Source organism: Streptomyces sp. NPDC027663 (genome assembly GCF_055566415.1).
The window spans coordinates 728,785-782,108 of sequence record NZ_JBVHSK010000003.1; the positions used below are offsets into that span (position 1 = coordinate 728,785).

58 protein-coding genes and 8 pseudogenes (1 of these 66 running past the window's edge) are annotated in these 53,324 nt (G+C 70.8%); 29 read left to right on the top strand and 37 right to left on the bottom strand.

The window, feature by feature from the left end; translation table 11 throughout:
- Window positions 1–94 precede the first annotated feature (94 nt).
- On the top strand, window positions 95–397 hold the full coding sequence (locus ACZ4SF_RS12610) for a hypothetical protein (protein WP_468382125.1): 303 nt from the start codon (window positions 95–97) through the stop codon (window positions 395–397).
- Between the two features lie 128 nt (window positions 398–525).
- Window positions 526–750: a hypothetical protein gene (locus ACZ4SF_RS12615; RefSeq protein WP_468382128.1), complete on the top strand. Its 225-nt coding sequence runs from the start codon at window positions 526–528 to the stop codon at window positions 748–750.
- A 15-nt stretch (window positions 751–765) separates the two neighbouring features.
- Here the strand turns inward: ACZ4SF_RS12615 and ACZ4SF_RS12620 are convergent, their stop codons facing one another.
- The 3 genes from ACZ4SF_RS12620 to ACZ4SF_RS12630 all read right to left on the bottom strand — a co-directional run bounded on the left by ACZ4SF_RS12620 (window position 766) and on the right by ACZ4SF_RS12630 (window position 5,069).
- On the bottom strand, window positions 766–1,611 hold the full coding sequence (locus ACZ4SF_RS12620; protein WP_468382517.1) for an RNA polymerase sigma factor SigF: 846 nt from the start codon (window positions 1,609–1,611) through the stop codon (window positions 766–768).
- Between the two features lie 96 nt (window positions 1,612–1,707).
- Window positions 1,708–3,471, bottom strand: a complete 1,764-nt coding sequence (locus ACZ4SF_RS12625; protein ID WP_468382131.1) for a thiamine pyrophosphate-dependent enzyme — start codon at window positions 3,469–3,471, stop codon at window positions 1,708–1,710.
- A gap of 14 nt (window positions 3,472–3,485) precedes the next feature.
- Complete coding sequence (locus tag ACZ4SF_RS12630) at window positions 3,486–5,069, bottom strand: FMN-binding glutamate synthase family protein (protein ID WP_468382134.1); 1,584 nt, start codon at window positions 5,067–5,069, stop codon at window positions 3,486–3,488.
- Window positions 5,070–5,263: 194 nt separating this feature from the next.
- On the opposite strand from ACZ4SF_RS12630, the gene ACZ4SF_RS12635 reads away from it, so the two are divergent.
- A complete protein-coding gene (locus ACZ4SF_RS12635) occupies window positions 5,264–5,737 on the top strand; it encodes an ATP-binding protein (protein WP_468382137.1) in 474 nt (157 codons plus the stop codon).
- Window positions 5,738–5,753: 16 nt separating this feature from the next.
- Here the strand turns inward: ACZ4SF_RS12635 and ACZ4SF_RS12640 are convergent.
- The 5 genes and pseudogenes from ACZ4SF_RS12640 to ACZ4SF_RS12660 all read right to left on the bottom strand — a co-directional run.
- Window positions 5,754–6,385: pseudogene (locus tag ACZ4SF_RS12640) on the bottom strand (histidine kinase); the annotation flags it as partial.
- Window positions 6,385–7,032, bottom strand: a pseudogene (locus ACZ4SF_RS12645) (alpha/beta fold hydrolase). The pseudogenes ACZ4SF_RS12645 and ACZ4SF_RS12640, both read right to left, overlap by 1 nt.
- Window positions 7,033–7,081: 49 nt before the next feature.
- Window positions 7,082–7,474: pseudogene (locus ACZ4SF_RS12650) on the bottom strand (sigma-70 domain-containing protein); the annotation flags it as partial.
- A 100-nt stretch (window positions 7,475–7,574) separates the two neighbouring features.
- A complete protein-coding gene (locus ACZ4SF_RS12655; RefSeq protein ID WP_468382520.1) occupies window positions 7,575–8,762 on the bottom strand; it encodes a PP2C family protein-serine/threonine phosphatase in 1,188 nt (395 codons plus the stop codon).
- Between the two features lie 201 nt (window positions 8,763–8,963).
- Entirely contained in the window at window positions 8,964–9,305 is a 342-nt protein-coding gene (locus ACZ4SF_RS12660) for a MerR family transcriptional regulator (protein ID WP_468382140.1), read from the bottom strand.
- 827 nt (window positions 9,306–10,132) lie between these two features.
- Between ACZ4SF_RS12660 and ACZ4SF_RS12665 the strand changes: the two genes are divergently transcribed.
- Entirely contained in the window at window positions 10,133–10,684 is a 552-nt protein-coding gene (locus ACZ4SF_RS12665; protein WP_468382143.1) for a hypothetical protein, read from the top strand.
- A gap of 8 nt (window positions 10,685–10,692) precedes the next feature.
- On the opposite strand, the gene ACZ4SF_RS12670 is transcribed toward ACZ4SF_RS12665, so the two are convergent.
- On the bottom strand, window positions 10,693–11,235 hold the full coding sequence (locus ACZ4SF_RS12670) for an ATP-binding protein (RefSeq protein ID WP_468382146.1): 543 nt from the start codon (window positions 11,233–11,235) through the stop codon (window positions 10,693–10,695).
- A gap of 251 nt (window positions 11,236–11,486) precedes the next feature.
- Between ACZ4SF_RS12670 and ACZ4SF_RS12675 the strand changes: the two are divergent.
- Together ACZ4SF_RS12675 and ACZ4SF_RS12680 are read left to right on the top strand one after the other, a co-directional pair.
- Window positions 11,487–11,624: pseudogene (locus ACZ4SF_RS12675) on the top strand (STAS domain-containing protein); the annotation flags it as partial.
- A gap of 19 nt (window positions 11,625–11,643) precedes the next feature.
- Entirely contained in the window at window positions 11,644–11,772 is a 129-nt protein-coding gene (locus ACZ4SF_RS12680) for a hypothetical protein (RefSeq protein ID WP_468382540.1), read from the top strand.
- 374 nt (window positions 11,773–12,146) lie between these two features.
- Here the strand turns inward: ACZ4SF_RS12680 and ACZ4SF_RS12685 are convergent, their stop codons facing one another.
- Entirely contained in the window at window positions 12,147–12,317 is a 171-nt protein-coding gene (locus ACZ4SF_RS12685) for a hydrophobic protein (RefSeq protein WP_361790106.1), read from the bottom strand.
- Between the two features lie 141 nt (window positions 12,318–12,458).
- Here ACZ4SF_RS12685 and ACZ4SF_RS12690 point away from each other — a divergent pair, with 141 nt between their 5' ends.
- Complete coding sequence (locus ACZ4SF_RS12690; protein ID WP_468382149.1) at window positions 12,459–12,632, top strand: CsbD family protein; 174 nt, start codon at window positions 12,459–12,461, stop codon at window positions 12,630–12,632.
- Between the two features lie 74 nt (window positions 12,633–12,706).
- Here the strand turns inward: ACZ4SF_RS12690 and ACZ4SF_RS12695 are convergent.
- From ACZ4SF_RS12695 to ACZ4SF_RS12705, 3 genes and pseudogenes are all read right to left on the bottom strand, one after another.
- Window positions 12,707–13,044: pseudogene (locus ACZ4SF_RS12695) on the bottom strand (STAS domain-containing protein).
- Window positions 13,045–13,057: 13 nt separating this feature from the next.
- A pseudogene (locus tag ACZ4SF_RS12700) lies at window positions 13,058–13,267 on the bottom strand (histidine kinase); the annotation flags it as partial.
- A 128-nt stretch (window positions 13,268–13,395) separates the two neighbouring features.
- A complete protein-coding gene (locus ACZ4SF_RS12705) occupies window positions 13,396–13,935 on the bottom strand; it encodes a MarR family winged helix-turn-helix transcriptional regulator (RefSeq protein WP_468382152.1) in 540 nt (179 codons plus the stop codon).
- Between the two features lie 239 nt (window positions 13,936–14,174).
- Between ACZ4SF_RS12705 and ACZ4SF_RS12710 the strand changes: the two genes are divergently transcribed.
- Both ACZ4SF_RS12710 and ACZ4SF_RS12715 read left to right on the top strand, forming a co-directional pair.
- Window positions 14,175–15,245 (top strand): alkene reductase, encoded by a 1,071-nt coding sequence (locus ACZ4SF_RS12710; RefSeq protein WP_468382156.1) that lies wholly within the window; start codon window positions 14,175–14,177, stop codon window positions 15,243–15,245.
- Window positions 15,246–15,302: 57 nt separating this feature from the next.
- Window positions 15,303–15,464: a hypothetical protein gene (locus tag ACZ4SF_RS12715; protein WP_468382159.1), complete on the top strand. Its 162-nt coding sequence runs from the start codon at window positions 15,303–15,305 to the stop codon at window positions 15,462–15,464.
- An 86-nt stretch (window positions 15,465–15,550) separates the two neighbouring features.
- Here the strand turns inward: ACZ4SF_RS12715 and ACZ4SF_RS12720 are convergent, their stop codons facing one another.
- The 3 genes from ACZ4SF_RS12720 to ACZ4SF_RS12730 form a co-directional block, all read right to left on the bottom strand.
- On the bottom strand, window positions 15,551–16,834 hold the full coding sequence (locus ACZ4SF_RS12720; protein WP_468382160.1) for a glycoside hydrolase: 1,284 nt from the start codon (window positions 16,832–16,834) through the stop codon (window positions 15,551–15,553).
- The gene (locus tag ACZ4SF_RS12725) at window positions 16,831–17,010 is read right to left on the bottom strand and encodes a hypothetical protein (protein ID WP_468382163.1); all 180 of its coding nucleotides are present in this window, start codon (window positions 17,008–17,010) and stop codon (window positions 16,831–16,833) included. Before ACZ4SF_RS12725 ends, ACZ4SF_RS12720 begins: the two co-directional genes overlap by 4 nt.
- 184 nt (window positions 17,011–17,194) lie before the next feature.
- Complete coding sequence (locus ACZ4SF_RS12730; RefSeq protein WP_468382165.1) at window positions 17,195–17,527, bottom strand: hypothetical protein; 333 nt, start codon at window positions 17,525–17,527, stop codon at window positions 17,195–17,197.
- 92 nt (window positions 17,528–17,619) lie between these two features.
- Between ACZ4SF_RS12730 and ACZ4SF_RS12735 the strand changes: the two are divergent.
- Window positions 17,620–17,763: pseudogene (locus tag ACZ4SF_RS12735) on the top strand (glycoside hydrolase family 15 protein); the annotation flags it as partial.
- Between the two features lie 50 nt (window positions 17,764–17,813).
- On the opposite strand, the gene ACZ4SF_RS12740 reads toward ACZ4SF_RS12735, so the two are convergent.
- Complete coding sequence (locus tag ACZ4SF_RS12740) at window positions 17,814–18,452, bottom strand: TetR/AcrR family transcriptional regulator (protein ID WP_468382167.1); 639 nt, start codon at window positions 18,450–18,452, stop codon at window positions 17,814–17,816.
- A gap of 319 nt (window positions 18,453–18,771) precedes the next feature.
- Between ACZ4SF_RS12740 and ACZ4SF_RS12745 the strand changes: the two genes are divergently transcribed.
- A complete protein-coding gene (locus tag ACZ4SF_RS12745) occupies window positions 18,772–21,234 on the top strand; it encodes a SpoIIE family protein phosphatase (protein ID WP_468382170.1) in 2,463 nt (820 codons plus the stop codon).
- Between the two features lie 439 nt (window positions 21,235–21,673).
- On the opposite strand, the gene ACZ4SF_RS12750 is transcribed toward ACZ4SF_RS12745, so the two are convergent.
- Window positions 21,674–22,162, bottom strand: coding sequence for a GNAT family N-acetyltransferase (locus ACZ4SF_RS12750; protein WP_468382173.1), 489 nt, complete (start codon window positions 22,160–22,162; stop codon window positions 21,674–21,676).
- 823 nt (window positions 22,163–22,985) lie between these two features.
- Here ACZ4SF_RS12750 and ACZ4SF_RS12755 point away from each other — a divergent pair.
- Entirely contained in the window at window positions 22,986–23,495 is a 510-nt protein-coding gene (locus tag ACZ4SF_RS12755; RefSeq protein ID WP_468382175.1) for a hypothetical protein, read from the top strand.
- 19 nt (window positions 23,496–23,514) lie between these two features.
- Here ACZ4SF_RS12755 and ACZ4SF_RS12760 read toward each other — a convergent pair whose 3' ends face one another.
- A complete protein-coding gene (locus ACZ4SF_RS12760) occupies window positions 23,515–24,414 on the bottom strand; it encodes a LysR family transcriptional regulator (protein ID WP_468382178.1) in 900 nt (299 codons plus the stop codon).
- 137 nt (window positions 24,415–24,551) lie between these two features.
- Here ACZ4SF_RS12760 and ACZ4SF_RS12765 point away from each other — a divergent pair, with 137 nt between their 5' ends.
- Both ACZ4SF_RS12765 and ACZ4SF_RS12770 read left to right on the top strand, forming a co-directional pair.
- The gene (locus tag ACZ4SF_RS12765; RefSeq protein WP_468382180.1) at window positions 24,552–25,385 is read left to right on the top strand and encodes an inositol monophosphatase family protein; all 834 of its coding nucleotides are present in this window, start codon (window positions 24,552–24,554) and stop codon (window positions 25,383–25,385) included.
- Window positions 25,386–25,425: 40 nt separating this feature from the next.
- Entirely contained in the window at window positions 25,426–26,022 is a 597-nt protein-coding gene (locus ACZ4SF_RS12770; RefSeq protein WP_468382183.1) for an NADPH-dependent F420 reductase, read from the top strand.
- 385 nt (window positions 26,023–26,407) lie between these two features.
- On the opposite strand, the gene ACZ4SF_RS12775 is transcribed toward ACZ4SF_RS12770, so the two are convergent.
- The gene (locus ACZ4SF_RS12775) at window positions 26,408–26,758 is read right to left on the bottom strand and encodes a hypothetical protein (RefSeq protein WP_468382186.1); all 351 of its coding nucleotides are present in this window, start codon (window positions 26,756–26,758) and stop codon (window positions 26,408–26,410) included.
- A 43-nt stretch (window positions 26,759–26,801) separates the two neighbouring features.
- The gene (locus ACZ4SF_RS12780; RefSeq protein WP_468382189.1) at window positions 26,802–27,308 is read right to left on the bottom strand and encodes an ArsI/CadI family heavy metal resistance metalloenzyme; all 507 of its coding nucleotides are present in this window, start codon (window positions 27,306–27,308) and stop codon (window positions 26,802–26,804) included.
- Window positions 27,309–27,397: 89 nt separating this feature from the next.
- On the opposite strand from ACZ4SF_RS12780, the gene ACZ4SF_RS12785 reads away from it, so the two are divergent.
- The 4 genes from ACZ4SF_RS12785 to ACZ4SF_RS12800 are packed head-to-tail and all read left to right on the top strand — an operon-like array spanning window position 27,398 to window position 29,467.
- Window positions 27,398–27,775 (top strand): ArsR/SmtB family transcription factor, encoded by a 378-nt coding sequence (locus ACZ4SF_RS12785; protein ID WP_468382191.1) that lies wholly within the window; start codon window positions 27,398–27,400, stop codon window positions 27,773–27,775.
- Window positions 27,772–28,548, top strand: a complete 777-nt coding sequence (locus ACZ4SF_RS12790; RefSeq protein ID WP_468382193.1) for an aquaporin — start codon at window positions 27,772–27,774, stop codon at window positions 28,546–28,548. Before ACZ4SF_RS12785 ends, ACZ4SF_RS12790 begins: the two co-directional genes overlap by 4 nt.
- Window positions 28,545–28,964, top strand: coding sequence for an arsenate reductase ArsC (locus ACZ4SF_RS12795; RefSeq protein ID WP_468382196.1), 420 nt, complete (start codon window positions 28,545–28,547; stop codon window positions 28,962–28,964). The genes ACZ4SF_RS12790 and ACZ4SF_RS12795 overlap by 4 nt, the downstream gene beginning before the upstream one ends.
- A gap of 29 nt (window positions 28,965–28,993) precedes the next feature.
- Window positions 28,994–29,467, top strand: coding sequence for a GNAT family N-acetyltransferase (locus ACZ4SF_RS12800; RefSeq protein WP_468382523.1), 474 nt, complete (start codon window positions 28,994–28,996; stop codon window positions 29,465–29,467).
- Between the two features lie 114 nt (window positions 29,468–29,581).
- Here the strand turns inward: ACZ4SF_RS12800 and ACZ4SF_RS12805 are convergent.
- The 6 genes and pseudogenes from ACZ4SF_RS12805 to ACZ4SF_RS12830 all read right to left on the bottom strand — a co-directional run.
- Window positions 29,582–29,725 (bottom strand): annotated as a pseudogene (locus ACZ4SF_RS12805) (IS630 family transposase); the annotation flags it as partial.
- A 127-nt stretch (window positions 29,726–29,852) separates the two neighbouring features.
- On the bottom strand, window positions 29,853–30,272 hold the full coding sequence (locus ACZ4SF_RS12810; protein ID WP_468382199.1) for an STAS domain-containing protein: 420 nt from the start codon (window positions 30,270–30,272) through the stop codon (window positions 29,853–29,855).
- Window positions 30,273–30,680: 408 nt separating this feature from the next.
- On the bottom strand, window positions 30,681–31,289 hold the full coding sequence (locus tag ACZ4SF_RS12815) for a DUF5994 family protein (RefSeq protein WP_468382202.1): 609 nt from the start codon (window positions 31,287–31,289) through the stop codon (window positions 30,681–30,683).
- A 204-nt stretch (window positions 31,290–31,493) separates the two neighbouring features.
- Window positions 31,494–31,859 (bottom strand): hypothetical protein, encoded by a 366-nt coding sequence (locus ACZ4SF_RS12820; protein WP_468382205.1) that lies wholly within the window; start codon window positions 31,857–31,859, stop codon window positions 31,494–31,496.
- A complete protein-coding gene (locus tag ACZ4SF_RS12825) occupies window positions 31,859–32,533 on the bottom strand; it encodes a hypothetical protein (protein WP_468382207.1) in 675 nt (224 codons plus the stop codon). The genes ACZ4SF_RS12820 and ACZ4SF_RS12825 overlap by 1 nt, the downstream gene beginning before the upstream one ends.
- Window positions 32,524–33,114, bottom strand: a complete 591-nt coding sequence (locus ACZ4SF_RS12830) for an RNA polymerase sigma factor (RefSeq protein WP_468382210.1) — start codon at window positions 33,112–33,114, stop codon at window positions 32,524–32,526. Before ACZ4SF_RS12830 ends, ACZ4SF_RS12825 begins: the two co-directional genes overlap by 10 nt.
- Window positions 33,115–33,270: 156 nt before the next feature.
- On the opposite strand from ACZ4SF_RS12830, the gene ACZ4SF_RS12835 reads away from it, so the two are divergent.
- The 7 genes from ACZ4SF_RS12835 (at window position 33,271) to ACZ4SF_RS12865 (ending at window position 37,653) form a co-directional block, all read left to right on the top strand.
- Entirely contained in the window at window positions 33,271–33,762 is a 492-nt protein-coding gene (locus ACZ4SF_RS12835) for an Asp23/Gls24 family envelope stress response protein (protein ID WP_468382526.1), read from the top strand.
- 85 nt (window positions 33,763–33,847) lie between these two features.
- Window positions 33,848–34,015, top strand: a complete 168-nt coding sequence (locus ACZ4SF_RS12840) for a hypothetical protein (RefSeq protein WP_468382212.1) — start codon at window positions 33,848–33,850, stop codon at window positions 34,013–34,015.
- Complete coding sequence (locus ACZ4SF_RS12845; RefSeq protein WP_468382214.1) at window positions 34,012–34,419, top strand: Asp23/Gls24 family envelope stress response protein; 408 nt, start codon at window positions 34,012–34,014, stop codon at window positions 34,417–34,419. The genes ACZ4SF_RS12840 and ACZ4SF_RS12845 overlap by 4 nt, the downstream gene beginning before the upstream one ends.
- Before the next feature lie 52 nt (window positions 34,420–34,471).
- On the top strand, window positions 34,472–35,158 hold the full coding sequence (locus ACZ4SF_RS12850; protein WP_468382217.1) for a DUF6286 domain-containing protein: 687 nt from the start codon (window positions 34,472–34,474) through the stop codon (window positions 35,156–35,158).
- A 28-nt stretch (window positions 35,159–35,186) separates the two neighbouring features.
- Window positions 35,187–35,795 (top strand): alkaline shock response membrane anchor protein AmaP, encoded by a 609-nt coding sequence (locus ACZ4SF_RS12855; RefSeq protein ID WP_468382220.1) that lies wholly within the window; start codon window positions 35,187–35,189, stop codon window positions 35,793–35,795.
- Between the two features lie 85 nt (window positions 35,796–35,880).
- Window positions 35,881–36,036: a DUF6131 family protein gene (locus ACZ4SF_RS12860; protein WP_468382223.1), complete on the top strand. Its 156-nt coding sequence runs from the start codon at window positions 35,881–35,883 to the stop codon at window positions 36,034–36,036.
- Between the two features lie 375 nt (window positions 36,037–36,411).
- Window positions 36,412–37,653 (top strand): PP2C family protein-serine/threonine phosphatase, encoded by a 1,242-nt coding sequence (locus ACZ4SF_RS12865; RefSeq protein ID WP_468382226.1) that lies wholly within the window; start codon window positions 36,412–36,414, stop codon window positions 37,651–37,653.
- Between the two features lie 135 nt (window positions 37,654–37,788).
- Here the strand turns inward: ACZ4SF_RS12865 and ACZ4SF_RS12870 are convergent, their stop codons facing one another.
- Entirely contained in the window at window positions 37,789–37,950 is a 162-nt protein-coding gene (locus tag ACZ4SF_RS12870) for a hypothetical protein (protein WP_468382228.1), read from the bottom strand.
- 5 nt (window positions 37,951–37,955) lie between these two features.
- Complete coding sequence (locus tag ACZ4SF_RS12875; RefSeq protein ID WP_468382231.1) at window positions 37,956–38,561, bottom strand: DUF5994 family protein; 606 nt, start codon at window positions 38,559–38,561, stop codon at window positions 37,956–37,958.
- Window positions 38,562–38,853: 292 nt separating this feature from the next.
- Here ACZ4SF_RS12875 and ACZ4SF_RS12880 point away from each other — a divergent pair, with 292 nt between their 5' ends.
- A complete protein-coding gene (locus tag ACZ4SF_RS12880; RefSeq protein WP_468382233.1) occupies window positions 38,854–40,122 on the top strand; it encodes an ATP-binding protein in 1,269 nt (422 codons plus the stop codon).
- A gap of 37 nt (window positions 40,123–40,159) precedes the next feature.
- On the opposite strand, the gene ACZ4SF_RS12885 is transcribed toward ACZ4SF_RS12880, so the two are convergent.
- The 3 genes from ACZ4SF_RS12885 to ACZ4SF_RS12895 all read right to left on the bottom strand — a co-directional run bounded on the left by ACZ4SF_RS12885 (window position 40,160) and on the right by ACZ4SF_RS12895 (window position 42,000).
- A complete protein-coding gene (locus ACZ4SF_RS12885; RefSeq protein WP_468382236.1) occupies window positions 40,160–40,645 on the bottom strand; it encodes a DUF5994 family protein in 486 nt (161 codons plus the stop codon).
- Between the two features lie 283 nt (window positions 40,646–40,928).
- Window positions 40,929–41,201 (bottom strand): hypothetical protein, encoded by a 273-nt coding sequence (locus ACZ4SF_RS12890; RefSeq protein WP_031029805.1) that lies wholly within the window; start codon window positions 41,199–41,201, stop codon window positions 40,929–40,931.
- A 262-nt stretch (window positions 41,202–41,463) separates the two neighbouring features.
- Window positions 41,464–42,000 carry a DUF5994 family protein gene (locus ACZ4SF_RS12895; RefSeq protein ID WP_468382238.1) on the bottom strand — a complete coding sequence of 179 codons (537 nt, stop codon included), beginning with the start codon at window positions 41,998–42,000 and terminating at the stop codon, window positions 41,464–41,466.
- A 630-nt stretch (window positions 42,001–42,630) separates the two neighbouring features.
- Between ACZ4SF_RS12895 and ACZ4SF_RS12900 the strand changes: the two genes are divergently transcribed.
- From ACZ4SF_RS12900 to ACZ4SF_RS12910, 3 genes are all read left to right on the top strand, one after another.
- Window positions 42,631–43,284, top strand: coding sequence for a histidine phosphatase family protein (locus tag ACZ4SF_RS12900; protein WP_468382240.1), 654 nt, complete (start codon window positions 42,631–42,633; stop codon window positions 43,282–43,284).
- Window positions 43,285–43,409: 125 nt separating this feature from the next.
- Window positions 43,410–44,075 carry a response regulator gene (locus ACZ4SF_RS12905; protein ID WP_468382243.1) on the top strand — a complete coding sequence of 222 codons (666 nt, stop codon included), beginning with the start codon at window positions 43,410–43,412 and terminating at the stop codon, window positions 44,073–44,075.
- The gene (locus tag ACZ4SF_RS12910; protein ID WP_468382245.1) at window positions 44,072–45,181 is read left to right on the top strand and encodes a sensor histidine kinase; all 1,110 of its coding nucleotides are present in this window, start codon (window positions 44,072–44,074) and stop codon (window positions 45,179–45,181) included. The genes ACZ4SF_RS12905 and ACZ4SF_RS12910 overlap by 4 nt, the downstream gene beginning before the upstream one ends.
- Before the next feature lie 172 nt (window positions 45,182–45,353).
- Here ACZ4SF_RS12910 and ACZ4SF_RS12915 read toward each other — a convergent pair whose 3' ends face one another.
- The 5 genes from ACZ4SF_RS12915 to ACZ4SF_RS12935 all read right to left on the bottom strand — a co-directional run.
- Window positions 45,354–47,708, bottom strand: coding sequence for an SWIM zinc finger family protein (locus ACZ4SF_RS12915; protein ID WP_468382248.1), 2,355 nt, complete (start codon window positions 47,706–47,708; stop codon window positions 45,354–45,356).
- Window positions 47,705–50,560 carry a DEAD/DEAH box helicase gene (locus ACZ4SF_RS12920; protein ID WP_468382251.1) on the bottom strand — a complete coding sequence of 952 codons (2,856 nt, stop codon included), beginning with the start codon at window positions 50,558–50,560 and terminating at the stop codon, window positions 47,705–47,707. The genes ACZ4SF_RS12915 and ACZ4SF_RS12920 overlap by 4 nt, the downstream gene beginning before the upstream one ends.
- 288 nt (window positions 50,561–50,848) lie before the next feature.
- Window positions 50,849–51,430, bottom strand: coding sequence for a sugar kinase (locus ACZ4SF_RS12925; RefSeq protein ID WP_468382254.1), 582 nt, complete (start codon window positions 51,428–51,430; stop codon window positions 50,849–50,851).
- A complete protein-coding gene (locus ACZ4SF_RS12930) occupies window positions 51,427–52,572 on the bottom strand; it encodes an ROK family glucokinase (RefSeq protein ID WP_468382257.1) in 1,146 nt (381 codons plus the stop codon). The genes ACZ4SF_RS12925 and ACZ4SF_RS12930 overlap by 4 nt, the downstream gene beginning before the upstream one ends.
- A 142-nt stretch (window positions 52,573–52,714) precedes the next feature.
- A protein-coding gene (locus ACZ4SF_RS12935) for an ATP-binding cassette domain-containing protein (RefSeq protein ID WP_468382260.1) crosses the window boundary here: on the bottom strand, window positions 52,715–53,324 show its 3' portion. It continues 161 nt past the right edge of the window; the window shows 610 of its 771 coding nt (coding positions 162–771); its start codon lies off the right edge, out of view; its stop codon occupies window positions 52,715–52,717.

Consider the following 53,324-nt stretch of genomic DNA (forward strand, 5'->3'; position numbering starts at 1 on the left):
CTTCCTGCGCGCCTACCGACGGTACGGCGGCATCGACGAGGTCGCCTACAGCGAAAAACCCGGAGCCACCACACCGGACAGCATCGCCACCGACGTGTACAACAAGGTTTCCGCCACGCACGGCATCGTCGTCGTCCTCGCACGGTCGGGCGTACTGCCCAGCCTCCTCAACGCCATGCAGAGCGCCGGCGGCCAGTGCCAGCCGCCCGAGGGCACGACCATTCCCCTGATCGCCGAGAGCGCCCCCATCGACTTCCAGCTCCACCCCGCCCGGACGGCACGGGCCTACCCGTACATGACGCTCTTCTACGAGACGACGAGCGCCCCCACGTCGGACCCCCCCGGGATCCGTACGCCCAGTTCACCCAGGACTTCGCAGCCGTCTTCGGGCACCTGAGCGCCGACGCAGACGCGGCCGGCGGCTTCGACACCGTCGGCATCGTCTCCAAGGCCATCGAGAACCTGCTGCCGGCATCCCAGGACGTCCAACCCAACGACATCTACCTGTGGCTCACCGCCCACGGCGTGTCCCAGCACCCCGGTGCCTCGGGCGGGCTGCAACTGAACGACAAAAACAAGTACCTGCCCGACAAGGCCGTCTGCATCCGCGAGATCAACCAGCCGAACGGCGCCACCGCCACACTGCTCAGCTGCGGCATCCTGCCCGACCGGCAGAACCGCGCGTACTGGGACACGGCGCCGGACACCTTCCCGTGTCCCCGCGAGGACACAGGATCATCGTCCGACTGACCCGGCTCCCGGACATCACCGGGAGCTGAGCATTCCTTCGCGCAGGCGGGCCAGCAAGCGGGAGATCAGCCGGGAGACGTGCATCTGGGAGACGCCGAGACGTTCGCCGATCTGGGCCTGGGTGAGTTCCTCGACGAACCGCCAGTGGATGATCTGCCGGTCGCGTTCGTCGAGTTCGGCGATCATCGGGGCGAGGGCGTGGAAGTCCTCGACCAGGCCGAGGGCGGCGTCCTCGTCGCCTATGAAGTTCTGCAGCGCTGCCTCGCCGTCCTCGCTGCCGCCGATCGCCGCGTCCAGGGAGGTCGACCTGTAGCCGTTGGAGGCCAGTTGGGCCTCGACGACCTCGTCCTCCGGCAGACTCATGAGCTCGGAAAGCTCCCTGGTGGTCGGGGTCCGGCCCAGGCGGCTGCGCAGTTCCTCATTGGCGCGGGCCAGTTGGACACGGGCCTCCTGGAGCCGGCGGGGCACGTGCACGGCCCAAGAGGTGTCGCGGAAGAACCGCTTGATCTCACCGACGATGTAGGGGATGGCGAAGGAGGTGAACTCCACCTCGCGGGACAGCTCGAACCGGTCGATGGCCTTGATCAGGCCGATCATGCCGACCTGGACGATGTCCTCCATCTCCTCCGGCCCCCGGCTGCGGAACCGGCCGGCCGCGAAGCGGACCAGGGACATGTTCATCTCGATCAGGGTGTTGCGCGCGTACTGGTACTCGGGCGTCCCCTCCTCCAGCACCGCCAACTGGTCGAAGAACACCTTCGACAACTCCCGCGCGTCCTTCGGCGCGACCTTGGAAGGATCCGCGACCTCCGGAACGTCCAGCGTCTGCGCGGCAGTCTGCACGGTCGTCGTCGGCATCATGCGCCCCTCCCAGTCGAACGGCCTCGTCTTCACCGGTCCAGCGTCCGGCAAGCACGCGCGTACCCCGGCCGCCGACCAGCATTCCTCGAACGTTGATCAGTCGCCGCTCGGCTCTCCATTGCTGCGTACGACTTCCTTCACCTTGGCCACCGCGAACCCCCAGCCCTGCTCGACGGTCGGCTTGGCCGGGACGGCGATCTCGTCGGGATTGGTGAGGACGTCGAGCAGGACCGGGCCCGGAGTGCCGAAGGCGCGTCGCACGGCGCTCTCCACCTCGGCCGGGTCCGTGACGCGGATGCCGGTGATGCCCATGGCCTCGGCCACGGCGGCGAAGTCGGGGTTGTCGAGCACGGTGCCGAACTCGGGCAGACCTGCCTGCTCCTGTTCGAGTTTCACCATGCCCAGCCGACGGTTGTCGAAGACTACGAGCTTGACGGGCAGGCGATGGGTCCTCAGGGTCATGAGGTCGCCGAGGAGCATGCTCAGTCCGCCGTCGCCGCAGAAGGCGACGACTTGCCGCTCGCGGTCCAGGCACTGGGCGCCCAGTGCCTGGGGCATGGCGTTGGCCATCGAGCCGAGATTGTAGGAACCGATGAGGCGCCGTTCGCCACGCATCTCGACGAAGCGCGAGAGCCACACCGTCGCCATGCCCGTGTCGGAGGTGAAGACGGCGTCCTCGGCCGCGATCCGGTCGACGACCGCGGCCAGCGCCTCCGGGCGGATGCCGTGGGAACGGTTGTCCAGCGCCGAGCGGACACGGCCCACCAGGCCCTTGTCGTGCGCGGGGTCGGCGAGCCTGGCCTGCCTCTTGCGCCACTGGTCGAAGCGCTCACGCGCCTTCTCCAGGTGCGACCGGTCGCGCGCGTCCGCGGACCCCGCGGGTGCGGCGGTGAGGCGGTCCAGCAGGTCGCGTACGGTAGCGCCGGTGTCCCCCACCAGCCCGACGTCGACCGGTACCCGGCGTCCGATGTGGGTGGCCTCGGTGTCGACCTGGATCACGGTCCGACCCTCGGGATACCAGTCCCGGTAGGGGAAGTCGGTGCCGAGCAGCAGGAGGGTGTCCGCGTCCTGGAGGGCCGATGCGGCGGCGGGGTTGCCGATCAGTCCCGTCTGGCCGACCTGGAAGGGATTGGTGTCGCCCTCGAAACCGGCCTTGGCCTTCAACGTGAGCACCATCGGTGCGGCCAGACGGTCCGCGAGGGTGAGAACGTCCTCGCGGGCGGCGCGCGCCCCCTCCCCGACGAGCAGGGTGAGGCGTTCGGAGCGGTCGAGGAGTTCCGCGGCGCGACGCACCGCCGAGTCCTCCGGCCGGCTCACCGGGCTGTTCAGGGAGAGCCGGGCCGGACGGTCGGCGGTCAGTTCCCGCTCGCCCAGGTCACCCGGCACGGTGAGGACCGCAACGCCCTTGCGGCCCAATGCGTGGCGCACCGCTGTCTCCAGCATCTGCGGCAGCTGGTCGGGCGAGGTGATCGTGGCGCGGAAGACGGCCACGTCGCTGAAGAGGGCGTCGTTGTCGACTTCCTGGAAGTAGTCGCTGCGGAGTTCGGCGAGCGGTACCTGCCCGGCGATGGCCAGGACGGGGGCGTGGCTCTTGGCCGCGTCGTAGAGCCCGTTGAGGAGGTGGACGGAACCGGGCCCGACGGTGCCCATGCAAACGCCGAGGGTACCGGTGAGCTGTGACTGGGCGCTCGCGGCGAAGGCCGCCGCCTCCTCGTGCCGGCAGCCCACCCATTCGAGGCCCTCGGTGGTGCGGATGGCGTCGGTCACGGGATTGAGCGCGTCTCCCACGACGCCGAACACCTGGCGCACGCCGAGTTCGCTCAGCGCGTCCACGATGACGCGGGCAACAGTACGGGCCACGTGAGTCCTCCGGGTCAGACGGTGAAGTGGTCGGGGTCGGCGGCGTTCCAGTCGGCCGCCCAGGAGGCCGGCGGCTCGGCGAGCAACTGCCCCGGCCCGAGCCATTCGTACAGCTCCTCGTAGGAGCGCTCCGTGAAGGGGTCGACGCGCCGGCGGAGCATGTGCGGACGCAGGTCCGCCGGGTCGGTGACGCCCATAGCAGCCATGATCTGCAACGCGCTGGCCACGGTCGCTTCCTGGAAGCGCTGGACGCGCACGGTCTTGTCCGGGACGTCGAGGGCGCGGGCTCGGTGAGGGTCCTGGGTCGTGACACCGGTGGGGCAGGTGTTCGTGTGGCACCGCTGCGCCTGGATGCAGCCGACGGCGAACATCATCGCCCTGGCAGCGTTGCCGTAGTCGGCGCCCTGCACCATGCGTTTGACCAGGTCGGTCCCGGTGGCGATCTTGCCGCTCGCCCCGATTCTGATCCGGTCGCGCAGGCCCGTGCCCACGAGGGCGTTGTGCACGGTGAGCAGACCCTCGGTGAGCGGGGTGCCCACATGGTCCGCGAACTCCAGCGGCGCCGCGCCGGTCCCGCCCTCGGCGCCGTCCACCACGACGAAGTCAGGCGCCGTGCCCTCCTCCAGCATGGCCTTGCACACGGCGAGGAACTGCCGGCGCGAGCCCACGCAGAGCTTGAACCCGGCGGGCTTGCCACCGGACAACTCCCGCATGCGGGCGATGAATCGCACGAGTTCGCGTGGGGTGGAGAACACGCGGTGGTACGGCGGGGAGACGACCGTTCGCCCTTGGGGCACGTCCCGGACCCGGGCGATCTCGGCGTTCACCTTGGCTCCCGGCAGGACGCCGCCGATGCCCGGCTTGGCGCCCTGCGACAGTTTCAGGGACACGCACTTGACGTGATCGTGTGCGGCCTTGTCGGCGAACTCGGCCGCGTCGAAACCGCCGTCCTGCGTGCGGCAGCCGAAGTACCCGGTGCCGATCTCCCACACGAGGTCGCCGCCCGGACGCAGGTGGTACTCGGACAGCCCGCCCTCACCCGTGTCCTGGGCGAAACCGCCCGCCGCGGCACCTCCGTTGAGCGCAAGGACCGCATGGGCGGACAGCGAGCCGAAACTCATCGCCGAGACGTTCAGCAGCGCCATATCATAAGGGCGGCTGCAGTCAGGGCCGCCGATCCGCACGCGCGGCGGCCTTTCCGGCACAGGGCAAGGCGCCATCGACGGAACCAGAAACTCGTGACCGGGCTGGTACACGTCCCGTTCGGTGCCGTAGGGCTCCTCCGCATCCGTGCCCTTGGCGCGCTCGTAGACGATGCTGCGCACGTCCCGGTCGAAGGGACGTCCGTCGTAGTTCCGCTCGATGAAGTACTGCTGCAGTTCCGGGCGTATGCGCTCCATGAGGAAGCGGGCATGACCGAGGACCGGGTAGTTGCGCAGCACCGAGTGCCGACGCTGTAGCAGGTCCCACGCGCCCAGCGCACCCACGAGCGTGAGGGGAAGGGCCGCGAACCACCAATAGGGCGAGATTCCGACCGCTGCTGCCAAAGCCCCGAGGGCGGCCAGCAGAGTCAGGACGACGACTCCGACGCGTATCACACCGGGCGCATTGCCTGGATATCGATCATCATGCGCGCCGGCTGAGTACTGGACGGTCGGACACCGCAAACCCCGTGCACCGCCTGTACACCGGTGAGGAACGAAGGAACCTTCCTGTTCACACGCACGTCTGATGCGAAGGTTCGGGGGTATGCGGGACGCGGCAGGTTTGGACACGGACGAGGCGGATCTCCATGGAACAGACGGCATGCGGCGAGGAGGGACAGTCGCTGCGGGGGAACGTCATATCGGCTTCAGGAGCGTTCGAGGACAGCGAGGACATCGCCGCTGCCCGCGCATTCGCCCGTGCTTTCCTCACCGATGTGCAGGCCGTACACGGTCTGCCGGTGTCCGGGCGCGCGATGGGCATGGTGCAGTTGGTGGTCAGCGAGCTGGTGACCAACGCCCGTAAGTACGCGCCCGGCCCGTGCCTGCTGACGCTGGAAGTCGAGGGCGGGGCGGTCGAGGTGACCGTGTGGGACAGCAACCCGACGCCGCCGACCATCCTGGCGGCCGACCCGACTCGGATCGGCCAGCACGGCCTGGAAATCGTCATGGCGGTAGGCCAGAGCTTCGCGGTGCACCGCGAACCCGTGGGCAAACGGATCACCGCGGCGATTGTGCTGGCGGACGATCCCGGCGGGGATGTGGCCGGCCGTCAGCTGTGACGGCCTGTTACCGAACACCGAGCCGGTCGGGATGGGCGGTGTGGTAGTAGGCGGCCGCCTCTATTCCGGGAACCGGCGGCAGGGTGTCGGGCAGCAGTGACTGCTGGAGTACAGCAAGGGCGTCCTGCAACCGGGCACGGTCGGCCTCCGCCTGCTTGCGTGCTTCTTCGGCCGCCTTACGGCGGTGCAGGAGTTCTTCTTCGTCGGCACGGCGGTCCCGGGCGTCGAAGACGGTGGTGCGGATGAGCAGGGGCTCGCCGGTATCGCCGTGCTTGACCACGGAGGAGACCAGCACCGGTATCCGGCCACCGCCGGTCTGCTTGATCTCCAGGGCGATGCCGTTGATCTCGCCCTGCATGCGCAGCAGCGGCGCGAAGTGCGTCTCGTGGTACAGCTTGCCGCCCACGGTCAGCAGGTCGGTGAACCGCATCCGTCCCACCACCGCCTCGCGCTGCAGGCCGAGCCGGTTCAGCAACGTGGTGTTGGTTTTCGCGAGGGTGCTGCCGTCCATCAGTGTGGACAGATATCCGCATGGCGGTTGTCGTACATTTCCTCGGCGCTGTCCTCCAGCAGTGCGGCGAACGCCGCGCTGGATGTTTTCTCGCCGTCGGCCTCGTGCGGGTCGGGGTGCTGCCCGGTGCGGCACATCATCGCAAGTCCGCCAGGAAGCTCCGTGTGCCTCGTTGGTGGCTTCGGGCGCGGACAGGTGCGGGCAGGGTCCAGTCGCATCGAGAGTGACCAGCGTCGAGCCGGGGATCGTCTGGTGGACGAAGGCACCCACCTCCCGAGGGGCGATCACGTCCTGGGTGCACTCCAGCACCAGCGTCGGCACGTCGACCCTCTTGAGGTCGTCCCGTGAATCCGAGAGGAAGGTGGGGCGGGCTGAGACGCGGGCCCATGTCGGGGTCGGTGGCGCAGAAGCTGTACCGCGGGGACGGAGCGACCATCACGTGCGCCCCGATCCGCTCCGGAGCCATGCCGGCGGCCAGCACGCCGATCATCGCGCTGACGGAGTGACCCACGAACACCGCCTCGCGCAGGTCGAGCGCCTCGCAGACCTCGACCACGTCCTGGGCGTAGCCCTACAGAGAGGCGTAACGGTCCTCGGAGAACGCGGACCCGTCCGAGCGGCCGAGGCCGACGTAGTCGAACAGCACCACCCGGTAGTCCTCGGTCAAGGCGGGCAATGTGAGCCGCCACATGTTCTGGTCGCAGCCGAACCCGTGCGCCAGCATTACCGTCCGCCCCTGCGGGTTGCCGGTGACGGTGACGTTGTTCCTGCGAGCGATTTCCATACCGCGGGTCTCTCAGGCCCCGCCCGTTCTCCCGAAAAGTGGGGCCTTCGAGGTGTTCCCCGATCTGGGCCTGGGTGAGTTCCTCCACGAACCGCATGTGGATGATCTGCCGGTCCCGCTCGTCGAGTTCGGCGATCAACGGGGCCAGGATGTGGAAGTCCCCGACCAGTTCCAGCGCCTGGTCTTCGCTGCCGATGAGGTCCTGCAGGGCGCTCTCGCCGTCCTCGCTGCCGCTGAGGGCGGCGTCCATCGAGGAGGAGTTGTAGCCGTTGGCTGCCAGGCGGGCCTCCCGCACCTCGCCCTCGGGCAGGCACATCAGCTCCGACAGTTCCTTGGCTGTCGGCGTGCGGCCGAGGCGACGGCGGAGTTCCTCCGTGGCGCGGGCGAGCTGGACGCGCGCTTCCTGCAGCCGGCGGGGCACGTGCACGGCCCAGGTGGTGTCTGGCCCTCTGGCAGGAAAGGGACGAGCTGGGCCGCCCCTCACCGTCATTCGGATGCGCCTGTGGGCGGCCACCACGAATCCTCCCGGAAAGCGCCCGCGGTCATGGCTGCTTCGTACGGGCGGCTGAGGCTCGGCGCGTGTCCGCGCCCGAGCTGACGTGTCGCTGGGTCTCCTGGGGTCCGTGCCAGTCCAGGCACATCACGGTGGCGTCGTCTTCGAGTCGGCCGCCGGCCGCGTCCAGGACTGCGGACGTCAGGGTCAGCGCGGTCTCCCGCGGATGGAGATCCCGGGTCCGCTCCAGCAGGGCGGCCAGGTCGACATTCTCTCCGTGATGTTCGAGCATGCCGTCGGTCAGCATGAGCAGACGGTCACCAGGGCGCAGATCGAGGTCCTGGACGCGATAGGGGTGGGGTACGCGCACGGGCAGCCCGAAGGGATGGTCCACCTCGCAGGTGATCGTCTCCACCGCTCCTTCGCGCATGCGCAGTGGCCAGGGGTGGCCGGCGTTCACGAGCTGAGCCTGCCCGGTGTGGAGGTTGATCCGCAGCAGTTGCCCGGTGGCGTGGCCGCGATTGTGGTCGGCCAGGGCATGGTCGGCCAAGTGGGCCTGCTCGGCGAGGCCGGTTCCTGCGCGGCGAGCGCCGCGCAGGGCGCCCACCAGGACGGTGGCGGCCAGGGCGGCGTCGATGTCGTGACCCATGGGATCGGTCACCGATATGTGCAGGGTGTCGCGGTCGAGGGCGTAGTCGAAGGTGTCGCCGCTGAGGGCTGCGGAGGGCTCCAGGCTCCCGCACAGAGTGAACTGTGCGGCCTCGCACGACAGTGACGCGGGCAGCAGCTGGTACTGGATCTCCGCTGCCAGAGTGGGCGGTCGGGAGCGTTTGCCCCAGGTGTACAGGTCGGTGAAGCGCCCATTGGCGATCACGACGTAGGCCAGCACGTGGGCAGCTTGCCCGACCGCTTCCAGGACGCCCTCGTCGGGGTTGGCCGGCAGGAGGAGTTCCAGCAGCCCGATGGCGTCGCCACGGTTGGTGACCGGCACGATCACCCGCTGCCCCTTGCCTGTCGCCTCCCGATACAGCCGCTGGGTCCGGATCACGACCTCGTAGACACTGCCGAAGAGAGGGATCCGCTCCGCGTCCCGCCCCTCCTGCGCATCCCCGGTTGTGGACAGCCGCGCCAGTGCCTTCCCCGTCAGATCAACGATGAGGAACGACACCTTCGTGGCACCGAAGCGCCGCCGCAGCTCCTCTGCGAACACGTTGACGGTCTCCACCGGCGCCGCCATCTCCGCAGCCGTCAGCAGCTCGGAATACCCACTGCGCTCACCACTCACGACCGCGGTCCTTCCAGCAGCCCCTCCACACAGCGTGGAAGCCGTCACGGCGGGCGTCAACCGCGGCTCATTACAGTGAGTGCTTCCTCTGGACCGCCGCGACCAGGCGGCGGCCGCGTTCGCTGACGAGCAGGATCGGCCGGCGTGCTTGAGTCACGTTGAGGTCTTCGGCCGCGACCCGCCTTCGGTGCGCAGTTGCTCGTTGATGCGCTGGGCTTCTTCGAGCTGGTCTTCCAGGATGACGATGCGGCAGGCGGCCTCGATGGGGGTGCCCCCGTCGACGAGTTCGCGGGCGCGGGCCGCGACGCGCAGCTGGTAGCGGGAGTAGCGGCGGTGACCGCCTTCCGAGCGCAAGGGTGTGATGAGACGGTGCTCGCCGAGCGCGCGGAGAAATGCGGGAGTGGTGCCGAGCATCTCGGCGGCCCGGCCCATGGTGTAGGCGGGGTAGTCGTCATCGTCGAGGTTGTCGACGGCACGGGAACCGGCAGGGGGCATAGACCTCTTCTTTCGGCGGACGCGTCGGGGGGCCCGGATGCCGTACCGGCATCCGGGCCCCGAGCTTTCAACACCATCTACCGACACATGGTGCCGGCCTTCTTATTCCGCAGGTGCCGCCTGGGAGGGCAGGGCTGCGGGGATCGCGAATGCGTGACCGGGGACCACCTTCCAATCCGGGGCCTTGCGGTACCCGGGCGGACTGCTTCCTCGCCCGGGCGATCCTGATGGCGTTCGGCTCCTTACCTCGATTACTCGTTGTACTGCTGGATAACGCGGGTACTGCTCACGACCCCTCGGGGCCGGTCTTCCTGACCTGCTCGCACGGCAGTTCGTGTCTGCCGTGCCCATTTAGACTTCCTGGGTACGTAAGAAACAGTAACCCTACGACGAGCCAATGTCTACTGCCCCCATGACAGATTTTCTTTCGAGACCGGTGCACGTCCCTGCCGCAAGGGCACCGGGAAGCCTCCTTGTGAGCCTGGTCTACCGGACAGGGTGGCGTAGTCCAGGCCCATGGCGTCGAGGACGCCGGGGCGGACGCTCTCCACGACTGCGTCGGCGGTGAGTGCGTGATCTGCGCGGTGGTCGCCGGCATACGGCATCGCGCCGTGATCGACCGTCTCCCCGCGGATGTGCGAACCCTCGTGCGGGCCGGGACGCGGGCGTGCCCTTGGGCCCTCATCGGCGCCGCAGGGTGCGATCGGCCGGCCCGACGTACCCGGCTGCGGTAGTTCGTCGGGCCACACCCTGCCGTACGACCGCGGTTGCCTGACGCAGGCGGGGCACTCGGTGACCGTCGGGAACTCGGAGCCCGGAGGGAAATCATGAGAGTGACGGCACAGGGATCAGGTGACGGTCCGGGGCGGCAGAGAATCCTGGAAATCTATTTGAACGATCACTTGGCCGGTGCGACAGCCGGTACCGAGCGCATCGGACGCATGGTCGAGGAGTACCGAAGCTCGGCCTGGGGCAACGAGCTGGAAGATCTGGCCGTGGAGATCTCTCAAGACCGGCAGCATCTGCTGCGGCTCCTGGCGGATCTCGGCGTCGCCGTAAGCCGCTACAAGGTGTACGGCGCGTGGCTGGCCGAGAAGATCGGGCGGGTGAAGCCCAACGGCCGGCTGCTGCGCCGCTCCGGCCTCACCGTGCTGGTCGAGCTCGAAGCCATGCGGCTGGGCGTGCAGGGCAAGGTGTTGCTGTGGCGCACCCTGCTCTCGGCCTCGGCGAACGAGCCGCGCCTGGACGCCGAATGGCTGCAACAACTGCTGAAGAGGGCGGAACAGCAGCTCAAGACGTTGGATTACCTGCACACCAGGGCCTCGACAGCACTACTGGCCTCCGCGCCACCCAGGGAGGCGACAGGCGCAGCGAGGTGATGCGCTGATCAGAGGAATCCCGGCGCAGGTGCCGACGATGGCCGGATGGGGTCTCGGTCCAGCGGTCGGCAGGACTCTTCCGCCCAGCGGCGGACGGTGTCGCTGCTGAGCGTCTCGGTCAGGGCTAGGCGGGCCGTGACGCGTTTGCCGACCGGCTCCTGTTCGGTGAAGAGGTCCTGGGTGACGGCTTTGACGATCTCCAGGCCGTGCTGGCCGATCCTGTCGGGATCGGCGGGCCGGGCAGCGGGCACGGTGGGGTCGCTGTCCCACACGACGACGTCCACGGCGTGGGCAGTGATACGCAGTTCCATCAGGACGGGGCCGGGGGCGAATTTGAGGGCGTTGGTGACCAGCTCACTAACCACCAGCTGCGTGAGGTCTCTCGCGCGAGCGGGCACGGGCAGGCGGTGATCGGCACGGGCCTGGTCGAGGAAGGCGACAGCGTGGTGGCGGGCGTCGGAGATGCACCCGTCGCCTCCGTCCAAGGCGTAGCCGGCTCGCATCAGGTGCTGATCTCCGGTGGAGCCGACCCCGTCGGCATGGGATCCCACGTACCTCGCCCTCACTCCCCCATCGACGTGCGCAAGTACCCACGTCAGCGTCATGCATGTCACCAGAGGTGTCATTCGGCACGGCTGCCTGGGCGCATGCTGCCGCGGCGGTGGGGCAGAATCGTCCGGGCATGCCGTGAGTGGGCAAGCCTAGGCGCAGCCGAGGAGACGTGAGCGACATCCGCAAGGAAGACCGGCCAGGCCGGCTCTCCATCAAGCACGCAGTGGTCGACGGCGTCCTCATCGTGTCCGTGCACGGCGAGATCGACCACGACGTCAAGGACGTCCTCAGCCAGGCACTGCTGTCCGAGGACGGCACGGCGCCGCCGCGGATCGTTGCGGACCTCAGCGGAGTGACCTTCATGGACTCCAGCGGCGTCAATGTCTTCGTCACCGCCTACCGGCCGCGTGAGCGGCGCTCAGGGGTGGCTGCGCATCGCCGGTGCCCAGGAGCCCGTGGTGCGTCTGCTGCACCTGGTCGGCATCGACGACATCATCCCCTGCCACCCCACCCTCAAGCAGGCCCTCAACACCTGACCCCGCTACCCGCGCCGGTCCGGGACACCCTTGCCGGTGGCCGCCTCGGTTGAGGCGACGGTACTGCCGACTGCCCGAGGAACGCTCGATGGGGCTGACCCCGCACAGCGCGGCTGTCGTCGGCGCATCCTGCGCAGGTACGGAAGAGTTCTGCGGAGCGGCTTGTGGTGAGGTCGGGGACGGGATGCCGTAGGAGGTTGCGCGGGTTCCGCCGTGCATGACCGCCCCGCTCCCGACCTCAACCCACCCACCCGGCTTCCGCTTTGAGGCTCCTTCGTCCGGGTGCGGTGCGGTTCGTGCGTATGCCTGTCGGGCATACACGTCGGGCCCGGCCATGATGGCCGGGCCCGACGCATGAGACGAGACGTCTCAGGTCACCATCGATACCAGCGACCGCGACCACCGCCGGCGGTGGTGGAGCGCATCACGAAGCCCAGCAGCCACAGCACCAGCACGGCCAGGGCCACCCACCACAGAATCTTGACGGCGAAACCCGCGCCGAAAAGGATTACCGCGAGAAGAAGAACAAGAAGCAGGGGAACCATAGTTATCAACCTCCTGCGGCACCGTCTGCCCTGCACTTGCGCCTCCATTCCCGGACGCCGCCTTGTTTGTGAAGGGGAAGCCGGGGCACGAGCGGCTTTACCGCGACGAGCGGCACCAGAGCTACGAGGAGGCGCATTTCAATGACTGCCGGCGAGAAGGCCAAGGCGAGGACCGAGCAGGCCGAGGGCAAGGCCAAGGAGACCCTGGGAAGCGCTCTCGGCAATGACCGCATGGCCGCCGAAGGCCAGGCGCAGAAAAGCGTCGGCGATGCTCGCGAGGCTAAGGAGAAGACCAAGGACGCCTTCAAGCACTGACGCTCCGCACGCGTCGAGGGCCTTCCCGGAACACCGCCGGGAAGGCCCTCGTTTTTGAGGGAATGGGACTGGAGTCAGGGCTGGGTGACGGAGTGGCTGTCGGGGTGGAGCGGGAAGATCTGGTCCAGACCGACGGTACGCAGGACGCGCAGGGTAGGGGCCGGGACTGAGGCGAGTGCGATCTCGGCCTGAGCGGCGTGGGCATGGTTGCGGGCCACGATCAGGGCGGTGAGGCCGCTGGAGTCGCAGAAGTCCATACCGGCCAGGTCCAGCACGAGGCGCTGGCCCGGATGGAGTGTGATGGTGGTGAGCAGGTCGCGTAGTTCGGGTGCGGTGGTGTGGTCCAGTTCGCCGGAGATCTTTGGTACGGGACCGGTGGCGCCGTCTCGGGTGTGATCTTCAGCGGGCTCATCATGGTTAGGTTAGAAGTCGCCGCCGAGCCGGTCGGACGAGGCGGTGTGGTGGTAGGCGGCCGTCTCCGTGCCGGTGACCGGCGGGAGAGTGTCGGGCAGCAGCGACTGCTGGAGCACGGCGAGGGCGTCCTGCAACCGGGCGCGGTCCGCCGCCGCCTGTTTGCGTGCTTCCTCGGCCGCCTTCCGGCCACGCAGGAGTTCCTCCTCGCAGGCGCGGTGGTTCGAGACCGGCGGCTACGAAGCCGTGTCGCTGGAAGATTACCTTCGCACCCACTCCTGGCAGAGGTGACCGTCACATCCTGCCGGCCGGGCGGGCGGGCGGCCGCAGCGAGGGCCGCCCGCTCGTCCCGTCAGGACGCTCCCGGGTCCTCTGAGGGCGGCGAGGTGCGGGTGAGGTTTTTCTCGAACCGTTCGAGGACGCGCAAGGCGGTCTCCTGGTCCTCCGGGCTCAGGTCCGCGGTGGTATGGGCCTCCAGTTCGGCCCAGACGCGTTCCACTGCCGTGCGCAGAGCCTGGCCGGCCGGCGTGACTTCGATCAGCGCAGCGCGTTTGTCGGTGGGGCTGGGGCGACGGCGTACGAAGCCCGCGTGTTCCAGGCGCCGGACGGTGCGGGTCATGGTGGCGGCATCGGAGTCCAGCAGGCGCACCAGGTCGGTCTGACGCTGGGGACCCTGTTCCCACAGATGCATCATCACCAGCTCTTGGCCGGGGTGCAGGCCGACCCGGCGCAGGAGCTGGCCGGCAAGCATGCGATGCAGGCGGGCGACCCGGAAGATCGCGTGGCTGATCCGGCCGGTACGGGCAGCCGAGGGAAGCGGGACTGTGGCCGCGTCATGTGCTTCCTCGTGCTCTGCCGTGGCCTCAACACCTTTGCGGGGTGGTTCATCCATGCCCTGCGACCCGCCTTCCCCTTACTTGCCCGGACAGCTAACAGCATAGCTGTCATCCTGGCTCGCGGCGAGGCACCAGCGGCTACGCCTGTTTAACACCCTGTGACGAGAGACACATGCACTGAGGAATGACGGATCCGCTTTACTTGTTCGGACAGGTAATCCGTACGGGACGACAGTTACCGGCGGGCCATGACGGTCAGGCAGAGGTCCTGGCCGCTTCTCTGGAGGACTTGATCATGACGGCCACTTTCGAACCGTTCGACCTGGGCGGCAAGCGCCTGGCCAACCGCATCGCGATGGCTCCGATGACACGCAGCCGTGCCTACGGCGCCGGCGCTGCTCCCACGGCTTCCACGGCCGCGTACTACGCGCAGCGGGCGAGCGCCGGGCTGGTCATCACTGAGGGGGTTCAGCCGTCGGTCGTCGGTCAGGGCTATCCCGACACGCCGGGTCTGCACTCTCCCGAGCAGGTCGCCGCCTGGCGGACGGTGACCGATGCGGTGCATCAGGAAGGCGGTGTGATCTTCGCGCAGCTGATGCACACCGGTCGCATCGGCCATCCGGACCTGCTGCCCGACGGGATGGTTCCGGTCGCGCCGTCCCCGATCGCCGCCAAGGGCCAGGTCTTCACTCACGAGGGCCCGAAGGACATGGTGACCCCCAAGGAGCTGACGGACTCGGAGATCCGTCGGACGATCGAGGATTTCGCCGCCGCCGCACGCAATGCGATCGCCGCCGGGTTCGACGGGGTGGAGATCCATGGAGCGAACGGTTATCTCGTCCACCAGTTCCTCGCGCCCAACAGCAACCAGCGCACCGACGCCTGGGGCGGCACCGTGGAGGGCCGGATCCGGTTCGCCGTCGAGGTGAGCGCTGCCGTCGCCGACGCGATAGGCGCCCACCGCACCGGTATCCGCTTGTCTCCCGGCAACCCCTACAACGACATCGCCGAGGAGGAACTGGACGCCACCTACGGTGCGCTGGTGGACAAACTGGCACCCCTGAACCTGGCCTATCTCCATCTGATGGAGGGTCCCGACCGCGAGCTCACCCTGCGCCTGCGCAAGGCGTGGCCGAACGCCTTCGTCCTCAACCCCTTCACCCACCCCGAGCCCACCGGTCCCGAAGCCCTCACGCTGATCGAGGACGGCACTGCGGACCTGGTCTCCTTCGGCATGCTGTTCCTGGCCAACCCGGACCTGCCCCAGCGCCTCAGGATGGGCGGCCCCTTCAATGCCCCCGACCAGAGCACCTTCTACGGCGGCGGCGACCGCGGCTACACCGACTACCCCACCCTGTCTACCTGATCCCGCTGAGCGCGCCTGTGGCGCCTCCACGGCTCAAGGCGTGGTCACGCGCCACCCGTGGCGCGTGACCTGACCGGCCGGAACTTCGACTTCGTCCACCCCCTGCTGGACGGCAAGGCCACCGACGTGCGCTACGTGGAGTTCAAGGACACCAGTCACTTCCTGTCCCAGGGGCAGCCCGAAGAACTCACCGACGAACTCACACGGTTCTTCGGCTGAGCCCAGCGCGGCACCCCTTCGGGTACCGACGGCGGCGCCAGGTGCAGTGACGTGCAGTACCTGCGGGCGCGTGACGAGACCGCCTGTCACAGCCCGGCCCGACAGAGCCGTCGCGGCTTGCCGCCGTGGACCACCGCATCGACGCAACCGCCCGGCAGCCCGTCGTGAGCCGTGGCGGAGAAGTTGGCGGTGACGGTCAGCGCGTGGTCGCCGAAGGTCGTCCGCTGCACCAGACCGTCGGACGTCAGCCGGCGGAAGCCGGTCATCGGCTCGGTCGCCGCCGCCTCGTGCAGCGGCTCGAAGTACCGCTGCAGCCGGGCGATCCGGCGACCGTGTTGCTCGAGTTCGGACTGGCTCAGCACGAGATTGAGGGGCACGTTGTAGAGCATCGCCAGCAGGGCTCGGGCGCGGCTCTGGTCCGGAAGCTTCGACCAGGACAGCTCCCAGCGTTCGGTGCTGATGACCGAGTCGTGCAGCACCGTCTGGTAGAGCGGCACCCGGTACCTCGGGTCGTACATCGCCTTCGCGACGTCGGCCGGGAGGTGCACCGGCTTGAAGAAGATCGCGGGCGCGGTGCCCGGCGCGTATCCGCCCCAGTTCTGCCGGTCCTTCTCCAGCGCCCACAGCCGGTCGTCGACGGGGGTGCCGGAGCCGTGACTGAAGGACAGCACCCCGTTCGCCCAGGAACCGGCGCTTTCCGAGCCGAGCACCAGCTTGCGGTCGCCCGACAGCCAGGCCATGCGCCGCAGCCGGTTCCGGCGGTCCTGTGCCTGGGTCATCGGGTGCGCCGGTGAGTGGTCGGTGAACAGCTCACCGGCCGCGTCGACGTCCAGGAAGTAGCTGTCGGCGCCCGACGCGGTCATCTGCCGGGTGCGGTCGGCCAGATGGTGCCGGGACGGCTCGGCGCGCCGGAGTGCCTCGGAGCTGACGTAGCAGCCTCGGCCCCCGAAACCGGTGACGATCCTGCCGTCGGCCCGGTGCACACAGGCGTCCTGCCACACCGGGGCGGGCCACTTCGACACCGGGGTGTCGGCCGTGGCGGGATCCTGCGCGTTGGCCCAGGAGTCGTACGGTCCGACCAGGTAGCCGGCCCGCTCGGCGAGGGTTGTCGCCTCACGGCTCATGGGGGAGCCGTCGGCGTCGTAACCGAGCCACATCCGGCCGATGCCGAGCTCCCGCAGCCGCCGTACGCCCTCGGCAGTGCGCGCCTGTCCCCAGGCGTAGGCATGGAAGGCGCCCACCAGCTTGCCGACCCCCGGATTCCGGGCGATCTTCGTACGCAGCGTCGTGATGCCGCCATGGCGGAGCAGCCACGCACGGTAGTCCCGCGCCGCGGCCACCGGCGAGCCGTCGGTGAGCGCGAACGTCACCGAGTACCTCCCCGTGCCCCGCGCGTCGAGAACGCGTGCTCGGTCTCGGTGTGCAGGCGACCGTGGGTGGAGACGAACTTCAGCGTGGTCCCGATGTCGGACTCGGCGACATAACTCGCCCCGTGCCGCCCGGACAGGCTGGTTCCCCAGAACGGCATGGTCAGACCGTCGGCCATGCCCGCCTCCGATCCGGCCAGCCCCGCCGAGTCGCTGTTCCAGACCGATCTTGCCGCCCTGACCGACCGCGCAGAACGAGGGCGAGGTGGCGGCGGGCTTCGGTGAGCAGGTGACGGCGTGGAAGTGGCGGCTGCGTCGCGAACACCGTGGCGGCAGCGGCGACTGCCTCCAGGCCGACGCCGATCAGACCGACGCCGATCCGAAGGATGTGGAACGTCTCCATGCGGCGCAGGGCGACCTGGTCGGCCATGGCGGGTGGGCGAGCCGCCGGCGTCGGCGACGACCTTCCAGCTCGCTCAGCAGCGGGCCCTGGGCGTGGCTCTCCATGGTCGAGGTCAGGACCAGGGGCATGTCGGGGACCTTGGCTGCCTTGGCGGGTGCCAGGGCGTTGGCCTTGAGTTCGTCGAAGCCGATGGAACGGACCCATCCCATGGTGCCGACCTGGTGGTCGATCAGCAGCATCGCGGTGTTCTCGGCGGTGAAGGTCTGCTCCGTCGCTGGTGACGTCGTGTTCAACGGTCTGATGATGCATTCGGAGCGGCGACGCTCCCAGGGCCATGCGTTCACCACGCGTTCGGCAGGGGGACGGGACATGGCGGCTCTCCAGGAGGATGCTCACCTACGCCAACCATGTCGGTCTGCACGCGGAGGAGATCAGCCACACCGGGGAGCAACTGGGCAACGTTCCGCAGGCGTTCACCCACCTCGCTCTCGTCAGCGCGGCCTTCCATCTCGACCGCGCCCTGGACTGACAGGCCCCCCTGGGCGCACCGCCACCCCGCATCGGCACCGGCTCGTCCAGCTACGAGGCTGCCGAGGGAAGGGGCCGCCGGGCGAGGTCGCGGGCCTCATCAGTGGAGAGACCCAGCAGGTGCAGGAGCATCTCGACCATCTTGCTCGCGGCTTGGTCACTGTCGGCCTGCGGCAGGATGAAGCACAGCTGCAGGAGCGCCAGCAGGCTGCCGTTCAGCGCGGTCAGGGCGATGACCGGGTCCACCGCGGCGAAGCGGCCCGAGGCCATGCCCTGCTCCATATCGCGCTTCGCGCGCAGAGCCAGTCCATGGCCGGCGCACAGGCGACCGAGTCCGCTGTGGCACAGGATCCGCATGATGTCCGGGTGTGATCCGGCCAGGCGTGCACTGAGCCGCATGCCGTCGGCGAGGCGCTCGACGGGATCCTCGACACCGTGCAAGCGGTCGTCGATGGCTTCGGCGTAGTCCTCCAGCGCATCGGCCACGGCCGCGTCGAACAGGTCCGGCTTGCACGTGAAGTGGTTGTAGAAGGAGCCGAAGCCCACGTCCGCACGCTCCGCGATAGCCCGGATGCTGGTGCTGGTGTCGCCGGACTCGGCCAGGATCTCCCGCGCCGCACGGACGAGCGCCTGCCGGGTCTGGGACCTACGGCGTTCGAAGCGATTCCTGCCTGTGACTGGCATCGGCATGCACCGTGAGAGAAGTGGCATTTCTGATGTTTTCATCATGTCACCATCCATCCCGGACGTCCACCGAAGGTGCGCACACACAGCGGGTTCGACGGACCGAGCAGGCTACGAGGGGGCCATAACTGATGAAAGGATCATTTCTGGCAGTCTTGACAGCAAATCGCCCATATCTGACCATTTCATCAAATATGGGCGAGGTTGACTCAATCGGACCCATGCGGCGCTACGGCCGTTCCGTGGACGTCACCGTGCATCGCCGGTCGGGTCCGCCCGCCGCATGCCGTCGCTCGCTCGCCTCCGCACCGATGGGATGAACCACATGACCCACACCGACCACACGTCACCCGCCGAGCCGGTGAGCCCCAGCGAGAAACCCGACGCGGCGATAGCGATGATCGATGCGGCAGGAACGGTGGTGGGGTGGACAGAGGCCGCTCAGCAGCTCGTCGGGTACGCGGCCAGGGACATGGTGGGACGGTCCGCCACACGCGTGCTGGCGTCCCCTGTGGACGCCCATGGTGCTTCGGCCTTCGCCGAGCAGTGCCGTGCCCAAGGTGGCTGGTCCGGCACCGTGCCGGTCCGCCACCGCGACGGCCACACGCTCCGAATGACCTTGCGGGTCTCCTTGCTGCGGGGACAGAACACCGACATCCGGTGGCTGGTATCCGTGACCGACATCGGCGCGCTGTCCTCCGGGGCGAGCACCGAGCCGGTGCGGGACTCGCTCCTTTCCCACGCCCCGATCGGCATCGCCGTCTACGATCCTCAGCTGCGCTGCACCTGGGTGAATGACGCCAAGGAACAGCAAGACGGCATTCCCCGTGACCGGCGCTTCGGACAGGGCCTGAAGGACTGGCTGTCCGCCTTCGAGGCGGAAGCGCTCGAGGTGGTGATGCGGCAGGTGCTGGCCAGCGGCACCACCATGGTCCACGAATACCGGGCATGGCCGCCGGCGGTCCGGCGCCGTGAGCACGCGTTCTCGGTCTCGTTCTTCTGCCTCCAGGATGCGGACGACACCCCTGTGGGGGTGTGCTCCATGACCGTGGATGTCACCGGCAACCGGCGGGCGCGCGAGCGCCTCGCCATTCTCAGCGAGGCCAGCACACACATCGGCAGCACCCTCGACGTCATGCGGACCGGGCAGGAGCTGGCCGACCTGGCCGTGCCCCTCCTGGCCGACCACGTCCTCGTCGACCTGGTGGAGTCGGGTCCGCCCGGTTTCGCGCTCTCGGCAGGGAGCGGCACGGTAAGCGGCCGACCGCCGCTGCTGCGCCGTGCTGGAGTGGCCACCATCGACCCGAATGTGCCGAGGCTGCCGTTCATCCGCGAAGAGGTCATCCACCCCCACCCGGCCTCATCCTTCGCCGCCGCCCTGCGCACGGGCAGGTCGCACCTGGAGCCGGTGCTGGACACCCATGGCGGCCCCTGGGTCGACCCTGACCCGGTCCGGGCGCAGAAGGTGCGCGACCGCGGCATCCACTCCTTGATGGTCGTACCCATCCGGGCGCGGCGCAGCGTGCTGGGACTGGCGCTGTTCGCCCGCTCCGAAGAACCGAAGCCGTTCCAGGAGGACGACCTGCTCCTCGCCGAGGAGCTCGTCACCCGGGCCGCACTCTGCCTGGAGAACGCGCTACAGTACACGCAAGAACGCACCGCCGCCCTCACGCTGCAACGTGACCTGCTTCCGCACCGAGTGCGAGGCGGCGACGCCATCGAGGTGGCGTCGCGCTATGTGCCGGCTGACCTGGACCACGGCGTGGGCGGGGACTGGTTCGACGTGATCGAGCTGTCCGGTGCCCGGGTGGCCCTCGTCGTCGGAGACGTGGTCGGACACGGCATCAACGCCGCGGCCACCATGGGCCGGCTGCGCACCGCCGTCCGCACGCTCGCGGACATGGACCTGCCTCCCCATGAACTGCTGACGCACCTCGATGACACCGTCCGGCGACTGGGCGAGGAGGACGCCGACGGCTCCGGCCACGTCCCCGCCGTGGTGGGCGCCACCTGCCTTTACGCCGTCTACGACCCCGTCACCCTGCGGTGCACGATGGCGCGGGCCGGACATCCCCCGCCCGCGATCATCGACCCGCAGGGCCGTGCCACCTTCCCCGACATGCCCGCCGGAACACCTCTCGGCCTCGGCCTCGGCCTGCTCGCCTTCGAGTCCGTGGACCTCCAGCTCCCCGAGGGAAGTGTGCTCGCGTTCTACACCGACGGCATCGTCGAGACCCGCGACGACGACCTCGACGTCGGCATGCACCGCCTGGGCGCCGCCCTTTCACCATCCGACCGGTCCCTGGATGACATGTGCTCCGCAGTGATCGACGCCCTGCCCACCCAGAAACACTCCGACGACGTCACCTTGCTCCTTGCACGCACCCGCGCTCTGCCACCGACCCGGGTCGCGTCCTGGGACCTGCCGAACGAGCCGACCGCCGTTCGCACCGCCCGGCACCTCGCCGGCCGCCAGGTCAGCACATGGGGGATGGAGCATCTCACGACCACCGTGGAGCTGATCGTCAGCGAACTGGTCACCAACGCCATCCGCTACGGCGGCGGGCCGATCCGCCTGCGGCTGATCCAGCACCAGGTTCTGACCTGCGAAGTCTCCGACAACAGCACCAGTCACCCGCGTCCACGACAACCCCTCGTCCTCGACGAGAACGGCCGCGGCCTCTCCCTGGTCGCTCAACTCTCCCGCAGGTGGGGCTCGCGCTCCGCAACGGATGGCAAGATCGTCTGGGCCGATCAAGGCCTGCCCTTCAAGGACCTGGCGACATGATGCGCTGCCATGTCGGCAGCGCACTTCTCGGTGGGGCCGAAACAGTCCCGCGTCGGCCACCCCCCACGGTCAGGCTCAGCAAGACGGCGACGGTGCTCACGCCTGGGGGGGGATGACGGCGCGTCCTCGGCTCCTGTCCTGCCGTCGTGCAGGAGCTGGTATGCCTCGCCGGCGCGTTCGTCGACATCGCGGACGGCACGGCCGAACGCCGCCGCGCCCAGGCCGCCCCACCCGGCACCGTGCGAGCCGAGGTGTACGCGATTTCGATGGCCCTGGGAGTGCCGGAGGCGAGGGAGTCGCCGAGGGCGGCCGCTGGTGCAGGCGATCACCCCGCCGAGGCGGAAGCCGACGGCACACACGGAGCGCGCGGCGCCCAGCGGCTCCTGCATGCCGCCCACCCTGCAGGCGAAGCCGGTGCCCTGCGAACCGGCACACCGCGTCATTCCGGAGGAATACGAAACTCGAATTCGGGTCGGTCCCACGGCACGGCGGGCGGGTTCGCAAACGCGGTCCCGGTCCGCACCGCACCGGCGCGGTGGTAGAAGTCCTCGGCGGGAAGATGCGACACGACCTTGACACGGTCGAGCCCGGCGGCACGGGCCTCGGACTGCATGTGCGCGACGAGCAGCCGCCCAATACCCCGTCCTTGCACTTCGTCGGCGACGAACAGCAGGTCGAGCTCCGGTGGCGCGAGGACGAGCGAGTAGAACCCGAGGACCCGGCCTGCATGCTCGTCGGCGCCGACGGCCACAAAGGCGCGGTGGGCCTCGATGTAATCAGGACCGACCCGGTAGCCCGCGACCGCGGCTGCGTACTTGCCCTGGTAGGCGCCGGAGCCACGCACGAGCCGCGTGAGCCGTTTGGCATCCCGCGCGACGGCCCTCCGTATCGTGATCAGCTGGCTGATCGGGGAAGTGCGTGAACTCATCGGGAGAGTATTTCGCACCGGGGACTGCCTTCGTGCGGCGGGTCGGCAGCTCGGGCAGGCGTTCCTGCACCGCTCCCGGGAACCGCTCGCCCAGGCCCCGACAAGTGATCGAGCAGACGCGTCGGCTGCTTGGACGGTCAAGCGATCGAGGCGTCACCGGAGCCGGCCGCGGCCGCGGTGTCGGCCGCGAACAGGGCGTGGGTTTCCGTGATCTCCGAAGGCGCGTGGGCCGGGGCTGCAGCCCGGTGACGGTGAGGCGGCCACCTTCGGCGTGTATGCGGCGGCGCAGCAGTAACGGGAAGCGGACACAGCCCCACCCGGCGGCGCACCTCACATAGCGGTCAGAGCAGGCGGCGACGGGCATGCACTGACCGCGGCTGAAGCACTGCAGCGTGAGAATGAGCAGCTCAGGCATGCCATGGAGAGCCGCCCGGTGACCGACATGGCCCGGGGTGCGCCGATCGCGGGCTTCGGCTACGGCGCAGCAGCGGCGGTCGGCCGCCGTTCGCACCGCCCGGCACCCGCCGGGGGACGCCCGGGAGACCCGGCGCCGGTCGCCGACGAGCCGTTGGCGGACGTCGTCGCGTCCGTCCAGCGGCCAGGTGCGGCCGGTGGTGGAGACGGCGGCAGGCCGTCAGCCAGGACATGGTGTGTTCGGTGACCCACCTGCGACGGCCGAGCCGCTCGCCAGGGAACAGGCAGCCTCTCGAAGGCCTGGTACGCCGAGTGTGACGCAATAGAGGGCGGTACAGGTGACTCTGCGGGCACGCCCCGCCGCGGTGACGACGGATCCGATGCACGATCGCGGGGCGGGGAACGATGGGTGACCCGGCAGGAGAACTGCGAAGGGCTGACGGTGCAACACGACGTACTCGGCATCTATTTGAACGACCATCTGGCCGGAGCCACGCTCGGCGCCGGCCTCGCGCGGCACGTGGCCCATCGTCATCGGCGTAGCGCCCGTAGCTCCCTCCTGGAACGGATTGCCGATGAGATCGCTCAGGACCGGCAGACCCTGCTGATGATCATGAAAGGACTCGGCGTACCCGCCCACCGCTACAAAGTATTCGCAGGGTGGACCGCGGAGAGAGTACGCCGGCTGAAGCCCAACGGCGTCCTGCATCGGCACAGCGGCCTCGACACAGTCATGGAACTCGAGACTCTGCGTCTGGGAATCGAAGGGAAATCCCTGCTCTGGCTCACCCTGCTCGAACTGGCTCCGAAACGGACCGGTCTGGACACGGCACAGCTACAGGATCTGCTCGACCGTGCACGCTCTCAGCTTGACGCAGTGGAAGGTCTGCGCCGCACGGCGGCGGTTGCCGTCCTCTAGAGATCTTCAAAGGTGTGGGTCACGTCCGGGGCGCCAACGCGGTCCGCGCCAGATCGCGTAGCCAGACGTGTGCGGGATCGGTGTCATAGCGCTGATGCCATGACAGGTACACCGCGGCCGGCGGCAGTTCGAACGGCAGTGGGAGCAGGGTCAGACCGAGAACCGTGGCCGCTGAACGCGTCGTCGCTTCGGGGGCTGTGACCAGGAGGTCGGAGCCGCGCACGAACTCGAACGCGGCCCCTTCGGTGGGCGCGGTCGCCACTACCCGTCGGGTGAGGCCGAGCCGCGCGAGAGTGTCGTCGACGGCGTTGCCGAGCCTTCCGCGCCGCGAGACGGTGATGTGCTCGGCCGCGGCGTACCGCGCGGCGGTGACAGCCTTGACTCGGGTGAGCGGGTGCCCCCGCCGCACGACGATGACGTGCTGGGTCTCAGCCACCCGATCGGCGCGAATGTCGGGTGCGGTCGGGCGGTTCGCGTTCGCCTCCAGGTCGACCTCGCCGCGACGCAGCTCGGGGGTGTCGATGCTCGATTCCGCGATGAAGCGCAGACGCACGCCCGGCGCCTGCTCGCATACGGCCGCGAGAAGCGCGGGGCCGCTGCGGGCGACGAGTGAATCGTGCCAGCGGAGTGTGAAGGTGCGCTCGAGCGTCGTGAGGTCGAGTTCGCGGCTTGGTGCCAGCACGCCCTGGACCTGCTGCAGCAGTTCGTGCACCTGTTCCCGGACGGCGATCGCGTACGGCGTCGGGGTCATCGTGCGCCCGGTGCGCACCAGGATCTGATCCCCCGTCGTGCGCCGGATCCGGCCGAGGCTTCGACTCATCGCGGGGGCGGTGACGTGCAGGCGCTCAGCAGCTCCGGCCACGCTGCCTTCCTCCAGGAGCGCATCGAGCGCGGCGAGCAGGTTCAAATCCAATTGCATGAGACTCATCCTAGCCGTGCTTTACATGCACTTGCAGTTAACGATGGGCCCTCCTACCTTCGAGATGCGGGCGCGAAAGAAGCACGGTTTTCGCCTGGTCCGCCTCATCACCCCCCTGCTCAGATGGGAGCACCGCCATGCCCGAGTCGATTCAGGCCACCGGAATTGCTGCAACCGCCGGCTCCGCGTCCGACGCCGACCTGCTCGCGCAGACCGCGATCGCCGTGCGCGCGGCGGGTTCGGCGCTGCGGGAGCGGTTCGGCGACGTGGTCCGCTACCAGACCCGCGACGAGCTGATGCGCGCGCTCGCCGCCAACGACGACGCGGCCCTCGACGTCCTGCGCCCTCGCCTCACCCTCCTGCGCCCCAACGCCCGTTTGGTGGAGGACGAGCTCGCGGGCGGGGCCCTGCCCCCCGGCGAATGGTGGGTCCTGGATCCGGCCGAAGGCAACGTCAACCACCTGCACGCCCTGTCTGAGTGGGCGGTGACCGCCACTCTCGTGCGCGACAACCAGCCGGTGCTCACCGCGGTTCACCTGCCGTTGACCGGTGAGACCTACACCGCACTCGCCGGCGGCGGTGCCTACCTCGACGGCCGCCCGCTGCACGTGTCCCGGACCACGGACCTCGGCCTGAGCCTCGTGGCCACGAGCCAGGCCAGGCCGGACGAGGGCGAGAAGGTCGTGCGGCGCATCGGCTCCTCGATCACCGCGATGCTCTTCGATGCGCTCGTGGTGCGGACATCCGTGCCCGCCACCCTGCACCTGCTGGACGTGGCCGCCGGCCGGATCGACGCCTTCTGGCAGTTCGCCGGGGCCCGCGCGGACCTGCTTCCCGGGGCGCTGCTCGTCGCCGAGGCCGGCGGGCAGATATCCGACGCCGAGGGCGGCCCCTGGATCCCGGAGAGCGAGAGCTTCCTGGCCGCCGCGCCCGGCGTGCACACCGAAGCCGTCACCACGCTCTGCCGCTGACTCCCACGAGAACCACAGGCACCGGAAGGACCACATCAGCATGACCATGATCGCCGTTCTCGGAAACGGCCGCGTCGGCGGCAGCCTCGCCCTAGCCCTCACCCGGGCCGGGCACGAGGTGACCGTGGCGGACCGCTCACCAGGCCCTGCCGCCGACGCCGCCCGCACAGCGCAGATCGTCGTCAACGCCACCCCGGGCGCCGGCTCGCTGGAGCGGCTCATCGCGCTGCGCGAGGAACTGCGGGGCAGGATTCTCGTGGACGTCTCCAACGCCACCGTCGACGGACCAGACGGACTGCCGGCCGACCTGCTCTACCCCGGCTCAAGCCTCGCGGAGCAACTTCAAGAAGCTCTCCCCGACACGCGCGTCGTCAAGACGCTCAACACGATGCTCTACACGGTGATGACCGCGCCCGCCGCGCTCACCCAGACACCGACCGCCTTCCTCTCCGGCAATGACCCGGAGGCCAAGCAGGTCGTACGCGGGCTTCTCGCCGACCTCAGCTGGCAGCAGGAGTGGATCACGGACCTCGGCGGGATCGAGACCGCCCGGGCCGCCGAGGCCGCGATCCTGTTCGTACCACACGTGATCCGATCCAGCGGATTCGCGCCCTTCGCCATCTCGATAGCCCGCTGAAAGCCCGACGCAACTCTTCCTGAGGATGACCGCACGACGTGGCGAGCCGGAGTGCCCGAACGGCTGTCAGGGCGGTGGGTGTGTGTCATCTTCCCTGCTGGATCGGCGTGTTGAAGCGGATCGAGCTGGGGTGGGCGCGTGCCGAGTCGGCGTACGTACTGGGTGCCGGGGGATCGCCGGGGGATCGCCGGGGGGTGGGGGATCGGGTGCCCGATCCGGCGGAGTGGGAGGACTTGGCTGAGCGTGAGGATCGAGTTGGGATTCATCCTGGGGATCCGATTCTTCTTTCTCCGGATTACCGGATCGATGAGGTGCTGAGCCGGTACCTGTGCCGGTCGTCGTTCGCCCGTCTCGCGCCGGAGACGAAGCGGAACTACACGGACGACTACTGCCTGTTCTTCGACTTCCTGTGGGGGCGCGGGAAGACATACGAGTGGGCGGTGCAGCGGGAGCACGTGGCCGTCAGCCCGGTGCTGATGCGGTCGATCATCGGCCTGAGCGGGCAGTCGGTGTTGGTGCCGGCGGCCCGGTCGAAGAACGCGCGGGCCAGTGAGGTGCGCTGGTTGACGCCGCGGGCGTTCCGTCGCTGGGTGGAGGTCGGTCTGCGGGGGTACTGCGGGCCGCCGACGCCGAAGAGACCGCCCAGCTGAAGGCCGACGTCGAGGCGCTGGTCGGCGCCCTGCACCAGGCCACGGTGGAGAACAGTCACCTGCGCCAGCAGCTCACCGACCGGCATTCGGTCGTGCGTATGCTTCCGGCGCAGATGCCGCCGTAGCCGGTCAGCTTGCGCAGGCGCACCCGGCGGCGGCCTTCGCCTCCGCCGGGCTCTGCGCGGGGTCGAGGGCCTGCTCCTGGGGAGTGCAGCAGGCGGTGGTGCCGCAGCAGGCGTCCGGGGCGGCGTCGGCCTTCTCCAGGGTGTCGGCGTCGGCCTTGACCACGTACACCTCCCACGGCTCCTTGCCCGGGCCGGTCACCCACACCTTGTCCTGCAGCGCGTAGCAGCAGGAGGTGTCGTTCTCCTCGAACGTGGCCAGGCCCGATTCCTTCAGCCGGGTCGTGGCGGCGTTGACGTCCTTCGTGCTGGCGACCTCGACACCGAGGTGGTCCAGGCGGGTCTCCTCACCGGCCGCGCCCTCGATGAGGACCAGCTTCAGCGGCGGCTCGGTGACGGCGAAGTTGGCGTAGCCCTCGCGCCGCTTGGCGGGCTCGGTGCCGAACAGCTTGGAGTAGAAGGCGATCGAGCCTTCCAGGTCGGCGACGCGCAGGGCGAGCTGGACTCGGGACATGGCGGTCTCCCATCCGGGACGATGCTGTATCGACGGCTGTCGATGCAGCCGAGGTTGCCACCTGGATAGACATCCGTCAACATAGAGGCATGTCGAAACAAGCTGATCTGCCGGTACTCGGGCAGGACGAGGCGTGCTGCGCCCCGATGGTCCGCGAACCACTGGGCGAAGCGGATGCGGCCGAGCTGTCGCGGATGTTCAAGGCCCTGTCGGACCCGATCCGGCTGCGGCTGCTGTCCCTGATCGCTTCCCACGAGGGCGGGGAGGCGTGCGTGTGCGACCTGATCGGCCCGTTCGACGTGTCCCAGCCGACCATCTCCCACCACCTGAAGGTGCTGCGCGAGGCCGGGCTGGTCGGCTCCGAGCGGCGGGGGACCTGGGTGTACTACTGGGTGCTCCCCGAGGCCCTGGCCAGGCTGTCCACCCTCCTTGAGACACCGGGCGTGCCCGTGAAGGCGTCCGCGTGAGCGCGCCGGCCCCTCTCGCGCGGCGGGCAGCAGCGGAGGCCGTCGGCACGGCGGCGCTGGTGGCCGTGGTGGTCGGCTCCGGGATCCAGGCAACCGAGCTGACCCGCGATGTCGGCGTGCAGCTGCTGGCCAACTCCCTGGCGACCGTCTTCGGCCTGGGCGTGCTCATCGCCCTGCTCGGCTCCGTCTCCGGGGCGCACTTCAACCCCGTCGTTACGCTGGCCGCCTGGTTCGCCGGGCGCCGTACCGGCGACGGCCCCAGCCCGCGGGAGGTGGCCGCGTACGTGCCCGCCCAGATCACCGGGGCGATCGGCGGTGCGGTCCTCGCGGACGCCATGTTCGCCCGGCCGCTGGTCCAGTGGTCGACGCACGACCGCTCCACGGGACATCTGTGGCTGGGCGAAGTGGTCGCCACCGCGGGACTGGTCTGGCTGATCTTCGGGCTGGCGCGCGCTGGCCGCGCGCACCTGGCACCGGTCGCGGTCGCCTCCTACATCGGTGCCGCTTACTGGTTCACCTCCTCCACCAGCTTCGCCAATCCGGCGGTGACCATCGGCCGGGCCTTCACCGACACGTTCGCCGGCATCGCCCCCGCCTCCGTGGCACCGTTCCTCGCCGCCCAGCTCGCCGGCGCCGCCGCCGGCTTGGCCTTGGTCGCCGTGACCTTCGGCCGCCAAACGCCGGTACCCGAGGACGAGGTTGTCGTCCCGCACAGCGAGCAGCAGCTTGCCGCTCCCGCCCGACCTCCAGAAGAAAGCACCGTGTCCTCATGACCACTCCCGCCGCCCCGTCCGTGCTGTTCGTTTGCGTGCACAACGCCGGCCGGTCCCAGATGGCCGCCGCCTTCCTCACCCATCTCGCAGGCGACAAGGTCCAGGTCCGCTCCGCCGGCTCCGCCCCGGCCGACGCCGTGAACCCCGCCGTGGTGGAGGCCATGAAGGAGAGCGGCATCGACATCTCCGCCGAGACCCCGAAGGTCCTCACCGTCGAGGCGGTCCAGGCCTCCGACGTGGTCATCACGATGGGCTGCGGGGACGCCTGCCCCTACTTCCCGGGCAAGCGGTACCTGGACTGGAAGCTGGACGACCCCGCCGGACAGGGAGTCCAGGCCGTCCGGCCGATCCGCGACGAGATCGAGCGGCGCGTCCGCGGCCTGCTCGCCGAACTCGGAATCAAGCCGGCGTCGTGAGCACAGCCACCGGCGTCCGTGTCGCGGCGATGCAGCCCGAGCACGCCGCGGCCGTGCTCTCGATCTACCAACTCGGCATCGACGAGCACAACGCAACCTTCGAGACCACGGCTCCGACCTGGGATGCCTTCGATGCGGCCAAGCTGCGCAAGCACCGCCTCGTGGCCCTCGATGACGACGACCAGGTGGTGGGCTGGGCAGCGGTGGTACCGGTGTCCGACCGGTGCGCGTACGCCGGGGTCGTCGAGCACTCCGTCTACGTCCATCCCGGCGCCCGCGGCCGCGGTGTCGGCTCGGCCCTGCTGACGGCCCTGATCGACTCCACCGAGGCCGCGGGCATCTGGACGATCCAGTCCGGCATCTTCCCCGAAAACATCGCCAGCCTGACCTTGCACGAGCGGGCCGGGTTCCGGGTCATCGGTACGCGCGAGCGCATCGGCCAGCACGACGGTCAGTGGCGCGACGTGGTCCTGGTCGAACGCCGCAGCCCGGTCATCAGCTGAGCTGCCGGGCGGACTGCTTCACTTCGACACACTGAACTTGCCAGAGAACAATTCGACGGCCCTGTCTCGCAACCGGTGGTGACGGAGCGTGGCGCCAGAGATCTTCAACTGAGGTTACGGCGGTTGGAGGTCGAGCCCGGCCTCGGCCATGAGGCCCTCGATGAGGCGGGGGCGGTATGGCATCCGTTTCAGCCGCGTCTTCACTGACACGGTGAGCTGGTCGAGGCTGTGTTTGGCGAGGTTGGCCGGCGACCGCTTGGTGCGCGCGCTCTCCCATGCTCTGAAGCAGCAACGGGGTGGCCGCGCCGCCGACGACGCGGCCCTCTTCCTGATCGGATGGCGCGGTGGCGCCGTACCACCTCGCCCTCCTGGAGTGAGCCGACAGTCAGTTCCCGGTCGCGGGGATCATCCTCGGTGCGCGGGTGAGCCCCCGACATGGCGCTCCGGGCGTCAAGGATTGTGAAGAAGGCCGCGGTGGGAGATTGCCCGGGTGGCCGTGGAGCAGGGTGCTGCTACCGGTGAGGGCGATGATTCGAGCCAGCGCCGGGGGCGGGTGGTGCAATCGCAGCGATCCACCGGCCACGGCGGTGGCCCGCGACGCGTCGAGGAAGGCGTTGAGGCCGGTCACGTCGCAGAAGGTGACCGCGGTCAGGTCGACGTCGATGGTGCGGATGCCGTCGCGCAGGCATTGCCCCAGTGACTCGCGTACGACGCGCTCCGTCGTCAGATCGATCTCACCCGCCAGGGTGATCAACGCCCGGCTGCGCCTGTCGCGCCGGTAGAGGGTCAGCTGTGGAATGGGCATGGCACCTCGGATCGGGAGACCGGCCTCGCAGCGCGAAGGGCCGGACACCCGGTTCCTCCTGCGCTCGGTGCACGGTCGTGCTGTCGTGCAGAGAGGCGAACGGGCAGTTCGGCAGCCTGTGTTCCATGCGCAGGGCCGACTGGTCACCTCGGGGGATCCGCCGACGATCGGACGGAGTCCACTACCACGGGCATCTGTGCCGACAGCAACCCGCATCGGGGTCTGGGACAGAGTCGTTGTGCCGGGAGTTCACGTCTCGGTGCGGCGCCACCGCCAGAGCCGCCGCCGGGAACGGCCGGGTGGCGAGGTCGCCATGCGATCACTGCGGCGCGTGGTGAAGCTGCATCAGGAGCACGCCCAAGGCGATCACCGCCAGGAGCACGCCCACCGTCCTGACGGCTCCATGCCTCACATTCCCTGTGCCGGGGTGGGCACGTGGTCGATGGCCTCTCCGGCAGGTGTACGTGCGGCGTGTCCGCCTTCGGAGTCCCAGACCGCCTCCCGGAGCGAGCCCGGGCCGGCCGCCGCCTCTGCCGCGACAGAGGCTTCGGCCTCCGTGACAAAGGCTCCGGCCTCATGGATCAGGCCGGTCGCCGTGAGGCTCCGCGACGGGTCGGTGGCCGCGGCCATCAGCCGGGCGGCGATGACCGGCTCTGTCTCCGGTGGGATCACCAGCAGGTCCCAGCGGCCGACGGTATAGGAGAGCAGCAGCAATTTGTGCGGGTCTTGCTCGGCCTCGAACCAGCCGACGTGCACCACGTGCCCTTGGACGGGCACCTTTCGCGGGATGACGGGCCAGAACGTGGGGTTCACCGTTACTCGGGTGATCCGCCCCCACAGCGGATCGAGGACCTCGATGAGCGCCGGAAGCTCCGCCGTCAGGGAGCGGGAGTGGGGCCACCAGGCACCGTCGATGAGGGCCGGAGTGGTTCCGAGAGGTGCCAGGACGAGTCGGAGCGGCGACGAAGAAGGAGTCCGGTCTTCGACCGCGGGCGTCAACAGAATGGTCGCGGTCATGGCGCGGACCCAACCCCGGGCCGGTCGTGGCCGACCCGGTTGTCGTGAATCGCCGAGAACGACCCGGCGTGGAAGCCGGTGTACGGAAAGCTCTCGGTAATCACCAGGGTACTCCTTGTCGGGGCCCGGCGGACCGATGCGGAGCGATGGGTTGAACGAGAGCACGAGGAGCGGTTCGCGGGGCCTGTGCCCGCGGACCGTCGCTCATGCCGCGTCGTGCCAGGCGGCAATACCGGTCACCGTGACCGCGACGGTGACCGGCTCCGCGGCACCGTGGGTGGCGAGGTGGGTGACGAGGGCGGCTGTCACCCGGTCGTGGACGTTTCGGGCGATGTCCAGCACCCGCCGGCCCTCGGTCAGGACGCAGCGCACCTCGATGTGCCATCCCGAACCGTCCGGCGCCCGGTCGGCGCGAATGCCGGCCTCGGGCGGCGTGGTGTCCGCCCGGGTGGGCGCGGCGGCTGCCGCGAGGCGCCGGGCGAGGCGGGGTTGCAGGCCGGCCACGCCAGGGACCGCGAGGGCTGCTCCGGCCGCGACGCCGAGGAGCGCGGTGGTGCCGGTGGCGGTCATCACGTGCCACCGCCCGTCGGGAGGCGGGGGCCGAGGGTTGGCCCCGGCTCCAGTACGTCGGTCACGGCGATGTCGACGGCTGTCACCGCGAGCCCCAGGTCCTGGCCGGCCGAGTGGAGGACCGATCGGCGTACCTGGTGGACCCGGTCGGGCAGCGGGCGGTCGAGGGAGGCGGCCAGGGTCATGGTCACCCGCACGTCGGTGCCGTTGCCCTCGGGTACGAGCCGGCAGGTCGCGGCCCTGGCACCGGGGACCGTGTCCGCGGCCTGCCTCAGCACCTTCGCCGCGGCGCTCTCGGCGATCCGTAGGTCCAGGTCCGGGTCGGCCAGGGGCAGCAGCCGCCCGAACCGGACCTCTGCCCTGACGACGTCCATGACCCGGTCGGCGAGTGCGTGCAGGCCCGGAGGGTCCTCGTCGCGCAGCGCCCGGGCGGCCGCGTTCACCGTGGCCAGTCCCTCGACCGCCTCTCGGCAGTGCGGACAGGACACCGGGTGCGGGCCCGCGGCCGACGGCGGCGCGTCCCGCGCCTGTTCCCAGACGCGGCTGAGCAGGCGGCCACAGGGCAGTACCTCATCGCCTGCGAACGGGGGCACGTCGGCGGCGGCTGAGCCGTTGCGTGGGCCGCCGGCTCCGGGCGGTTCGGGAGGCCGCGCGCGCGGGTCGTCTAGCGCCATGGGCCCATCGCCTCCTGCAGGGATCGGCGTGCCCTGAACAGTCTGCCGCGTACCGTCTGCTCGCCGGTACGCGTCACGTGCGCTATCTCCTTGTAGGGCAGACCCTGCACCTCCCTCAGGATCCAGCAGACCCGCTGTCCGGCGTCCAGTTCGGCGAGTGCGCGGGACAGGGCGGCCGTGGCCGCGTCCTGCTCGGCGGCCCGGGCGGGCTGGCTCCACGCGTCGCCCGCCGCGGGTTCGGCGACGGTTTCCAGGGGGAGGGGCGGCGGTCGGCGGTGTCGCATGGTCTGGCAGCGGTTGACGGTGATCCGGTACATCCAGGTGTGGAACTCCGCGCCGTGCCGGTATTCCGGCAGGTGGCGCCAGGCGCTGATGAAGGCGTCCTGGACGGCCTCTTCGGCGTCCTGGGGGTTGCCCAGCATGCAGCGGGCCAGGGTCAGCAGGGACCGGCTGTGCCGCTGGACGAGAACGGCGAAGGAGTCCTCGTCCCCCTCGGCCGCCCGTACGGCCAGCAGTCGGTCCGGCAGGTCGCGTACCGACAGGTCGCGCCCCGGCGTTGGGGAAACAGCGCTTTCGATCATGGCGCCCCCGCACACGGTTCGGACCACCCGTGTACCCGACAGGGCGCCATGTGATGCACGTCACATCACCTGGATGTGAGGAATGCGGCGTCCGTCATGTCCAACGCTTCGAAGGGCGCCGCACCGGTGTCCGAGCGACCGATCGAGGCGACCGCCATGACGGACAACATCACCAGCGTCGGCGGGGGCAGCCGGTCCGAGACGGGCGTGAGCCCGCTCACGGGCCGCACCGGGTCGGGGGCTCCGGCCGAGACACGGGGGAAGACCACCATCGCGGACAGTGTGGTGGCCAAGATCGCGGGCATGGCCGCCCGTGAGATACCGGGCATCCACAGCCTGGGCGCGGGGATGGCCCGCGCCTTCGGCGCCATGCGGGAACGCGTCCCCGGCACAGGCGGGGGCGGAGCGGTCACACGCGGCGTCAAGGTCGAGGTCGGGGAACGGCAGGCCGCGGTGGACCTGGACGTCGTCGTCGAGTACGGCGTCTCCATCGTCGACGTCGCGGGCGGTGTGCGCACCAATGTCATCAGCGCCGTGGAGCGGATGACGGGGCTGGAGGTCGTCGAGGTGAACATCGCCGTCGACGACGTCCACCTGCCCGACGACGATGAGGAGCAGACCGAACCGGACGAGGGGCGCGTGAGGTGACCGCTGGCCGGGACCACCGCCGTGTCCTCGGGCATGAGCGGCTGGTCACGGCGAGAGGGACGCTCGCGAGACGGGTGAGTGCAAGATGAACGCAGCGACGACCGGACTCGCGGCAGGTATGGCCCTCGGCTTCGCCGGCTACTTCGGCGGCTTCTGGGCATTTCTGCTGGTGCTGGTCCTGGGCGCGGCGGGGCTGATCGTCGGCCTCGTCGTGCAGGGCGACCTCGATCTCCGGACACGGAGGCAGCGGTGAAGACACGGCCCGGTCCCCCCGGCGAGGGGTCGGGCCCGCCGGCGCCGGCCGCCGGGCTGCCGCCCCCGGCCGAGCGGGGCGCCACCGTCATCCCGGACAGGGTGGTCGCCCGTATCGCCGCGCAGGCCGCGCGCGCGGCGCAGTCGCGGCGCGCCGCCGTACCGCCCGATCGGGGCGGACCTGCGGCACCCCACGCCTCCGCCGCCGTCCGTACCGGATCGGTGCGCCTGCATCTGACCATGGACCTGCCCTACCCCACCGACATCCCCCGTGTCTGCGAGCGGATCCAGCAGGACGTCGCCGAACGGGTCGCCCAGCTGACCGGGCTGCGGGTGGGCGAGGTCCTCCTGACGGTCCGGCGGCTGGTGACCGCCGCCGACGCGAGCCGGGGGCGGGTCCGGTGAGCGGCCACGCGGCCCGGGTCACCGGGCACGCCGTGGAGGAGAGGCGATCGCGATGACATCCGATCCACATCCTCCGGGCGGCGGCCACGCGTCGTCCACGCACCGTGCCGCAGTGCCGCTGGCGAAGGAGCCGGACCCTCCCGAACGCGACGTGTCCGCCTCGGACGTCACAGCCGGTGAGCGCGACGGAGGGCACCGGACCCGTCGCAAGTGGTCCATGCGCCGCATCACGGCGGCGCCGGTCGCCGCGGTGATCCTCGTGGCCGCGGTCGCAACGCTCGTCGACGTCCTCGCCGTACGGGCGGGACGTCCGGCGGCGGCCTGGCGACGGCACCTGGCCGACGAACTGGCCACCCGCCCGGTGGACGACGTGTGGATGCTGACGGGAGCCGCCGTGGCCGCCGCCGTCGGCGTCTGGCTGATCGTCCTGGCCCTCACCCCAGGTCAGCGCCGCTGGCTGCCCCTGCGCTCACCCGCCGGCTGCCCGCGAATGCGGGCTTTTCTGGACCGCGACGGCGCCGCCGTCCTGCTGCGCGACGCCGCCATGCGGGTCCCCGGAGTCGGCGCGGCGCACGTCCTGGTGCGCCGCCACCGCATCAAAGCCCGCGCGGACGTCCGCTTCCGCGACCCCCGGCAGGTGAAGGACGACCTCACCGCCGTCCTCGACGAGGAACGCGACCGGCTGGCCCTCGCCCGCCCTCCACGCATCGCCGTACGGGTGCGGCGCCGCACCGACTGACCCGAGACCCGCAGCACCGGAGCCCGCCATGACGCCGCGATCCGCACTCAACCGCACTCTGCTGGCCCTCGTCGGACTGGTCCTCCTCGGCGGCGGACTGCTCATCCTCTTCGCCGGACTCGACCTCTACCGGCGGCACGATCTGGCCCCGCCCGCCGGCTGGCCCCTGACCCACCCGGCCGACGTCCTGCTCGGCTCCGCCGACCGGGTCCGCTGGAGCAGCCAGGGCTGGTGGTGGTGGCCCGCGGTCATCGCCGCCCTCGTCCTCACCGCCCTGCTCGCCCTGTGGTGGCTGCTCGCCCAGCTGAGCCGACACCGCCCCGGCTCCCTGACCGTCGGCGGCACACCTCCGCAGGAGGGCGTCGAACTGCGCGACCGCGCACTCAGCGAAGCGATCGCGAACGAAGCCGGTGCCCTGCCAGGAGTCGGCCATGCGGCCGTGGCCATCACCGGCCGACCGGCTCGCCACCGCACCCGCATCAAGCTCACCCTCACCCCCCAGGGCACGCCCGGCGCCACTCTCGGGGCCCTCTGCGAAGGCCCGCTCAGCACCGCGCGGCGGTCCACCGGCCTCCCTGACATGCCCACCGAGGTCCGCGTACAGGTCACCCGGCACGGACCACACCGAGTGGAGTAAGGAGGAGATCGAGCGTTCCCGCCGACGCCCGTGCGGCCCATCGCAGTTCGCGGGGGCACCGGCACCACTCCCCGAAGGAGAGATCATGATCATCCTGGGCGTCATTCTGCTCGTCGTCGGATTCCTCACCGGCCTGTCCATCCTGTGGACCATCGGGATCATCGTGCTGATCGTCGGAGCCATCCTGTGGATCCTCGGCGCGATGGGACACGCCGTCGCCGGTCGACGCCACTACTGGTAGTCGGGATCACTTGCCCTGCAGGGCAGTGATCCGGGCCGCGGGCAGGCCGGCAGACGGCGCGGCCCCTCCAAGACGTTCGCGGAGCCCCTCCACGACGTTCGCGGCGGCGGACGACGACGGGGGGGCGGAGAGGTCGATCCGGCTGAGGTCACCGCCGATGCCGACCAGCCGCCGCGGCTCGGACGCGGCGCGCCCGGTGGCCGTTGTGCCGGTCCTCGCCGCGCGAGCGCACGGCCGACTCGATGGGGAGTCGGTGGGCCGGCCCACGATCCGGGCGGAAGTTCCACGCCGCGTCGGCCGGTGAGTCTCCGTCGGGAGTCCGTATGCACAGCACCTTCGTGAAGATCCGCCAGAACGTCCCCCGGGGCGACGGCGATGACGGGCGGTGAGCGGCAAGGAGCCGGGGAAAGCTCCGCCCGGTCGGAGCACTTCGGGGAGGAGTTTCTGGGAGTCCTGCTGGACCAGGGGCACGAGTTGCCGGCGCACCAGCTCGGTCCGCTCGTGGCACGGCAGATCGGCAGGCTCGACGGCCGCGAGACCTCGCTCTTCCTGCAGGACTACGGCCAGGTGTGGCTGGTTCCCCTGCCGGGTGACGGGCTGGCGGCCGGGGAACCGCAGCCGATCGACGGCTCCGACGTCGGCCGTGCCTTCCGGGAAGCGCGTCCCGTCGAGGTGCCGCAGGCCGGCGGTGTGCGGGTCTACCTGCCCCTGCTGGACGGTGGCGACCAGGTGGGCGTCATGGCCGTCACCCTGGACCGCATCCACGACGACGAGCGGCGGCTGCTGCGCCGGCTCGCCTCGCTCGTGGCCGACATGCTGGTGACCAAGCACGGTTACACCGATCTGTTCTTCCGGCTGCGCCGCAGAGAACCGATGAGTGTGGCGGCGGAGATCCAGTGGTCGCTGCTGCCACCGCTGGCGATGTCCACGCCCCGGGTCGAGCTGGCCGGAATGCTGGAACCCGCCTACGACGTGGCCGGCGACAGCTTCGACTACGCCCTCAACGGCGATGTCCTGCATGTGGCCATGGTCGACGCGATGGGCCACGGACTGGATGCCGCCACGATGGCCACGGTGGTCATCGGAGCCTACCGGCATGCCCGGCGCATCAGCGTCGGCCTGTCGGAGATCTATGCGTTCATGGACCGGGCCATCGCCGTGCAGTTCGGCCCCGACCACTTCGCGACCGCTCAGATGATGCGGCTCGACACGGCCACAGGCAGGCTTCAGTGGGTCAACGCCGGACATCCCGCTCCTCTGCTGATCCGCGGACACCGTGTCGTACGGCGGCTGCAGGGCCCGACGACGCTGCCCGTCGGCTTCGGCGGTCACGTGCCCCGCATCAGTGAAGTGGCCCTCGAGCCCGGCGACCGGATCATGTGCTTCACCGACGGACTGATCGAGGAGCGCGATGTCGGCGGTGAGGAATTCGGCGTGGAACAGCTCATCGGCTGGGTGAACCGCCTTGAGCCCACGGCGCATCACATCCGGACGGTGGCGCGCACCCTCTCCCACACGCTGCAACGGGCGCGGGGCGGGATCACGACGGACGACGCTACGCTCCTGCTGATCGAATGGCGCGGGAGCGCCACCGACCACCTCGCCCTCCTGGAGTGAGCCGGCAGCCGCGAGTGAGCCGGCAGCCGCACCACCAGGGACACGGCCGACGGCACGCTGAACCTTCCCCGTCCCGCCGCTGTCTGCGAACGTCCTACCGGCGGAGCCGGCTCCGCGATCCCCCTCGGAGCGGGTTCACTTCTGCGTGCGGTGCCATGGCGAGAACCGCCACCGCCGGGTACGACCGGAGGCCAGGGTCTCCATGCGGTCATCGTGGCTCGCGGTGAACAGCTGAATCACGATCACACCGAAGACGATCATCGCGAGGAGCACACTCACCGTCACCAGGGTGCCCATGTATCTCACACTCCTACTGCCAGGGTGGGCATGTGACCGGTGACCGGTCCGTCAGGAGTGCGTGAGGCGGGGTGGCGGGCGTCGTGTCCGCCTTCGGAGTCCCAGACCGCCTCCCGGAACGCATCCGAGTCGGCCGATGCCTCTGCCGCGGCCCGGAAACGATCGGCCTCATGGATCAGGCCGGTCGCCGTGAGGCTCAGCGACGGGTCGGTGGCCGTGGACATGAGCCGGGCCGCGGTGGCCGGGTCTGTCTCCGGTGGGATCACCAGCAGGTCCCAGCGGCCGAAGGTGTAGGAAAGCAGCAACAGCTTGTACGAGTCTTGCCCGGCGTGGGACCAGCCGACGCGCACCATGTGGCCGTGCGCGGGTACCTCTCCCGGAATGACCGGCCAGAACGTGCGGCTCACCGCTACCCGGGTGATCCGTCCCCACAGCGGGTCGAGACATTCGACGAGCGCCGGGAGCTGCTCCGTCAGGTCCCGCGAACGGGGCCACCAGGCACCGTCGAGCAGGGCCGGAGGGGCGCCGGCCGGCGCCAGCGTGAGTCGGAGCGGTGACGAAGAAGGGGCCCGGCCTCCGACCGCGGGTGTGAACGGAATGGTCGCGGTCATGGCGCGGACCCAACCCCGGGCCGGTCACGGCCGGCCCGGTTGTCATGAATCGCCGAGAACGACCCGGCGTGGAAGCCGGTGTACGAGATGCTCTCGGTAATCACCAGGATACTCCTCGCCGAGAACCGGCGGACCGATGGGGAGCGACGGGCTGAACGGAACACGAGGCGTCACCCGGCCAAGGGCCCGAGCGATCCGTTCCACCAGGGAGGACTCGTGACCGTCGCCTGTCGCGCGCGTCCTGCGGGCATCGGCTGATGATGGGAGTACGGCCGAACACGCGGAGCTGATCATGACGGGCTGGCGGGTCAGGGACTACACCCAGGACGATCTCGAAGCGCTGATCCGAGTCGACATGGAGAGCAGCACGACCGAGGAGCCGCCGCTCTTCCCGCTCTCGGACGCCGTGACTGCCCTCCAGGCCCGCCACCCGGCTGTGGTGGCCACAGCCGACGACGTGCTCATCGGCGCCGCGGTGAGCAGGGTGGAGGGCGAACGGGCATGGATCCTGCGCATCTGCATGGCACCCGGCTGGCGGCAGCGCGGGCTGGGCAGTGCCCTGATCACCGCCCTCGAGCAACGGCTCTTCACCGCCGGCGTCCGAGCGGTGCACGCCGCCCTGCCCGAGGGCGAGACCGGTGCCACCGCCCTGCGCAACTGCGACTTCGGTGCTCGCCCCGGGCTGGTCCTCTTCGAAAAGCGCGGGCCGGTGACCCCGCAGTCGGCCGGCACGCTGTCCTCGCTCGGAGCGGAGCTGCCGCCAGGGGGACTGTGGCAGAAGGTCGCGGGCATGCAACGGGAGAAGCAGCTCATCGAGCGGCGCCTGGTGCTGCCGCTGGCCCATCCCGAACTGGCCGCCCAGCACGGGGTGGAACTGCCACGGGCGGTGATGCTGTTCGGCCCGCCCGGGACCGGCAAGAGCACGTTCGCGCACGCGATCGCCAGCCGCCTGGGATGGCCCTTCCTCGAACTGTTCCCCGCCCGTCTGGCCGCCGAGTACGGCCTGGCGACCGGGCTGAACCGGCGCTTCGACGAGATCGCCGGGCTCGACCACGTCCTCGTCTTCATCGACGAGGTCGAGGAGGTCGCCGGCGAACGCGGCGGCGCGGACGCGACCGCTGTCGGCGTCGTCAACGAACTGCTCAAGGCGATCGTCCGGTTCCGGCGACAGGACGGACGGCTGCTCGTCTGTGCCACGAACAACGTGACCACGCTCGACTCCGCGTTCCTGCGGCACGGCCGCTTCGACTACGTCCTGCCGATCGGCCCTCCCGACCACACCGCCAGGACCGCGCTGTGGGAGAGCTACCTGGCCCGAGCGGGCGGGCGGGCCGACAGCACGGTTCTCGCGTCCGCCAGCGAGGGGTTCACCCCCGCCGACATCGCCCACGCGGCGCGAACCGTCTCCCAGGCCCAGTTCGAGCGCACCTTCGACACCGGAACCCGGACCACCCCCACCACCGACGACTACCTGGACACGATCCGCGGCACCAAGCCCACGGTCAGCGCCGCCATGGCCCAGGAATTCGCCCAGCAGACGGAGAAGTTCGCCCGCATCTAGCGTCCGGGCCGACGGGGGCCGATCCGCGACGGAGGCTTCAGGCCGGCGTAGGTGGTGTGTCGCCGCCCGTATCGATGAGGATCTGTTTGGCCTCGGTGACGTTGTCGGCCCGAACGGCCCTGGCCATCGCGGCGCGTGCCGCGTCGGGCGACGTGTCCGGAGGGACCAGCATCAGGGAGAAATGATCCCGGTCGCCCCGGGTGATGAGGACGGTGTCGTCACCGACGGGGAAGGAGTCGATGTGGACGACTCGGCCCTCGACCATCACCCGGGTCGGCAGTTCGTCCCAGGCGCTGCCGTCCAGACCGATCCGGGTGACCGGCCCGAGGTGTTCGGTCAGCGCGGTGATCAGCGAGGGGAGTTCGGCACCGATGTCCCGGGACCGCGGCCACCATGCGCCGTCCAGGATTCCCTCGCGTGCATGTGTCGTCTCCAGCCGCAGCAGGGCCGTTCCGGGTTTCACCGAGCGGTGGACGGCGTCCGGCAGGAGCCCGGGGAGGTCGGGGGTGTCTGAGTCGGCCATGGTGTCCGCCCGTCCACAGAGAACAGTGCGACCGCAGAGTGTACGACCGCGATACGACCTGCTACCTCACGGTACTCCGCACGACGCTCGCGCGAGCGCTTCGCCGCAGGGCGCGGTCACGGAAACAGACAACGGCTCCGGCGTATACCCGCCGGAGCCGCCCTTCCAGGTCATTGCACGTGAGAGTGCGCCGACCCGCTTTCCACGTTACGCCAAAGGGGTTGATCCGGCATAAGCAATCCTTGCGAAGGTTCACTTCGGTCCGAGAAGCCGACGCGGCGGCTCAGCCACGCCCTTCCTCTTCTGTCTCCATCTGCCGGATCCCCTGGTGCGTCAGCGTGATCATCGCGGGTGTGTTGCCCCTCCCCCAGTCCACGACGACCCAGCCTTCGCCCGCCAGATACATACAGGCAGCGGCCATGTCCTGCTCAGGTATGCCGAGGTCGGTGCGGAGCTTCGCCCCGTCGACGCCCAGGAGGCGATTGCCTTCGGCGGCTTGGTACAGAGCCTGCATGATCCTCTCGCGGTACGTCTTCCGGTCTCGCAATATCGCCATGACGCGCCTTCCTCTACTGCCCACGTCCGGGCCGAAGTCGATGTCATCCGCGGTCGCCGTCGCGGTGGGGCGCGTCGGAACGGTCGCATCCACCGCCGGCCGACCGTGCCTCCAGGGGCGACGCCCGATCCCCGGCAGAACATCGCTGTAGTGGAAGGCAGCGATCCGTGCGTCGTGCTGACCGTTGAGCCGGTGGATCAGAACGGCTCCGACGGCGATCAGAAGGAGCAGCACGGCCACGGCGATGACAGTCATGGCTCCCTCACCTCCGCCGACCGGCGGGCGAAGGCCCTGCCGAACCGATGGGGCGGGGCAGGAACGACGGCCGGCCTGCTCCGCCGTCGCTCTCCCACGCTTCTTCCCTGATCCGGGCGTCGAACCTGTCTGCTGCTTCCGCCCGGGCCGGGGCATCGATGCCGTCGCCCGCCATCAGCTGCGCGGCTGCCTCCGCACCGGTTTCCGGCGGAATCACCAGCACGTCCCGGCGACCATCGGGCAGGGCGAGAGTCAGTCTGTGCGGATCCTGGGCCTCGGTGGACCAGCCCACGTGCACGGTGCGTCCGGCGACGGACACCCAGTGCGGGATGACGGGCCAGTAGGCCGGGTGCACGGTGACACCCGTGATGCGGCCCCAATGTTCGACCAGTGCGGCCGTCAGGGTGGGCAGCTCACGGGTGAGGGCACGGGAGCGAGGCCACCACATGCCGTCCAGCCCGCCCGGCGCGGGCGTCAGGGACAGCCGGGCCGACTGCGGGGGCGCGCGCCTGCTCGATGTCGTACGGTCAATGGTCACGGGCATGGCGCGGACCTGTCCCCGGGCTCGTGGGTGGGGCCCGGCATTGTCGATCACCGGAAACGGCACCCGCAGCGGAGCCGGTACGCGAAGAACTCCCGGTGTCTTCACACTACTCCGCTCACCGGCCGGAAAAGCTGGGGGTGACCAGGTATTTCCCGCCTCCGGAGGCTGGGCGCCGGTGCCCGGCACCGGCACGGTCAGAGGTTCTGGCCGTAGCCGTTACACCCTGTGCCAGGTCGTACCCGGTGAGGGACCCAAGATCAGGACCGGTGCGTCGGCCGCCCGTCAAAGCGGTATTGCAAGGTGTTCGTCGGTGTCTCACTCACGCCCTGCACGCTCTTACGTTCCGCGCCCGGACCTGCGGCGGGAGGCGGCGTGCTCCGCAGTGCGGCGACGGTCCGGACCGGTCGTCCGGCCAGGTGGCCGGGGCCGCACCGGCCGGTTGGCGGGGACGGTCCGGCCTACTGGCGGGTACCGGCGGCAGCGGTGTGCGTGGACCCTGGAAGAAAGTGAAGCGCTGTGTGTCGGCCGCCGGCTCCGCGCCCCGGAGCCGGCGGCGGTGACGTCATTCCGGCGGCCGCCACCGGAGGGACGTCGCCACGACGATTCCGCGCCGACGAGGAGGGCAGCCGCATGCCGATCCGCCTGACACTTCTGTGCGCGAGCCCAGTGGACGCCGCCTCCCCTCACGCCCCGCTCAGTGAGCGCGAGCTCTGCGGCGCGGTCGCCGCCCTGGCTTCGCTTCCTCCGCACGCGTCGGTCGTGCGGTCCCCTTCGGCCGGCTCGGCGCGGACCGCCGCGGCACTCGGGCTGAAGGCCACCGTGGAGCCGGCGCTGCGCGACATCGACTACGGCGCCTGGCGCGGCCGCACGGTGGCCGGCATCGCCGCCGCGGACCCGCACGGATACAGCGTCTGGCTCACCGACCCGGACGCCGCACCGCACGGTGGCGAAACAGTGCACCAGCTGTGCCGCCGGACCGCGCGCTGGCTGGGCGGCCTGCCCCCGGACACGGACCGCCTCCTGGCCGTCGCCGACGCGGCCGTGGTGCGGGCTTTGCTCGTCCATTCCCTGTCCGCGCCGGCCCGGATCTTCTGGAGACTGCAGGTACCGCCCCTGTTCACCGTCTGCCTCACGGGGGGCGACGGCGTCTGGACGGTACAGCCGGCCGGCGCGTCCGCCGACCGCGGCCTCGGCCGGCATCTGTCGCTGCCCCTCACCGCGCTGTCCCCCTCCTGGCGCACGGCCGGCGACCGCACCGCCCTCTACGCGGAACGAGCCGCCTGACCCCGGCCCGGGCCCGCGAGCCGGCCCGCCGCCCTCCCTGACGGCCGCGAATGGCCGTTGCCCGCCGTGTGGCGCACCCTCGGTGGTACGCATCGAACTGCGGGCAGGTGAGGAGCTGAGCGCAGGTGATCCGGGTACTGGTGGTCGACGACGAGGCCCTGGTCCGCACGGGCTTCACCCACATCCTGAATACTGCGGACGACATCGAGGTGGTGGCGGCGGTCCCCGGCGGTCAGGCTGTCGGCATGGTGCGGGAGAGACACCCGGACGTCGTTCTTCTGGACATCCGGATGCCGGACGTGGACGGGCTCAGCGTCCTGGCCGACGTCCGCCGCATGCCGGACCCTCCGGTGGTGGCCATGCTCACCACGTTCGACGCCGACGAATACGTGACGACCGCCCTGCGCTCGGGTGCCGCGGGCTTCCTGCTCAAGGACACCGACCCCGAGCAGCTGCCGTATCTGGTGCGCGCCCTGGCTGAGGGCGGGTGGGTGCTGTCGTCCCAGATCACCCGCACGGTGGTGGACGGCTATCTCGACCAGGGCGATCGCGAGTCCGCCGTACGCCTCGCCGCCCGGCTGACCGAGCGCGAGCGTGCCGTCCTCGTCCTGATGGCGGAAGGACTCGGCAACGCCGACATCGGCGAGCGGCTGCATCTGAGCACCGGCACGGTCAAAGGACATGTCAGCGCGGTGTTCAGCAAGCTGGAGGTCGGCAGCCGCGTCCAGGCCGCGCTGATCGCCGAGCGTGCGGGCCTGCTGAGCCCGTCGCGGGACGAGGACGCAGAGTGAAGCGCCGAAGGGTGCCGCCTCCCCTGGTCGACGCGCTCCTTGTGCTGCTCGCGCTGTTCGACACATGGGGCAACGTCGACCTCGGACAGCGGCAGGCCGTCGCGTGCGCACTGCTCGCCGCCTTCGCCCTCGTGCTGCGCCGCCGCCTGCCGCTGACGACCTTCGTGCTCACGCTCCCCACCGCTCTGATCACCGATGCGGTGTTCGCCACCCTGGCCGCGCTGTACACGCTCTCCTCACTCAGCCGCCACCGTGTCCTGCTGGCGGTGTGCGCCCTGACCTACACGGTCATCGACTTCCTGCCATGGCCGTGGTCGACCCTGAGGGTCGGCGAACTCGCCGGCCCCAACCTGGTCCACCTCATCTACACCCTGGGTACGGCGGCCGCCCCCGTCTTCCTGGGCCAACTTGTCCAGGCACACCGCGAACTGTCGCTCCGGCTCGCCGAGATCACCAAGGCCCGCGAGCATGAACGCCTGCTGACCGCGCAGAGCGTTCTGGCCAAGGAGCGCGCACAGCTCGCCCGGGAGATGCACGATGTGGTCTCCCACCAGGTCAGCCTCATCGCCGTCCAGGCCGGAGCGCTCCAGGTGGCCGGCGGGGACGCCGAGACCAGAGAGGCTGCGGCCACCATCCGGCGCCTCAGCGTGCAGACCCTCGACGAACTGCGGCACATGGTCAGCGTGCTCCGTGCCTCCGGTAGCCGGCCCACGGAACTCACCCCCCAGCCGTCCCTCGCCGACCTGCGGAGACTGGTCGAGAGCAGCGGCATCGACGCAGACCTGAAGACAGAGCTGCCCGAAGACGTCCCCGCAACCGTCCAGCGCGCCGTCTACCGCACCGTCCAGGAAGCCCTGACCAACGTCCGCAAACACGCCCCGGGCGCCAAGGCCACCATCCACGTCCGCCGCGCGGGCGGCACCATCCGGACCACCGTCACCAACACAGCCCCCACCCGCCCCGCCCTGCCGCTGCCGGGCGCCCACCACGGCCTCATCGGCCTGCGCCAACGCGCCGAACTCCTCGGCGGCACCATCAGCTCGGGCCCCACCTCCGACGGCGGCTACGAACTCCAGCTGGAACTGCCGGCCACCGGCTCGCCGTGACCCCGGGGACCGGCCACCGGCTCGCCGTGACCCCGGGGGGAACCAGCCACCGGCTCGCCGTGACCCGCGTGACCGCTGTGTGCGCCTGCGGCTTCTCCCGGCCGTACGACGAAGGCCCGGCGCCCGGCGGCGGGACTCCGGCTCTGCACAGGCTTCCCCGGCGTGGGTGTCCTCACAGGCCATCCGGTGTGCCGAGGCCGGTCAGGGCGCCCACCGGGTCGAGGTCCGGGGTGCCGCGGGGCCACCAGTCTTCCTGGCCGGGCTCCGACTCGTAGGCGTACCACAGCCCGTCGTGGCCCAGGCGGAGCTGGACGTGGCCGCGCGGGTGGGTGAGGCGGTTGCGCCACGGTCGGAACGCCGGGAGGTCGGCGGCGAGCAGCAGCGGGCGGGCCCGGTCGAAGCGGCCGGCCGGCGGATCCCACGGCTCCTCCAGGACGGCCAGCCCCTCCAGGCCGCCCTGCCGCCAGGCCGCGACGGCCCGCGCGAGGTCGGCCGGGGTACGGCCGACGGCGTCGGCGAGCGTGGCGTAGAGCGTGCGGGTCGCCGCGGTGAGTCCGGAACCGGGGCGGGCCGCGGCGAGCCGCACCGCGTCCTGCCACAGGGTCAGTTCGCCGACCGGGTCACGTCCGGTGCCGAGCAGCGCGTGGGCGCGGGCGGCGGCGTCGGTCGCCAGCTGGTCCAGCGCGAACGGGTCCGGTCCGCCGGGCGCCGACGGATACACCGGAGGCTGCTCGGGGTGCGCAGGCACCGGCAACGGCGGGGGCAGCGGCGGGAGCGGGCGGGGCGCCAGGGCCTCGGTGGCGCGGACGCCGGGCAGCGTCTGTGGCTGCCTCTCCTGTGCGGCGCGGGCGGCACGGGCCGCGCTGCGCCGGGACAGCGCGTCGAGCAGTTCCTTCTCGCCCCGGCCGCGGAGCAGGAGCAGCACGAACGGGTCGGCGTCGAGCAGACGCGCCGTCTGGTAGCAGAGGGCGGCGGCGTGCTTGCACGGGTGGCCGGAGTCCGGGCAGCTGCAACGGGGAGCGAGGTCACCGGGACCGGGCAGCAGCGGGACACCGCAGTCGGCGAGGGTGTGGGGCAGCTCCTTGTCGAGCAGCGCCGCGATGTGGCCCGGACGGTCTGCCGCCGCGTCCAGGAACCGCTCCCAGTCCTCGTCCGCCAGCGTTCGCACCCGCACCTGCACACGGTACGGACGGGGCCGGCTCCCGCGCACGTACGCCAGCACGAGTCCCGGGGTGACGGTGATCGCGTCCACATGCCCCTGGTCCGCGTAACCCCGGCCGCGCACCAGCCGCTTCGCATCCAACGCGCCCCGCTCCAGCGCCTCCACCCAGGCGTTGCCCCACCAGGTGGCCGCGAAGGCGGTGACCTCGGCGGCTTCGACGACGGCCTCGCGGGGCGTGAACGCCGGGAAGGTGCGGCGGAGTTCGGTGTCGCGGTGAGGGGTGGCCATGGTGGGGGGCACGTGGGACGCCGGCACGGCACCGGTGGGAGCCGAGCGGGCCGCGGAACGCGCCGGGGGTGCCGGGCGCACGGAGCCCGCGGTCCGGGGAGGGGGCGAGGGTGACGCCGGTGACGCGGGCGACGCCTGTGACGCCGGTGACCCCGGTGACCCCGGTGACGCGGAGGTGGACGCACCGGTCGAGGGTTCGGAGGACTGGTGCGTGGAGGCGTGCAGCCTGGGCATGGGCGCGGGGGCTGGAAGGGCGGGCGCCGGGGCGAGGGGTGCGGACGACGTGGCGGCCCCCGGAGCCGAAGCAGCGGACCAGTCCTCGGCGACCGCGGGCCCCGGACCGAAGGGTGCGGACGACGTGTTGGCCCCCGGAGCCGAAGGAGCGGAGTAGTCCTCGGACGCCGCCGGCGCCGGGGTGCCGTCGGTGACTGCGGCCGGCTCGTCGCCGGGGTTCTCCTGCTCCTCGGGCGATTCCGCCCAGGTGGGCATGCGGAAGGCGTTCGCCAGGAAGTGCCGCATGTCCTGTGCGGCCTTGCTCCTTGCAGTCCCGGTCTCCTGCCCGCGTGACGACGCGGTAGCGGACCCGGAGGGCCCGGGCCGCGCCGGCACGCGCCGCTCGCGCCGAGGCTCCGCCGCCTCCGCGCGCAGCGCTTCCCGCCGGGCCGCGCGGAGTGCGTCGCGGGCAACGTCACCGGGACGCCCGGGGCGGCCGCCGACAGCACCTTCCGGCACCCGAGCCGAGCCGCGCGCCGCCCCAACCGCACCCTCAGGCACCCCAGCCGCACCTCGCGCCGCCCGAGCCGCACCCCGTGCCACCCCAGCCGCACCCTCGGGCACCCCAGCCGCGCCCCGCGCCGCCGTAACCGCGCCCTCCTCCGCGCGAGCCTCACCCTGTACCGCTGCAGCCGCGCCGTCCGCCGCCCCTGCCGCGCCAGCCGCCGGCCCAGCCGCACCCCCCGCCGTCCGGCCCTCGCCCTCGCGCTCCGCGCCCTCGCGCTCTGCGTCCGCGCGCTCCCGTGCCGCCCGCAGGGCACGGCGGGCGGCATCCGCCGGGCCGGGGCCGTCGGGGGCTGTCATGGGGTCCTCCGCAGGGAGACGAGGTCGGACAGCTCGCGGTCCGTCAGTTCGGTGAGGGCTGCCTCGCCGGAGCCGAGGATGGCATCGGCCAGGGCGCGCTTGGCGGCGAGCATGTCGGCGATGCGGTCCTCGACCGTGCCCTCGGTGACGAGCCGGTGGACCTGGACGGGCTGGGTCTGGCCGATGCGGTAGGCGCGGTCGGTGGCCTGTTCCTCGACGGCCGGGTTCCACCAGCGGTCGAAGTGGATCACGTGACCCGCGCGGGTGAGGTTCAGGCCGGTGCCGGCGGCCTTCAGGGAGAGGACGAGGACCGGGGTCTCGCCGTTCTGGAAGCGGTCGACCATGCGCTCGCGCTCCGGTACGGGCGTACCGCCGTGCAGAAGGTCCACGGGGATCGCCCGGGCGGACAGGTGGGCGGTGAGGAGGCGGGCCATGCCGACGTACTGGGTGAAGACGAGCGCAGAGCCGTCCTCGGCGAGCAAGGTGTCCAGCAATTCGTCCAGGAGGGCGAGTTTGCCGGAACGTGCCGCGAGCCGGTCGGCGTGCGCGTCCTCCTTCAGGTACAGCGCCGGGTGGTCGCAGATCTGCTTGAGGGCGCCCAGCAGTTTCAGGACCAGGCCGCGCCGGGCGATGCCCTCGGCCGTCTCGATGGCCAGCATCGATTCGCGCACCACCGCCTCGTACAGCGCGGCCTGTTCCCGGGTGAGCGGCACCGGGTGGTCGGTCTCGGTCTTGGGCGGCAGCTCCGGGACGATGCCGGGGTCGGACTTCTTGCGGCGCAGGAGGAACGGCCGGACCAGGCGGGACAGGCGCTCCACGGCTTCCGCGTCCTCGCCGTTCTCCACCGCGCGGGCGTGCCGGGCGCGGAAGGACTTGAGCGGGCCGAGGAGTCCGGGCGTGGTCCAGTCGAGCAGGGCCCACAGTTCGGAGAGGTTGTTCTCCACCGGGGTGCCGGTGAGCGCCACGCGCGCGGGTGCCGGGATGGTGCGCAGCGCCTTGGCGGTGGCCGAGTAGGGGTTCTTCACGTGCTGGGCCTCGTCGGCGACGACCATGCCCCAGGGCTGCTCGGCGAGACGGGAAGCGGTGGACCGCATGGTGCCGTAGGTGGTGAGGACGAATCCGCCGTCGAGGCCGTCCAGGGTGCGGTCGGGTCCGTGGAAGCGGCGGACGGGAATGCCGGGCGCGAACCGGGAGATCTCCCGCTGCCAGTTGCCGAGGAGGGACGCCGGGCAGACCACGAGGGTCGGCTCGGGGCGGGCCCGCTTCAGGTGCAGGGCGATGAGCGTGATCGTCTTGCCGAGGCCCATGTCGTCGGCGAGGCAGCCGCCGAGGCCGAGGGAGGTCATCAGATCGAGCCAGGCCAGGCCGCGCAGCTGGTAGTCGCGGAGGGTGGCGTCAAGGCCGGCGGGCGGGTCGGCGGGCCGAAGGCCCGCGGTGAGGCGGTCGCGGAGGGCGGCCAGCGCGCCGACGGGGACGACGTCGACTGTCTCGCCCTCGACCTCGGCCTCGCCGGTGAGCGCCACGGACAGCGCGTCGACCGGGTCGAGCAGGCCCAGCTCGCGCTTGCGGGCCTTGCGGACCAGGGCGGGGTCGACCAGCACCCAGCGGTCCCGGAGCCGTACGACCGGGCGGTGGGCCTCGGCGAGGCTGTCCATCTCGGCCTCGCTGAGCGGATCACCGCCGAGCGCCAGCTGCCAGCGGAACCGGAGCAGGTCCTCGCTCTCGAAGAATCCGGTGCCGTCGGTCGCCGAGCCGGGTGCCGGGCGGACCACTGCGGCCGCGGTCAGGTCGCGGGCCAGGTCCCGGGGCCAGTGCACGGCGACGCCGGCGGCGGCCAGCCGGCTCGCCGCGACGCCGAGCAGCTCGCCCAGCTCCTCCTCGGACAGGGCGAGGACGTCGGGCACGTCCTGGTCGGCGAGCCGGTCCAGCGGCGCCCACACCCGGGCCGCGCGGCGGACGGCGAGGGCCGCGTCGACCCGCGCGCGGGATCCGAACGCCGTGTCGGCGTCGCCGGCCCACAGGGCTGCCGCGTCGGCCACCAGCGTGGGGTCGGCGAGGCTGTGGACCTGCACGATCGCCGCCCCGGCGGCGCGCATGCCCTCCCGGGCACCGGCGTCGAAGACGTCGTACGAGGACAGGTCCAGGCGGAGCGAGATCCGTACGCCCGCGTCCATGCCGGCGGCGACCTCGGCCGCCCACTCGTGGGCGTCGGGCAGGGTCTGGGGCTCGCGGGCGGCGAACGGCCGGCCGACGGTGCAGGGGGCCGCGGGCGTGCGCGGCAGGGTGTCGGCGACCGCGTCCAGGAAGGAGCGGACCAGGGCTTCGGGCTCGGGCAGCCGGAGCGCGCCCGGGCCCGGGAGGGGTACGGCGTGGCCCTCGGGCGGCAGGGCGGCGGCGATCGCGCGGAGGTGGGCGATGTCGTCCGGCTCCAGCGGTCCGGCCCGCCAGGCGTCGTGACCGGCCGGGGTCAGGCCCGGCAGCAGCCGGCCCCGGGCGGCGAGCCGCAGTGCGTGCAGAGCCGCGGCGCCCCAGCAGGCGGTTGCCGGGTGGGCGGCCGGGTCCCGGCGGGCGCGGACCAGCAGGGGCAGGGCCTCGGCGAGCGGCAGGGTCAGGGCGGGCACGTGCCGCCGGCGCACTCCGGCTCCGTGGCGTCGTACGACCGTCAGCTCCTCCGCGTCGCCTCCGGCCTCGGCGGGCAGCGGGCCGCCGTCGGGGTCCCAGAAGGCGAGGCGGCCCTCGCGCGGCAGGGGTGCGGGCAGGTAGACGGACGCGAGGCGCACCGGCACCGGGTGCCCGGTCGCGGTCTCCCGGGGGCCGTGCGTGCGCTCGGCCACCGCAGCCGTGCCGCTCATACGTCCTGCCACCTCCCGCCCGTGCATCGGATCAGACGTCTCCGACTCTACGGGCGGGGTCTGACAATCGGCTCCGAGGCCCGGGCGGGGGCCCTTCCGTGGGGGCGGTTCCCTGCGGTGTTCCTCCGGCGGCGTCGGCTAAGGCGCAGGCGGTGACCTCCGACGACGCCGGCTCAGGCGGTGACCCTCCGACGACGCCGACTCAGGCCGTGACCCTCCGACCGCGCCCGCTCAGGGTGCGCTTGGCCAGGTGCGCCTGGTCAAGTGCGCCTGGTCAGATGCGCCTGGTCAGGGGACCGTGCGGGAGACGACGAACACCAGGGGACGCTCCGGCTCGGACAGATTCACGACGACGTCCTGGGTGGGCGCGGGGTTCTTCTGCGCGTGGGTCAGGCCCCACCAGGGGCCGGGTCCGGTGAAGGTCCAGCCGCTGACCTTCTGGTCGCGTTCGCTGACCGTGATGTCGTCCTTCTTCAGCTGGTCCCGGCGGACGCCCATGGCCTCCAGGAAGCTGTCCAGGCCGGCGGGGTTGGTGCGGAACTGCACGTACAGGCGGCTGGTCTTCCAGTTGTTGGTCTCGTAGTAGGCGATGTCGTCGGCCGGGTGCGGGACAGTCACCTGGTAGAGGCGGCGCTGCACCTTCGACGGCCAGCCGGGGGTGAGGCCGGTCGCCGAGTACTTCGCCTCCTTGTCCTTGCCGCTGTTGCGGCTCTGGTTCGCGGAGATCACCAGGTAGCCGGCCGGAACGCCGATGAGCAGGACGATGATCAGCAGGGTGAGCGCCCTGCGCCTTGCCTTGTGGCGCGGGTCCTCGGCGGACCGGCGCGGCTCGTCCGGCGGGGTGGTCTGGCGGGGCAGCGACGCGGTCATGCGGTGTCCCGGTCTCGGCGGGCCTGGGCGTACCGCTCGTAGCGCTCGTACCGCTCCACCCGGCGGCGCTTGGCCCGGCGGAACCGCCGGGCGACCAGCCTGGCCAGGTCGGCGGCGCCCACCATGCCGGCCTCGGGGCCGAGCTGGGCGCGGGTGATACGGGCCTCGGGGCGGTAGCCGCGTCCGGTGAGGTGGCGCTTGAAGGCGTCCCGGGCGGGGCCGATGAGCAGGTCGTCGGCGGCGCTGACGCCTCCGCCGATGACGAAGCAGGAGGGGTCGAGGGCGGCGGCGAGGTTGGCGATGCCGACGCCGAGCCACTGGCCGATGTCCTGGAGCAGCTCCACGCACATCGCGTCGCCCTCGCGGGCCAGCTCGGTGATCATCGGGCCGGTGATGTCGCCGATGTTGCCCTTGACGTGCTCGATGATGCCGTACGCGACCGGCGAGTCGGCGGCGGCCAGCTCGCGCGCCTCGCGGACCAGCGCGTTGCCGGAGCTGTACTGCTCCCAGCAGCCGCGGTTGCCGCACGGGCAGCGGTGGCCGCCGGGCACGACCTGCATGTGGCCGAACTCGCCGGCGACCCCGAACTTGCCGCGCTTGACCTGGCCGTCCTCCAGGATGGCGCCACCGATGCCGGTACCGAGGGTGATCATGACGAGGTGGTCCTCGCCGCGCCCGGCGCCGAAGCGCCACTCGGCCCAGGCGGCGGTGTTGGCGTCGTTGTCCACCAGGACCGGTACGGAGAGCCGGCCGGCGAGGCGGTCGCGCAGCGGCTCGTTGCGCCAGGACAGGTGGGGGGCGAACAGCACACGGTTGCGGTCGGCGTCGACCCAGCCGGCGGCGCCGATGCCGACCGCGTGCACGTCGTGCCGGTCGGACAGGTCCAGGACCAGTTCGACGATGGTGTCCTCGACGACCTTGGGGCTCTTGGACTTGTCCGGGGTCTCCGCGCGGAGCTTCTCCAGGATGTTGCCGTCGGCGTCCACGACGCCCGCCATGACCTTGGTGCCGCCGATGTCGATGCCGACCGTCGGCACCCGGGGTGCGGTCAGGTGGGATCGGCGTTCCCTGGTGCCGACCGTACGGAGCACAGGGGCTCGGCGGGAGCCGATGGGGGCGGTGAGGTCGCGGTAGGTGCTCATCGTTGGTCGATTCTGCCTCACCGTGGGGGTGGGTGTTGTGCAGGGCGGGGGGCGGGAGCGCGCCACCGGGGCGGGGCGCGGGTCCGCCGTGGGTGGTCGCGCCCCCTGGGCGGAACCACCCGTCGGCACTGACCCGCGCCCCTCAGTTCCTGTGCAGTTCGTGGCGCAGGGCGTCCAGGTCGGATCCGCCCGCCATCTGCTGGGTCAGCTCGTCGAGGGTGATCTCGTCGCGTGTGTAGCTGCCCACCATCGTGCCCCTCCTCAGGAGCACGAAGCGGTCGCCCACCAAGTACGCGTGATGCGGGTTGTGGGTGATCAAGACAACACCCAGGCCCTCGTCCCGTGCCGCGGCCACATATTTGAGGACCACACCGGACTGCTTCACCCCCAGTGCCGCCGTCGGCTCGTCCAGGACCAGGACCTTCGCGCCGAAGTGGACCGCGCGGGCGATCGCCACGCACTGGCGTTCCCCTCCGGAGAGGGTGCCGATCGGCTGGTCGACGTCCCGCAGGTCGATGCCCATGCGGAGCAGCGCCTCACGGGTGGTGCGGCGCATGAGACCGGTGTCCAGGCGCTTGAAGGGGCCGACGCCCCTACGGGGCTCGGAGCCCAGGAAGAAGTTGCGCCAGACCGGCATCAGGGGGACGACGGCGAGGTCCTGGTAGACCGTGGCGATGCCCCGGTCCAGGGCGTCGCGTGGCGAGGTGAGGCGGGTCTCCTCGCCCTCGATGCGCAGGGTGCCGCCATCGTGC

Excerpts from the sequence above, each read along its gene's own strand:
- ACZ4SF_RS12620 (WP_468382517.1), bottom strand. The coding sequence starts at position 1,611 with ATGATGCCGACGACGACCGTGCAGACTGCCGCGCAGACGCTGGACGTT.
- ACZ4SF_RS12635 (WP_468382137.1), top strand. The coding sequence starts at position 5,264 with ATGGAACAGACGGCATGCGGCGAGGAGGGACAGTCGCTGCGGGGGAAC.
- ACZ4SF_RS12655 (WP_468382520.1), bottom strand. The coding sequence starts at position 8,762 with ATGGCGGCGCCGGTGGAGACCGTCAACGTGTTCGCAGAGGAGCTGCGG.
- ACZ4SF_RS12660 (WP_468382140.1), bottom strand. The coding sequence starts at position 9,305 with ATGCCCCCTGCCGGTTCCCGTGCCGTCGACAACCTCGACGATGACGAC.
- ACZ4SF_RS12665 (WP_468382143.1), top strand. The coding sequence starts at position 10,133 with ATGAGAGTGACGGCACAGGGATCAGGTGACGGTCCGGGGCGGCAGAGA.
- ACZ4SF_RS12685 (WP_361790106.1), bottom strand. The coding sequence starts at position 12,317 with ATGGTTCCCCTGCTTCTTGTTCTTCTTCTCGCGGTAATCCTTTTCGGC.
- ACZ4SF_RS12690 (WP_468382149.1), top strand. The coding sequence starts at position 12,459 with ATGACTGCCGGCGAGAAGGCCAAGGCGAGGACCGAGCAGGCCGAGGGC.
- ACZ4SF_RS12705 (WP_468382152.1), bottom strand. The coding sequence starts at position 13,935 with ATGGATGAACCACCCCGCAAAGGTGTTGAGGCCACGGCAGAGCACGAG.
- ACZ4SF_RS12710 (WP_468382156.1), top strand. The coding sequence starts at position 14,175 with ATGACGGCCACTTTCGAACCGTTCGACCTGGGCGGCAAGCGCCTGGCC.
- ACZ4SF_RS12725 (WP_468382163.1), bottom strand. The coding sequence starts at position 17,010 with ATGGCCGACGGTCTGACCATGCCGTTCTGGGGAACCAGCCTGTCCGGG.
- ACZ4SF_RS12740 (WP_468382167.1), bottom strand. The coding sequence starts at position 18,452 with ATGCCGATGCCAGTCACAGGCAGGAATCGCTTCGAACGCCGTAGGTCC.
- ACZ4SF_RS12745 (WP_468382170.1), top strand. The coding sequence starts at position 18,772 with ATGACCCACACCGACCACACGTCACCCGCCGAGCCGGTGAGCCCCAGC.
- ACZ4SF_RS12750 (WP_468382173.1), bottom strand. The coding sequence starts at position 22,162 with ATGAGTTCACGCACTTCCCCGATCAGCCAGCTGATCACGATACGGAGG.
- ACZ4SF_RS12760 (WP_468382178.1), bottom strand. The coding sequence starts at position 24,414 with ATGCAATTGGATTTGAACCTGCTCGCCGCGCTCGATGCGCTCCTGGAG.
- ACZ4SF_RS12765 (WP_468382180.1), top strand. The coding sequence starts at position 24,552 with ATGCCCGAGTCGATTCAGGCCACCGGAATTGCTGCAACCGCCGGCTCC.
- ACZ4SF_RS12770 (WP_468382183.1), top strand. The coding sequence starts at position 25,426 with ATGACCATGATCGCCGTTCTCGGAAACGGCCGCGTCGGCGGCAGCCTC.
- ACZ4SF_RS12775 (WP_468382186.1), bottom strand. The coding sequence starts at position 26,758 with ATGCCGGTCGGTGAGCTGCTGGCGCAGGTGACTGTTCTCCACCGTGGC.
- ACZ4SF_RS12780 (WP_468382189.1), bottom strand. The coding sequence starts at position 27,308 with ATGTCCCGAGTCCAGCTCGCCCTGCGCGTCGCCGACCTGGAAGGCTCG.
- ACZ4SF_RS12785 (WP_468382191.1), top strand. The coding sequence starts at position 27,398 with ATGTCGAAACAAGCTGATCTGCCGGTACTCGGGCAGGACGAGGCGTGC.
- ACZ4SF_RS12795 (WP_468382196.1), top strand. The coding sequence starts at position 28,545 with ATGACCACTCCCGCCGCCCCGTCCGTGCTGTTCGTTTGCGTGCACAAC.
- ACZ4SF_RS12800 (WP_468382523.1), top strand. The coding sequence starts at position 28,994 with ATGCAGCCCGAGCACGCCGCGGCCGTGCTCTCGATCTACCAACTCGGC.
- ACZ4SF_RS12810 (WP_468382199.1), bottom strand. The coding sequence starts at position 30,272 with ATGCCCATTCCACAGCTGACCCTCTACCGGCGCGACAGGCGCAGCCGG.
- ACZ4SF_RS12815 (WP_468382202.1), bottom strand. The coding sequence starts at position 31,289 with ATGACCGCGACCATTCTGTTGACGCCCGCGGTCGAAGACCGGACTCCT.
- ACZ4SF_RS12820 (WP_468382205.1), bottom strand. The coding sequence starts at position 31,859 with ATGACCGCCACCGGCACCACCGCGCTCCTCGGCGTCGCGGCCGGAGCA.
- ACZ4SF_RS12825 (WP_468382207.1), bottom strand. The coding sequence starts at position 32,533 with ATGGCGCTAGACGACCCGCGCGCGCGGCCTCCCGAACCGCCCGGAGCC.
- ACZ4SF_RS12830 (WP_468382210.1), bottom strand. The coding sequence starts at position 33,114 with ATGATCGAAAGCGCTGTTTCCCCAACGCCGGGGCGCGACCTGTCGGTA.
- ACZ4SF_RS12835 (WP_468382526.1), top strand. The coding sequence starts at position 33,271 with ATGACGGACAACATCACCAGCGTCGGCGGGGGCAGCCGGTCCGAGACG.
- ACZ4SF_RS12840 (WP_468382212.1), top strand. The coding sequence starts at position 33,848 with ATGAACGCAGCGACGACCGGACTCGCGGCAGGTATGGCCCTCGGCTTC.
- ACZ4SF_RS12850 (WP_468382217.1), top strand. The coding sequence starts at position 34,472 with ATGACATCCGATCCACATCCTCCGGGCGGCGGCCACGCGTCGTCCACG.
- ACZ4SF_RS12855 (WP_468382220.1), top strand. The coding sequence starts at position 35,187 with ATGACGCCGCGATCCGCACTCAACCGCACTCTGCTGGCCCTCGTCGGA.
- ACZ4SF_RS12860 (WP_468382223.1), top strand. The coding sequence starts at position 35,881 with ATGATCATCCTGGGCGTCATTCTGCTCGTCGTCGGATTCCTCACCGGC.
- ACZ4SF_RS12865 (WP_468382226.1), top strand. The coding sequence starts at position 36,412 with ATGACGGGCGGTGAGCGGCAAGGAGCCGGGGAAAGCTCCGCCCGGTCG.
- ACZ4SF_RS12870 (WP_468382228.1), bottom strand. The coding sequence starts at position 37,950 with ATGGGCACCCTGGTGACGGTGAGTGTGCTCCTCGCGATGATCGTCTTC.
- ACZ4SF_RS12875 (WP_468382231.1), bottom strand. The coding sequence starts at position 38,561 with ATGACCGCGACCATTCCGTTCACACCCGCGGTCGGAGGCCGGGCCCCT.
- ACZ4SF_RS12880 (WP_468382233.1), top strand. The coding sequence starts at position 38,854 with ATGACGGGCTGGCGGGTCAGGGACTACACCCAGGACGATCTCGAAGCG.
- ACZ4SF_RS12885 (WP_468382236.1), bottom strand. The coding sequence starts at position 40,645 with ATGGCCGACTCAGACACCCCCGACCTCCCCGGGCTCCTGCCGGACGCC.
- ACZ4SF_RS12890 (WP_031029805.1), bottom strand. The coding sequence starts at position 41,201 with ATGGCGATATTGCGAGACCGGAAGACGTACCGCGAGAGGATCATGCAG.
- ACZ4SF_RS12895 (WP_468382238.1), bottom strand. The coding sequence starts at position 42,000 with ATGCCCGTGACCATTGACCGTACGACATCGAGCAGGCGCGCGCCCCCG.
- ACZ4SF_RS12900 (WP_468382240.1), top strand. The coding sequence starts at position 42,631 with ATGCCGATCCGCCTGACACTTCTGTGCGCGAGCCCAGTGGACGCCGCC.
- ACZ4SF_RS12915 (WP_468382248.1), bottom strand. The coding sequence starts at position 47,708 with ATGACAGCCCCCGACGGCCCCGGCCCGGCGGATGCCGCCCGCCGTGCC.
- ACZ4SF_RS12920 (WP_468382251.1), bottom strand. The coding sequence starts at position 50,560 with ATGAGCGGCACGGCTGCGGTGGCCGAGCGCACGCACGGCCCCCGGGAG.
- ACZ4SF_RS12925 (WP_468382254.1), bottom strand. The coding sequence starts at position 51,430 with ATGACCGCGTCGCTGCCCCGCCAGACCACCCCGCCGGACGAGCCGCGC.
- ACZ4SF_RS12930 (WP_468382257.1), bottom strand. The coding sequence starts at position 52,572 with ATGAGCACCTACCGCGACCTCACCGCCCCCATCGGCTCCCGCCGAGCC.